This is a genomic window from Streptomyces griseoruber, assembly GCF_001514205.1.
In the GTDB taxonomy this organism is placed as follows: domain Bacteria; phylum Actinomycetota; class Actinomycetes; order Streptomycetales; family Streptomycetaceae; genus Streptomyces; species Streptomyces griseoruber.
Genome location: NZ_KQ948784.1, coordinates 32,349 through 90,019, shown reverse-complemented (window position 1 = coordinate 90,019; position 57,671 = coordinate 32,349). Strand labels below are relative to the sequence as shown.

Genomic DNA, 57,671 nt, shown 5'->3' with positions numbered 1-57,671 from the left:
GGACCCTCGCCGGACACCGCCGTCGACGCCCACCTGCAGGCCTGGGGCGCCCTCACCGAGCAGACCTACCTGGCCGTGCGCCGGGTCGAGCGCGGCCGGACGGAGCCCCCGGCGCTGCTGCCCCGCCTGCGCGAGCAGCTGCACGCGGACGGCGTGGTCTTCGGCAGCGCACCGGCCGCGGGCGAGCTCGCCGGGTCGCCCGGCGCGCGGGGTGCCGAGCTGCGCGGCACGGTCGCCGGAGTGGCCGCGGCCGTGCTGGGCACCGCGGCCGAACCGCTCCTGAACGGGCAGCTCCTCAGCGAGGTACCGCGGTTCAGCTCCTTCCGGATCGTGGAGATCGTCGAACGTCTCGAGGAGGAGCTGCACTTCGAGTTCGACGCCGACGACCTGGTGCCCGAGAACCTGCACGACATCGACGCCATCTGCGCAATCGTGCGGCGATCTCTGAACGCCGAGCCTGCGCTCGCCCACCTCGAAGAGGCCTGATGACTACTCAGCCCCCTGCCGCGCTGCTGCACGAACTGCTGGACGACGCGGCCGCGCGCCGGCCGGATCGTCCCGCCGTGACGTGCCACGACCACACCCTCACCTATCTGGAACTGGCCGCCGCGAGCCGGCGCGTCGCGTACTGGCTGAGCGAGCTGGGCCTGCGGCGTGGGCACCGGCTGCTGGTCAGCGCACAGGCATCCACCACGGTGCCCGTTCTGGTCCACGCCGCCTCGCGCCTTGGCGTGCCCTTCTCGCTGCTGCACGAGCAGGTGCAGGGCAGTCAGCTGGAGCACGTGCTCGACGACAGCGAACCCACGCTCCTGGTCAGCGACTCCGCGGCCAATCGGGCGACGGCGGGGCAGCAGGGCGTGCGCGCCGAGGACCTCGCGACCGTGACGGCACGCGCCCTCGACACCGACGGCGAGACCGGGCCGCTGCCGGCCGCGCCGCTCTCCGTGGACCCGGTCTGCCTGATCTACACCTCCGGCACGACCTCGCTCCCCAAGGCCGTCGTCAGCACCCACCAGCAGATGCTCTTCGCGGTGCGGGCGATCCAGCAGGTGCTGGGCTACCGTCCCGACGACGTGGTCTACAGTCCGCTCCCCCTGTCCTTCGACTACGGCCTCTACCAGCTCTTCCTGGGAGCATGCAGCGGGGCCCACGTGTGGCTGGGCCGGCCGGCGGAGGTGGGGCCGCCGCTGCTGACCCACCTGCTGCGCGCGCGGGCCACCGTGCTCCCCGCGGTCCCCGCGGTCGCCGACACCCTGGCCCGGCTGCTGCGGCGCGCCGGAGCCCGCGAACTCTCCTTGCGCATGCTGACCAACACCGGTGCCGCGATGCCGCAGGACACGTTGGACGTGCTGCGCGCGAGCCTGCCCGGACTGGATGTGCACCTGATGTTCGGGCTCACCGAGTGCAAGCGCGCCACCATCATGCCGGCGAACGGCGATCTGGCCAGGCCCGGTTCCAGCGGGCGGGCCCTGCCCGGCACCGAGGTCTTCGTCGTCGACGAAAAGGGGGAGCGTCTTCCCGCCGGCGAGGTCGGCGAGATCGTGGTCCGTGGCCCGAACGTCATGTCCGGCTACTGGCGGCATGCCGAACTCAACGCCCAGCGCTACCCCAAGGCCGAGGGGCTGTTCCCCGAACTGCGTACCGGCGACTACGGCCGGCTCGACGAAGAGGGCTATCTGTACGTCGAGGGCCGACGCGACGACGTCTACAAGCAGAACGGCTTCAGGGTCAGCGTCATCGAGGTGGAGACGGCGGCCCGGCGGCTGCCCGCCGTCAGCACGGCGGCCGTTCTGGCCCCGGACGGATCGGCACCCGCCCGCCTGTTCGTGACCGTCACCGACGGGCTGAGCGGGGCGGAGGTGCTCCAGGCGATGCGTCAGGTGATCGAGGAGTACAAGATTCCGCGCACCTGTCTCGTGGTGCCGGAACTCCCTCTCACCGGCAACGGAAAGATCGACCGCAAGGCCCTGGCCGCGCTGACCGACCGGGTGGACCATGTCCGTGGTTGAGGGCCACGCCGGTGTGCTGCCGGTTCCGCTGGCCGATCTGGAGGGCGTCCCGACGCCCGCGTACGTCTACGACGTCGCCGAAGTGCGCCGCAATCACGAACTGCTGCGCGCGGCCCTGCCGGACCGGGCCGGTCTGTTCTACTCGCTGAAGGCGAACCCGCACCCGGCGCTGCTGACCACGCTGCGCGCCCGCGGCGCGCGGCCGGAGGTCTGCTCGACCGGCGAACTGGACGCGGCGCTCGGCGCGGGGTGGGACCCCGCCGACGCGCTGTACACCGGGCCCGGGAAGAGCGATGCCGAGGTCCGGGACGCCCTCACCCGCGGTGTGCGGCTGTTCTCCGTCGACTCGCCCCATGCGATCGAGCAGCTGGACCGGCTGGCCGCGGAGGGCGCGGTGACGGCCCGCTGTCTGCTGCGGATCAACGACGACCAGCCGGTACCCGGCCAGGGTCTGGTCATGACCGGCGTCGCCTCGCAGTTCGGTGCGGACACCGGCTGGGTGATGGCCGAGCCGGAACGGTTCACGGACCGGCCCAGGGTCGAAGTCGTCGGACTGCACCTGTACATGGGGACGAACCTCACCGAGGTCGACTCCCTGTACGGCCAGTTCCGGCGCTCCCTGGCCACCGCGCGGCGGTTGACCGAGCGGCTCGCCGCACACGGCGTACGGGTGCGCGTCCTGGACCTGGGCGGCGGGTTCGGCGCACCGTTCGCCAAGGCGGGCGAGGCGGTCGACCTCTCCGCGCTCCGTCCGCGCCTCCAGGAACTCTTCGACGAGGAGATACCCGGTTGGCGCGACGGGGCGCCGGAGGTGGTGTTCGAGTCGGGCCGCTACCTCGTCGGCACCGCCGGCACGCTGGTGACCCCCGTCCTGGACGTGAAGCGCTCCCAGGGCAAGGACGTCGTCGTCCTCGCCTCCGGCATCCACCATCTCGGCGGGATGTCCGGACTGCGCCGTCTGCCGGTGCTCGCTCCGCACGTGGTGCGCGCCGCCGCCGGGGCCGACTCGGCACCCGAGCTGGACGCCATCGTCGTGGGGCCGCTGTGCACCCCGCTCGACACCTGGGCACGCGGGGCGAAGCTGCCCGCCCTCAGCCCGGGTGACCTGGTCGCCGTACCCAATGTCGGCGCCTACGGGCTGTACGCCAGCCTCGTCGGTTTCCTCGGCCACCCGCTGCCCGCGGAGGCCGTGGTCGACAGCGACCGGCCCGGCACCGCCCCGGTGACGACCCGTGTGTCACTCACCCGCGCCCCGGTTTCCCCCGCGTCCGATCCCACCTCTGGAGTGAACTGATGGACCCCCGCTTCACCGAACTGCTCGCCCCGTTCCTCAAGTTCCTCGGCGACGAGGAGATCACCGCCGAGACGTCGTTGCGGGAGCAGGGTCTGGACTCGATGCAGGCCATCGAACTGCTCTTCGCCATCGAGGACACGTTCGCCGTGGTGCTGCCCGACGAAGCCATGAACGACGCCACCTTCGCCACCGCCGGCAGCCTCTGGAACGCGATCAGCGCCGCCTCGGAAGCGGGCCAGGAGGCGAGCGTCCGATGACCGGCCCCGCCCGCCGAACCAAGGAGCGCCCATGAACGCGATCGCCTCCGAACGCGCGGTCGTCGCGGGTCCGCCGGAGCCCGGGCGGCTGGCCGGGCTGACGGACCGGGTCGCCGCCGTGGCCGCCGAGCACCTGGACCGGACCGACCGCGACGCCGTCTTCCCCGTCGAGGCGCTGGACGAGATGCGCCGCACCGGGCTGCTGGGTCTGCTGGTGCCGGTCGAGTACGGCGGGCTGGGCGGCGGCCTCCGGGACATGATCGAGGCGTGCGTCTCGCTCGGGCGGGTCGACCTGTCCGTGGCGATGATCTTCAGCATGCACTGCCAGCAGGTCGCGGCGGTGGTCGAACACGGCGACGAGCGGCTGCGCACGGAGCTGCTGCCCCGGATCGCCGACGGCAAGATCTACGTCGCCTCGGTCACCACCGAGGCGGGCAAGGGCGGCCACCTGCTCACCTCCGAGGCGGCCCTCGACACCACGGGCGACGAACTGGACGTGGATCGGTTCGCGCCCATCGTCACCGGTGGCGCGCACGCCGACGGCTTCCTGGTGACCATGCTCGCGCCGGGTGCCACGTCGCCGCATCAGGTGTCCCTCGTCTACGCGCACCGCGACCAGCTCGTCGTCGAGCAGACCGGCGACTGGCAGCCGCTGGGCATGCGGGCCAGCCACAGCGTCGCGCTGCGCCTGCGCGGCAGGGTGCCGGAGCACCATGTGGTCGGCGGGCAGGGCGACTTCCGGGCCATCGTCACCTCGGTGTTCGGTCCGATGGCCCACCTGGGCTGGTCGGCGTCCTGGCTGGGCACCGCGGCCGGCGCCCTCTCCCGGGTCGTGCGGATGCTGCGCTCGCCGGAGAACCGCAACCGGGTCGACCTGGGCTCCGAGCTGCTCCTGACCAGGCTGTCCCAGGCCCGCAGGCGTCTGGACACCGTCCACGCCCTGCTCACGCAGACGGAGCGGACCGTCAGCCGGAGCCCCGATCTGAGCCTGCCGAGGATCCAGCTCCAGCTCAACGCGCTCAAGATCACGGCCGCCGAGGAGTGCTTCGCGGTCGTCGACGGCCTCATCGAGGCGGTCGGCATGCGGCACGGCTATCTCAAGGGGTCCCCGACCCGCCTCGAGCACGCGCTGCGGGACCTGCGCTCCGCGTCCTTGAACTACAGCAACGACCGCCTGCACCTGGCGGACGGCAAGCTCGCCCTCCTCGATCCCGAGGTGCGGTTTGTCTGACCTGGCATCCGCTTCCCCGGAGACCTCGCCGGCCGGTTACCGGAAGCTGGTCTCGCAAGCGCTGGAGGACGTTCCGGCCGGCGCTCCGGCAGCCGACGTGTGGCGAGCGCTCGGGGCGGCCGGCGCCTTGTCCGCGCTGTACGCCGGCGGCAACGCCCTGGGCCCGGTCGCGGACCCGGCACGCCTGGGCGCCCTGCTCCGGGCCGTCGACGCCCGCGGGGACAACGGAGCGACGCTCAGCGTCCTGGTGCAGGCGGCCAGCGCCCTGCCGGTCCTCGGCTCCGGCCGGTCCGGCCCCGCGCCGGCCGCGCCTTCTCCCGTCGCGGCCGCCCAGGCACAGGTCCTGGCGGGGACCGCCCAGGTGGCGCTCGCCGCCACGGACGAGGCGACAGCGGGCTCCGATCTCAGCGGGCTCGGCACGGAGCTGCGGATCGAAGGCGACGAGCTGGTGGTCCAGGGCGGCAAGCGCTGGGTGACCAACGCCGGCACCGCCGAGTACCTGCTGGTCCTGGGCCGGCACCGGCCCGGCCGGCACTTCACCAGCTTCGGCTGGGTCCTGGTACCGGCCAGGACGGCGGGCGTGACCGTGCGCACCGCGGCGACCGACCTGCTCGTGAACGCGGCGACCGGGCACATCGCGTTCGACTCGGTGCGCCTGCCGGCTGATCACCTGGTGGGCAGAAACGGTCGGGGCATGGCCGTGTTCGCCCGGCACATGAGCACGGAGCGGCTCGCCGGCGCCCAGTGGGCCGTCGCGCTCACCAGCCGGGTGCTCGCGGACACCCGCGAGCGCCTGCGCCGGCGGACGGTCGACGGAGAGCCGCTGTGGCACAACGCGGCCGTTCGCCAGGGCTTCGCCGAGTGCCTGGTACGCGTCACCCAGCTGCGAGCGCTGTGCGACAACCTCGCCGAGACCGCCGCCAAAGGACAGGACCTGTCGGCCGGGGCCCTGTTGAAGTCCGCCGTCGGACTGACGGTCGACCCCGTGCTCGCCCGGTGCGCCCAGCTTCAGGGAGCGGACGGCTTCGCCGCGAGCGGGGCTCAGGGCATCCGCGCGGAAGCAGCGGTCCTCGGTATCGGCGGGGGCGTGACCGAGCTGATGCTCGCCGGTGTGGCCGACCTGTCCGAACAGCTCCTGACGGAGCTACGGGCATGAAGACGCCAGGGCCGGACGAGGAGTCCGCGAGCAGGCCGAGGCGAACCGCGCAGCCCGGTGGCCGGTACGAGATCGCGGACGGGGTGTGGGTCCTGTGCCGTTCCGATCGCGCGGGGCCGGACACGGCGGAAGTCCACCGGGACGATCGCGCCCAGGCGGCAGGCTTCCCGTCCTGGCGGGCCGAGGAGTTCCTGGCGGGGCGAGCCACCCTGCGCCGGCTCCTTCGCGAGGTGCGCCCCGACCTCGCGGACACGGCGGTCCGCCCCGACGCGCGGGGACGTCCCTGCCTGGTCGGGCATCCGGACATCGGCGTGAGCATCTCGCACGACGGCGGCCTCAGCGCCGCGGCCGTCGCCCCGGGCCGCCGCGTCGGCGTCGATGTGCAGCTCCCCGCCGACGAACCGTCCGAAGGCATGCTCCGGCGCTGTCTGCGGGGGTACGCCGCGCCACTCCTGAAGCTGCCCGCGCCGGAGCGGGCACGCGAACTCGCCTGGGTCTGGACCGTCCAGGAGTCCTGCGTCAAGGCGGCGGGCACCGGTCTCGCCGGCCGACCCTGGGCCATCGCCGTGCCGCCCGGCCATCGCCGGGGCCGCTGGGGCCGGTACCGGTGGGCCAGTCTGCGCGACAGCTCCCCGGTCCCGCTCAGCTGCGCCTACACCCCTCGCGAAGACCCCCGTGCCAGGGGCCGGCGCACCGCCCCGCCCGTCGACTTGGAGTGCTGACGTGCTTGACGCCCCAACGAAACCTCCCCAGTTGAGCTGCTACACGACCAGCCTGGTCTGCTATCTGGCAGCGGAGATCCCCGCCGTGACGCACCGTTTCGCCGAGGCGACCCGGTTGGCGGTGCGCACCGACCTGCCGGCGGGCGAGCTGGCGTTCTCGCACCACACCCGGATCGACGTCACCGAGGACGGCGGAGAGCTGGCCTATCGAGGCGCCGCCGACTGGAGAACGGCCCGGGAAGGGCTGCTCGCCGAACTGGAGACCCAGGGCCGGGTGCTGGCTGTCGCCAACACCGAGCACCTCGCGTGGGCACCGGGACACGGCCGGGCGGCCGCCCCGCACTGGATCTTGATCCAGGGACGGCGCGACGGCTCCTGGGAGGTGGCCGACCACTTCGCCGCGCTCACCCCGCACGGCGAACAGGAGCCGTTCCTGGGACGGCTGGACGACGCCGAACTCGCGCAAGCCCTGGCGCCGGTCGAGGAGTTCGGCCCCGAGGTGACCCGCCGGGACCGCATGGCGCTCGGCCGGGCCACGGCCGTTCCGCCCATGGGCCACCACCGCTGGCTCGTCCGCACCCGCGGCGACGGCACGCCGGCCCAAGAGCCCCGTGACGGCGCCCCGGACGACGGACAGTGGCTGTTCGAGCCGGTGGAGGTGCTGTCCCACGTCCTCGCGGCCTTGCTCGCGGACCCGGCGGCGGCCGCTCGCCACACGGACGACCTGTGGGCCGCCGCACGCCACTACGCGCACCGCAACACGGTCCTGGTCTCGGACGGCCTGCTGGATCCCGAAACAGCCGCAGCCGAGACCGAGGCCTGGCAGGAGCTCCCCAAGATACTGCGCATCGCGGCCCTGTCCGCGGCGCGCGGCCGGCCGCGGACCGGTCTGGTCGAGGAGGCGTTCACCGATCTGATCCGTGCCACCGAGAAGTCGAGCGCCGTCGCGCCTAGCAAGGGATGACCATGAAACGTACTCTGTACGAGTGGTTCGCCGCCTCCGTCGCGCAGTACCCCGACCACGTGGCCCTCGAAATCGGAGCAGACCGCCTGACCTACCAAGAGCTGCACGACGCGGCCGAACGCATAGCCGCGCGGCTGCTCTCCGCGGCCGACGAGGTGCCGCGGCGCGTCGGGCTGCTGGCCGAGCGCAGTGTCCTCGCCTACGCCGGTTATCTCGCCGTACAGCTCCTGGGCAGCACGGTCGTCCCGCTCAACCCGGCTTTCCCGGCTGCCCGGAACGCCGCGGTCGTGACCGCCGGCGACCTCGACCTCGTCCTCGCGGAGACAACCGGCGAGGACACCGGGGCACTTGCCCTACCGGCCCCGGTCGTGGCCCTCACGCGTACGCCGGCGGCGGAGGGCATCGGCGTTCCCGCTCCCCGGCCGGCCGGGCCCGAGAGCATCGCGTACGTGCTGTTCACCTCCGGTTCGACCGGCACACCGAAGGGCGTGCCCATCCGGCACGGCAATGTCTCCGCGTATCTCTCCCACGTCATACCGCGGTACGGGTTGGGGCCCGGTAGCCGGATGTCGCAGACCTTCGACCTCACCTTCGACCTGTCGGTGTTCGACATGTTCGCCGCCTGGGGCAGTGGCGCCACGTTGGTGGTTCCCACGCGACGTGACCTGTTGGCGCCCGTGCGGTGGGCGGCGCGAGCGCGGCTCACCCACTGGTTCTCCGTGCCGTCCCTGGTGTCTCTCGCGCGCCGGATGCGGGCGCTGAGGCCGGGGGCCCTGCCGGCCCTGCGGTGGAGTCTGTTCTGCGGGGAACCCCTGACGTTGCAGCAGGCTGAGGCATGGGCCGCGGCGGCACCGGGAAGCACGCTGGAGAATCTCTACGGGCCGACCGAACTGACCATCAGCTGCGCCGAGTTCCGACTGCCCCCGGATGTCGCGGACTGGCCCCGCCCCGCCAACGGCACGGTCCCCATCGGGGCGTTGTATCCAGGGCTTGCCCATCAGGTGCTCGACGCGGAAGGGCTCCCGGCCGACGACGGCGAACTGGTCGTCCGCGGACCCCAGCGGTTCCCCGGCTATCTGGACCCCCGGAACGACGCGGACCGGTTCCTGCTGCACGACGACGCCACCGGCACCTGGGTCCCCCACTCCGGGGACACCCCGATCACCGCCGACCACTGGTACCGCACAGGTGACCGAGTCGCCCGGCAGGACGGACGGCTGATTCACCTGGGACGGATGGACCAGCAGGTGAAGATTCGCGGCTACCGGATCGAACTGGGCGAGATCGAGGCCCTGTTGCGCGAGCGATCGGGTGTGCGCGACGCGATCGTCATCGCGGTCCCGGACGCTCGTGGCGACTTGTCCCTGGAAGCGATCTGCACCGGTCCGGATCCCCGGCCGGAACAGATCCTGTCCGACCTGCGCTCCCGGATACCCGAGTACATGATCCCGCGAAGCGTCACCGTGTTCGACGAACTGCCCCTGAACGTCAACGGAAAGATCGACCGACAGACCGTGGCCGCCATGATCGCCGGCCGGCGCGGATAGCCGCCGTACAGCCGAAAGGAGCGCGATGAAGACCGACGACTGCGTACCAAGCCATCTGAGCGTCTCCGCCGAGGACTACCGTCATGCCATCTCCCGACTGCCGACCGGTGTCTCGGTCATCACCACGGTCGGACCCGTCGGGTGTACGGCCAACGCGGTCATGTCCCTGTCCGTGGATCCACCCAGTGTGCTGTTGTCCCTGTCCACCGCGAGCCGGACGCTGGAGCACATCCGGTCGGAAGGACGCTTCGCGGTGAACGTCCTGTCATGGACGGATCGACGGCTGGTGGCGCAGTTCGCCACGGGCACCCCGGCGGAGCGGTTCGCGGGTGTGCCCTGGCACTGGGTGGGCGGCGTGCCCGTACTGACACAGGCTTCGGTCGCCGTGGTCTGTACCGTGCGGGAAACGGTGTCGCTCCTGGACCACACACTGATCGCGGGCACGGTGGAGTGGACCCGGGTCAGCGACACACCGGCGACCGTCCTGTACGGCAATGAGCAGTACGCCGTCGGACCCTGAGCCCGCAGGCCTCGAGCATCGCGGCTCCGGGGCGACGGTGAGCTCCCGTTCCTCCGCGAGCCCTCAGCAGTTCCGTGAAACCCCTCACTCAGAAAGCAGGGCCCGCCCATGCCCATACCCATGCCGAAATCGCTGAGCACGCTGCGGGATCGCTCCTACTTATTCCTGTGGACCGCGCGCAGCATCTCCGCCATGGGCAATGCCCTGATACCCGTGACCGTGGTCTTCGCCATCCTGCGCTCAGGGGGCAGCGCCATGGATGTCGGCACGGTGCTCACCTGTCATGCGGTGGGCCAGGTGGTGATGCTGCCGGTGGGCGGGGTCTGGGCGGACCGGCTGTCCCGCAAGCTGGTGTTGATGGCTTCCGACGCCATCCAGGCGGTCTGCTACGGCCTGCTCGCCGTGATGATATTCCTGGACCGGGCGGCGGTGTGGCAGTTCGCCGTCACCTACACGATCGCCGGCATGGCCATGGCCTTCTTCACCCCGGCATCCAGGGCCGTCCTGCCCGAGCTGGTCGGCGCCGAGCACCTCCAGCCGGCCAACGCCCTGCTCGGTCTGACCGACAGCACCACCAAGGTGCTCGGCCCGGCCCTCGCCGCGCTGCTGTTGGCGATCTCCAGTCCCGGCACCGCGATCCTCGTCAACGCCATCAGCTTCCTGCTGAGCTTCGCGCTGATCTCCCGCATGCACCTGCACCGGCAGGCGCAGCGATCCGAGAAACAGCACTTCTTCGCGGACCTGCGCGACGGCTGGATGGCGGTGGCCCAGCGCCGCTGGTATCTGGCCAACCTGCTCTGCTGGGGCGTGTGGAACTTCGCGATCGCGTTCTTCTTCGTCCTGGGCCCGGTCGTGATGCAGAACGGCCACGGCGGAGCCACCTCCTGGAGCGTGATCATGATCACCGGTTCGGTCGGCTCCATCGTCGGCGGGCTGGCCGCCCTGCACTACCGGCCGCGCCGCCCCCTGGTCACCGCGAACGCGGCCGCGGTGATCGGCATCGCCCCGCTCGCCCTGCTGGCTCCCCCCGCCCCGCTCTTCGTGATCGCTCTCGGCGTGGCCGTGGCCTTCACCATGACCTCGCTCGTCGGCGAGATCCTGGCGACCACGCAGCAGCAGATCTTCCCCGAGGAGATACAGGCCCGCGTCAGCTCGCTGGACTGGATGATCTCGTTGATCGCCATGCCCGCCGGCTATGCCGCCGCCGCTCCGGTCGCCGAGTTCCTCGGGATGCGCACGACCCTGCTGGCCGCCGCGGCCCTCATCGGCACGCCGTGCCTGCTGCTGAACCTGCTGCCGGGCGTGCGCTCGGTGCAGCGCCTCCCCGACGGCACCATCGCCGTCGTCGGCGAGCGCGACACCGCCGCGCCCCTCCCCGAAGCCGCCTCGGTTCCCTCGTTGAAGGTCTCGACCGAGACACCCGGTTCACCGGGTCGGTGAACCCGCCCGTCGCCGTGCCGCCCTCGGCCTCCGACGCATCCGCAGGGGGTTGAGGGCCGCTCGGCCGGGTGGCGTTCCATGGGCTGCGGTGCGGGCCGGTCAGGGGGCCGGGCGACGCCGTGTCCGCTCGGACCCGATGTCCCGGAACCCACCGTAGTTCCCGCATGCACAGGATGCTCCATTCACCCGAGACGCCCTCGAAGTGCCGCGATACACCTGCTGTGTGCGCACGCCATGCATCCGCAATGCGTCACCCATGCGGGGCTCGACTGGAAGTGGATCAGCGTGCAATGGTGGCGTGACACACGCTGGCGAACCGGAGCTGACGACGCACGCCGGGCGCGCGGTCGGCGACCCCGGCTGCCCCGGCTTACGGGGGTTACTGACGGCTATGCGCTACACATTACTGGGACCGGTCGGGATGGACTTCGAGGACATACCGCTGGCCGTGAAGCGTCCACGGTGCCGGGCAGTCCTGGCCTATCTACTGCTGCACGCCAACCACGTGGTCTCCACGGGGCAGTTGATCGACGCGCTGTGGGGCGGCTCGGAGCCGCAGACGGCCCGCTCGCAGATCCAGGCCGACATCGCGGCGCTGCGCCGGGTGTGCCGCGACGCCGGAGCCAAGATCCCGGTCGAGAGCCGGGCTCCCGGGTACTCGATCACCGTCGACGACGGCGAGCTCGACCTGGACGTCTTCCGCAGCGCCATGGCCCGGGCCCGCCAGGAGGCCGCCCGCGGCGACAACCGCTCGGCGGTGCGGCTGATCCGCGAAGCGCTCGCGCTGTGGCAGGGCATGCCGCTGGCCGACATCGCTGTCAGCTACGCCGAGTCCGCGCAGACCCAGCTGACCAGCCTGCGCCTGACCGCCTACGAGGATCTGGCCGACCTGGAGATCGCCGAAGGCAACCACGGCGCGCTCATCGACGACCTGATGCCGCTGGTCGCGGCGCACCCCCTGCACGAGAACCTGCGGGTGAAGCTGATGCTCGCGCTGTACCGCTCGGGCCGCCAGACCGCGGCCCTGGAGCAGGCGCGCGAGCTGCGCTCGCTGCTGGCCGAGCAGCAAGGGCTCACCCCGGGCCGCAGGTTCACCGACATGGAACAGGCGATCCTGCGCGCCGATCCCTCGCTGGACGCCAGGGCGCCGCACCCGCCGGCCGAGACGCCGCACACCGTATCCGAGCACGAATCGGCCGCCGAACCCGACGCCCCGACGGACGGCGCGCTCCCCGACGGCCCGGCCGCGCCCTCGGCGCCGCCGGTGCCGATGCAACTGCCGTCGACGCCACAGCTGGTGGGGCGCCGGCACCTGCTCGACCAGCTCGACGACTTCCTGGCCGGGAGCCGGTCCGGCGAAGGAGTCCCGGGCACGGTCGCGGTGGTCGGCCCCGCAGGCGTCGGCAAGACGACGCTGGCCGTGCACTGGGGCCGGACGATGGCCGACCGCTTCCCCGACGGCCAGCTCTATATCAATCTGCATGGCCACGACACTCAACGCGCGTTGACCCCGGCGCGGACGATCGCCCGCGCGCTGCGCTCACTGGGGCTGCCCCGGGACGCCATCCCGGCCGAGGCCGACGAACTCATCGACCTGTACCGTTCGACGGTCGCCGGCAAGCGCCTGCTGGTGCTGCTCGACAACGCCCGGTCGGTCGACCAGGTCCGCCCACTGCTGACCACCGGGCCGGGCTCGGCGACCCTGATCACCAGCCGCTTCCGGCTGACCGGCCTGGTCGTGCGGGACGGGGCCCACCAGGTGACGGTCGGGCCGATGTCGGAGGAGGAGGCCGAGCAACTGCTGGAGCGCATGCTCGGTGCCGAGCGCCTGCGCGCCGAGCCGGGCGCGGCCCGCAGCCTGGCCGAGGTGTGCGGGCGCATACCGCTGGCGCTGAGCATCGCGGCGGCCAACATCGCCAACCATCCGCCGACGTCGATCACCGACCACATCAAGGACCTGCTCGACGGCAACCGCCTGACCGCGCTCCAGACCCCCGGCGACAGCGACAGCACGATGCAGACCGTCCTCGGACAGTCCTACGACGCCCTGGACCCGGACGCCCGCCGTATGTTCCGCCTCCTCGGACTCTCGCCGGGACCGGACTTCACGGTCGCGGCGGCCTCGGTGCTGGCCGGCCTGAGCCGGGCGGAAGCCGGCCGCCTGGTGGACCGTCTGCTGGACGCCCACCTGATCAGCCAGTCGGCGGCGGACCGCTTCGCCCTCCACGACCTCACCCGCCTGTACGCGCGAGCCCTCGCCGAGGCCGAGGACTCCGAGCCCGACCGCGACACGGCACGCGGCCGTCTGACCAACTGGTACCTGGAACGCACCCTCGCGGCGCAGGCGCTGGCCTTCCCCTGGTACGCCCGCCTGTCCGGCGCGGAGCACTCCCCCGGCGCGGACCTCGCCACCGCGGACGAGGCGCTGGCCTGGTTCGACAACGAGATCCCGAACCTGATCGCGGCCCTGCACGACGACCCGATCGGCACCCACACCTGGCGGATCGCCGACGGTCTTCGCCCCTACTTCGCCACCCGGATGAACGTCGGAGACTGGATCGACGCCGCCAACGCCGCCATCATGGCCGCCGAGCGCCTGGGCAACGCCGAAGCCCGGTTCAGCGGGTGGTACAGCCTCGCGCACGCGAGCATGAGCGTGAGCGACTACCCGAAGGCGATGCGGAGCTTCAAGACGGCCCTGTCGATCGCGCGCGCCATCGGCCACCGCCAGGGCATCGACGGCTGCGAGAACTTCATCGCGCAGATCCTCATCTTCACCGGGCACCTCGACGAGGCGGCCGGCCGCCTGGAGTCGGTGCTGCCCGCGGCACCGGACCACAGCGCTCCCAGCACGGTGGTCACCCTCTCACGGCTCGGCGAGGTGTACTTCGAGCTGGGCCGTCTGGCCGACTCGCTGCGCGTGCGGTGCCAGGCGCTGGAACTGGCCACCGCGGCCGGCGCGCGCAATCAGGAGCCGTACGTCCTGGCCAATCTGGCCCTCGTGAAGCACGCCCTGGGAGACGTGGAGGAAGCCGGCGCGCTGTACACCCGAGCCCTGATCATCCTCGGCGAGTTCGGCGACACGGACCTGGAGTCGGCGGCCATGAGCGAGCTGGCGACGGTCCACCTGGACGCCGGACGGCCGGCGGCGGCGCGTGAGTGCGCGCAGGAGGCGTGGCGCCTGGCCCAGGGGCTCAGGGCACCTCGCTGGAGCTGGCTGGCACGCAGCGTCCTGGCGACGGTCAACCGGGATCTGGAGGAACACCTGGCGGCGGTCGTCCTGGCGGACGAGTCGGGCAACCCGGGCTGGCACAGCCGGGCCCTGGTGGCGACCGCGGCCACGGCCGAGGCCCTGGGACGGCCCGACGCCGCGTGCGACTACGCCTACCAGGCACTGCACCTGGCGGTGACCCACCACTACCGCATGTCCGAGGCCGACAGTCTGCTGATCCTGGCCCGGACACAGACACCGGGCAGCCCCGAAGCCCACGACTTCGCGCACCGCGCGCTGGCCATCCATCGGCAGACCGGACGCCGTGTGGGCGAGCAGCGGGCGCGAGCGCTGCTGGAGGAGTGGAGAACAGCCGAGACGACCGCCCGAGTGACCCGCCTGATCCAGGTTCCCGCCTGGCAGGCGCCGCTCCCCGCCTGCGCCGGCGTTCCCCGCCGGTGGCCCGCCGACCGCCGGCCGACCGAAACCCTCCCGCCCGCCGTGGAGATCGGGCCCGGAACCATGGAAAAGTGATCCGTCCGGTACTTCCTCGTCCCGGGGCTGCGGACACTCGTCGGCGCCCAGGCCGACGGCGTGCCGCTGCCCCGTCTCCACGCCGACGAGGCGCTGTTCGGCCCCACAGCCGAGCGGCCTGGACCATCCGGAGGTGCCGACGGAAGGGAACAAGCGTTTAGGGGACTGGTCGCGCTCCGGTCACCTTTCCGCGGAATCGGCAACGGACGTGCGGGCAAACCGACTCCGACGGTCCCGGCTCCGCGGTGGTCGACCGCAGACTCACGGCCCTCGACGCCGCGATCGACCGCCTGACTCGGCTGCGCACCCGCCTGGCACCGCACAGACACGGACAGCCGTGACGACCCGTCGTCCGCACCGGCTTTCCGTGATCGTCCCGGGGGCGCTGGGGCCCCGGCCCGGGCGCCGGGGCGGCCCCGTGGTTCAGCAGCGAACACCTCGGGCCGCCCCGCACTCGTCCGCGACGCTCCTGATCCCGCTCGAGGACCTGCTGCCGTGGTCAGCGTCCCGGGTTCGGGCGCCGTCGGGGTCCGTGCCCGGGCCGACCGGATCGCCGTGCGGGCGCGGGCCGGTCCTCGAGCGTGGCGGCGGGTGAGGAGAAGCCTCCCGGGACAGCAGGCCGCGCAGGGGCCGGAACCTGCCCGGTGGCCTGCTCGGGCGGGTGGTTCGGGCGGGCGGCTCGGGCGATGACGGTGGCATGCGGGATCAGCGCGGCGCACATCGCGCAGACCTCCTCCACGCTCCAGACCTGGCCCATGGTGGCGTCGTGGCGAAGGATCATCACCACGGTGCCCGAGCAGCGCACCCTGCTCTCGTGAGGCGCGCACTCCGTCGAGCCGCAGTGGCACCGGGCGTTGGGTCGAACCGTGGCCGCCCTCGCGTGCGCGGCGGCGTGCTGGGCGGCGAAGGTGCGCAACGACGCGAGGTCCTTGGACCGCTGTGGCATCCGGCAGGCCGTGGTACTGCAGGTGAGCGTGGCGGAGCGGTCGCTGTGCCCGGTGAGACGGACCGTCCAGGCCCGCCCGGGCACACGCTCGGCTGAAGAATCGGTGGAGACTGTCGTCACGGCACGGCTACCCGTTCTGGTCGATCGATGATGTCGGTCCACTATGCGCTACCCGGCCGCCCGACAGACAGCAGGTTCGCCGAGGACCGCCGGACAGCCCGAGGCGACCGGTGGCGAACCTCGCGGCCGACCAGGCCGTCAGCGGCGCCGCGCGGCCTGGGTGTGCGAGGGGGCGACCCATGCGTCGACGTCCTCCTGGGCGACGGCGCTCCGTGAAGTCAGTTCCGGAGAAAGTCAGTTGACGTAACCGAGCCGTACCCGCTGCGAGCCCGACAGGCGTCCGGACCGGCGCTTGGGATGGGCAGCCGCTCCGATGCCCGCCCGAAGTGCGGTTCCTCGGCGACGGAGAGAAAATACCGCAGCCGGCGCAGTTGCACCCGGTCACAGCCGGTCGTGGCAGCGGTGCCGGCAACGAGCGCGGGACGGATGCACCGCCGACGGAGGGAGTACCTCATGCGAGAGTTCCTGGTCGAGATCACCACCACCGTCCCCGAGGGCACCGCCCAGGACGAGGTGGACCGGCGCCGGGCCGCCGAGGCCGTGCGGGCCGGGGAGCTGGCCGGCACCGGTCATCTGGCCCGGCTCTGGCGCCCCGTGGGCGAGTTGCGCAGCATCGGCGTGTGGCGGGCCGCCGACGAGGAGGAGCTCCACGAGAAGGTGCTCGGCACTCTGCCGCTGCGCCCGTGGATGAGCCTCACCGTCACCCCGCTGGAGTCCCACCCCAATGATCCGGGCCGGGGCGACGCCACCCGATGACGGCTTCAGCCGGCCCGCTCCACCGGGAGCCACAGTTCGGCATCCGCTTGCGTCCTGTCCGGGGACAGCTGCGTGCGCAGAATCTCCGGCCCCGGGCGGCTGCGGTACGGGTTGGACGGGAACCACTGGGTGAACACGTCCCGCCACAGCTCCTGGAGGGCCTGCGGCACCGGTCCGGACGTGGTGAAGACCGCCCAGCTGCCGGCCGGGACGGCGAGCGTCGCGGCCCCTTCGGGGGCGGCGGCGGACGTGATCACCCCTTGGTAGTAGTCCAGCTCGGTGCCTTCGGCGCGACTGGGATCCAGGTCGTCGCAGACCGCGACGATGCCCCGCGGCTCCTGGTCCGACAGCTTCTCCAACTGCTCCAGCATCCGCGGACCGATGCCGCGGACGAAGTCGATGATGGCCCGATTCGGTCCCAGGTGCACCAGAGGCACCCGGGTCCTGGGCCCCACGACGGTGAAGTCCGGCCTGTCCACCACGCGATAACGCATACTGCTGCTCCCTTCGACGGTGAGGCGGAAGGACAACCGGGGCTGCGAGACGAGCGCGGCGCCGGTGCGCCGCGCCTCACCGGGTCCCACCCCGTGCATGGCACGGAACGCCCGGGCGAACGCCTCGCCCGAGCCGTAGCCGTAGCGCACCGCGATGTCCAACAGGGACTCCCGGCCCGCGAGCACCTCGGCGCCCGCGACGGTGAGCCGGCGACGGCGTACGTACTCCGACAGCGGCATGCCCGCGAGCGCGGAGAACATCCGGCGCAGGTGGTACTCCGAGGTGGCTGCGACGCGCGCCAGCTCGGTCACGTCGACCTGCTGGTCGAGGCGGCCCTCGATGTCCTCCATGGCCTGGTTGAGGCGCTCCAGCACTTCCGGTCCCCTTCCCTCTTCCCGATCACCACACTAGGAAGCGGGCTCCTTCCCTGACCCGACATCCCGTGCCCGATCGGGTCGGGTGCGGTCGGTCCCGACGCCGGTGGAGTGCGGGCTCAGGCGGCTCGCAGGCCCGTTTCGAGGTCGGTGATCAGATCGTCGACGCCCTCCAGACCGACCGACAGCCGCACCAGGCCGGGAGTGACCCCGGCCGCGGCCTGCTGACGGGTGTCCAGCTGGGCGTGGGTGGTGGAGGCGGGATGGATGACGAGGCTCCGTACGTCGCCGATGTTCGCGAGATGGCTGAACAGACGCACGCCTTCCACGAACCGTCGGCCCGCCTCCGCACCGTCGGCGAGTTCGAAGGCGAGGACCGCTCCGGCGCCGCGGGGCAGATAGCGCTTGGCCTGCGTCTGCCACGGGCTGGACGGCAGTCCGGCGTAGTGCACCCGGGTGACCTGGGGCTGCTCCTCCAGCCATGCGGCGACGGCCTGGGCGTTCGCGACGTGCCGTTCGATGCGCAGGCTGAGTGTCTCCAGGCCCTGGAGGAGCAGGAAGCTGTTGAAGGGCGAGACGGCCGGTCCCAGATCCCGGACCAGCCGGGTGCGCAGGCGCAGCGCGTAGGCGAGACCGAGGTCGGAGAAGGAGTCCCAGAACGACAGCCCGTTGTACGTGGGATCCGGACGGGTGAGTCCGGGCCACCGGTCGGGGTCGGCACCGAAGTCGAAGTGCCCGCCGTCCACGACGGCGCCGCCGATTCCGGTGCCGTGGCCGGACAGGAACTTGGTGGTGGAGTGCACGACGACATCGGCGCCGTGCTCCAGGGGGCGCAGCAGGTACGGCGTGAGCACGGTGTTGTCGACGACGAGCGGGACCCCGACCTCGTGGGCGATGCGGGCGACGGCCTCGATGTCGAGGACGTTGCCGCGCGGGTTGCCAAGGGTCTCGCCGAAGAAGGCCTGCGTCGTCGGCCGTACGGCGTCGTACCAGGCGCCGAGGTCGTCCGGGTCGTCGACGAAGGTGACGCCGATGCCGAAGTCGGCGAACGTGTGCTCGAGGAGGGTGCGGGTGCCCCCGTACAGGGAGGACGAGGCGACGATGTGGTCCCCCGCGCGGGCGAGGTTGAGCAGGGCGAGACTCGTCGCGGCCTGACCGCTGGCCACGGCGACCGCCGCGGAACCGCCCTCCAGGGAAGCGAGGCGTTCCTCGGCGACCGCGGTGGTCGGGTTGGACAGCCGGGTGTAGGCGTGGGTCGTGAGGTCGGCCAGTTCGAAGGCCGCAGCGGCGTGCCGGGTGTCCCGGAAGACATAGCCGGTCGCCGGGTGGATCGGCACCGCGCGTGCGCCGGTGGTGGGGTCGGGGACCGCGCCGGCGTGCACCTGCCGGGTCTCGAAGGCCCAACGGTCGTGGGTCATCGACGGGCCTCCCGCTCGGCCAGGACATCGGACCACCAGCGCTCGGCGACGCGTGGATGCGAGCGGAGCCAGCCGACCACGGCGTTCTCGCCGAAGGCCGCCAGGAGGGGGTTGTCCGGGTCGTCGGTCACGCCGCGGCTGAGCGAGGCGAGTTCCGGCGGGAGGGGGAGCGGCTCGACGACCGCGTCGAGGCGCGGGCCGAGGAAGAAGGGGAGGGAGTAGCGGTGGACGCCTGCCCGCGGGCTGATCACACGGTGCCGCGTGGCCCTCAGATAGCCCTGGGTGGCGATCTCCAGCATCTCTCCGATGTTGAACACGAAGGCGTCCGGCAGGGGCAGCACGTCGATCCACCCGCCGTCCTCGCGCTGCACCTGGAGCCCGCCGACCTCGTCCTGCTGGAGCAGGGCGAGATAGCCGTAGTCCTTGTGTGCGCCGACGCCCTGGTCTGCGTCCTCGGTGGCCCGCGGCGGATAGTGGACGATCTTCACATGCACGGCGGCCTCGTCGTCGAACCACTGGTCGAAGTAGCCCTCGTCCTGTCCGAGCGCGGCGGCGAGGGCCCGGAGCACCTCACGGCTCACCCGCAGTGCCTCCGCCTGCCAGCGCAGGACGAGGTCACGCAACTCCGGTAGAGCGGTGGGCCACTGGTTGGGCCCGATGAGCCGCAGGTAGTCGGGGTCCCCCGGACCGGTGGCCGGCGCGGCACGTTCGGGACCGATGTCGATCTGCTCGCGCCAGTCGGCGCTGCCCGCCGTGTACTCCGTCCCGGTGCGCGTGTAGCCGCGGAACTGCGGCGAGTTGAGGTTCTCGATCTCCAGCCGCCGCTCCTCGGGCAGCGCGAAGAAGCGGCGTGCCGCGCTCAGCACGTCGTCGCGCAGTGATGCGGGGACGCCGTGGCCGGTGACGTAGAAGAAGCCCACCTCGTGGGCGGCGGAACGGAGTTCGGCCAGGAAACCCTCGCGGTCCGTGCCGGGGGCGCGGAAGCGGGAGATGTCGATGACGGGCAGGGCTGGTCGAGCACACGCGGGTGCGGGTGGGGCCTGGCCGGTGGTCTCCATGGCCGGATCAAAGCACGCCCGGGAACAGGACGGCCCGCGTACACATGACTGACAAGAAGCTGTCACACACGGCCCGGAATGCGGGTTCGGACCGCGTCCGTTCTGACGGGCATGACCGTGGGAGTGACGTTCAACGCATCCGACGCGCGCAATCAGGTCGACGCGACCGTTCGGCTCGCCCGGGAGGCCGCGGCCGCCGGTCTGCGGTCGGCCTGGTTCGGGCAGGCCTTCGGCGCGGACCCGCCCCTGCTCGCGGCGATCGTGGGTCGCGAGGTACCCGGACTGCAGGTGGGCACCTCGGCGATCCCGGTCTTCGGCCGCCACCCGCTGCTCGTCTCCAGCCAGGCCCAGACCGCCCAGGCCGCGACCCACGGCCGCTACCACCTCGGTCTGGCGCTGGGCACGAAGCTGCTCACGGAGACCGGGTTCGCCTGCCCTTCGAACGGCCCGTCGCCCGGCTGCGTGAATTCCTCACCGCGCTACGGCAGTTGACCGAGACGGGCGCGGCCGACTTCCGTGGTGAACTGCTCACCGCCACCACCCCTCTCCCGGCGCGCGTGCCGGGTGCCGAGAACGGTGTCCCCCTGCTGGTCGCCGCAATGATCGTTCCCGCCCTGACCGCCGCGGCCGAGGCCGCCGGCCGTCCCGCACCCCGGATCGTGGCACTGGTCCCTGGCGTGGTCACCGACGACGTGGACGCGGTGCGGGCCAAGGCCACCGAGAGCCTCGCCTTCTACGAACGGATCCCGTCCTACGCGCGGGTCATCGAGCTCTCCGGCGGCCGCCGGGCCGCCGACGTGGCCGTGATCGGCGACGAGAAGGCGATCGAGGCCGAGGTGAGGCGTTACCGCGACGCCGGCGCCACCGAGGTCGTGTTCTCGGGCACCGAGATCGCCGGAGAGACGGACCGCCGACGCACCTGGGATCTCCTCGGCGCACCGTCCGGCTGAGGACGCCCGTCCCGCCGTACCACCGATCGAACCCCTGCACCCGTGTGCGAGGCGGAGCCTCGCGTGACGAAGGAGGACACGTGACCACAGAAGCGACCGCAGCGGACCTGCACGCCTTCACCGAGCGCTGGCTGGACTGGTACCGCGCCCAGGAGGCCCGGCTCGCCGACCCGCACGGGTCCTGGCGATCACGGGCCTGCACTGGCTGGACGACCGGCCGCAGCGCTTCCCCGACGCTCCCGGTGCCTGGCACACCGGCCTCGACGGGGTCGTCGTACGCCTCGACGAAGGGGAGGAACTCCTGGTCGACGGGGAGCCGGTGCGGGGCGCACACCGATTCGGTGTCCTGCCCGAGCGCGGCGGCGTCGACGCGGTCTGGGGAGACGCCGTGATCGAGGTCGCCAAGCGTGGCGGTCATGACATCGTGCGCCCCAGGCACCCGGACGCGCCACTGCGCACGGCCTTCACCGGAACGCCCGCCTACGCGCCCGATCCACGCTGGGCCGTGACGGGCCGGTACGTCCCCTTCGACGTGCCCCGGCCGACGACCGTGGGCGCCGCGGTCGAGGGCCTCGAGCATGTGTACGACGCTCCGGGCAGGGTCGAGTTCGAGCTGGACGGGCGTCGGCTGTCCCTGACCGCGTTCCCGGGACGGGGTGCCGGACAGCTGACCGTGCTGTTCACCGACGCGACGTCGGGTGTCACCACGTATGCCGCCAACCGGGTCCTGGCCGTCGAGGCGCCCGCCGCCGACGGTACGGTCGTCCTGGACGTCAATCGCGCGGCGAACCTTCCGTGCGCCTACACGGACCTGGCCACCTGCCCGCTGCCACCGGCGGAGAACCGGCTGCCCGTGGCGGTAGAGGCGGGTCAGAAACTCCCCCGCGAGCGCGGCGGTTCATGAGCGGGGCCCGTCGGCCGGCCCGTGTGACGACGGCCGGCCGGCAGCCCGCCCGGTTCCGGCATTGACGTACGACAAGTCCGCTCCGTACGATCACGAACGGCATCGAGTGTCAGCGTCAAGCCCTGGCTTGCTGACCGGCAACCCTCCCGCGCGGTGGGGTGCTCCAGGTGAAAGCCCGGCGGGATCACCGATGATCCCCGCAAGCGCGTGGCCCCTTCGGCGGGGCCGGAGACGGGAAGGACGAGTATGCGGCACAGTGATCGGCTCGCTGCCTCCTTCGCCGTCGTCACGGTGTTCTCCCGGCTCTCGCGTCGGCGTCACATCGATCTGAAGCGCTCGACCAGCTGTCTCTGTCAGGCCTGACGGCCCTGCCCGCTGCCGCCTGATCCCCTTCCTCACCCCCCTTTCCCCCTTTTCCCGTTCTTCCCTTCCCCCGTTTTCTCGCTGATCCCTGTCTGCACAGCGCTCCCCCGCGACCGGCCTCGCGTCGGGCGGGGGCGGCACGCCCATGCGCGGCCGTGCCCTGAACGGCACCCCGTGCCTGGTGACACGAGTAGGAGAACCCTCCGTGACAGCACTTCCCGACGTCAGATCCTCCCGGTGGGCGGCACTGACCGCCCTGGTGACCACCGGCGTGCTCCTGACCGCCTGCGGGTCGAACACCGACAACTCCGGCTCCGGCGACGGCCCGGCGAAGTCCGGCGGCACCCTGACCTTCGCCGTGGGGTCGGACGCCGGCTGCGTGGATCCGCAGCAGGTCGGCAGCAACGACACCATCTACTCGGTGCGCCAGCTCGTGGACTCCCTGACGGACCAGGACCCCAAGACCGGCAAGATCGTGCCGTGGCTGGCGAAGAGCTGGGACATCAGCTCCGACACGACCACGTTCACCTTCCACCTGAGGTCGGGCGTCACCTTCAGCGACGGGTCGAAGCTGACCGCGCAGGTCGTCAAGGACAACTTCGACGCCGTGCCGAAGCTCGGCGCCCTCGGCACCCTGGCCCAGGGCTATCTGAGCGGCGTCACCAGCACCACCGTGGTCGACCCGCTGACCGTCAAGGTGACCTTCGCCCAGCCCAACGCCCAGTTCCTGCAAGCCACTTCCACCCATTCGCTGGGGATCGAGTCGTCGGCGAGCGTGAAGAGGACGCCGCAGCAGAAGTGCAGCGACGGCGTGATCGGGTCCGGGCCCTTCGTGCTGAAGCAGTATGTGCAGAACCAGTCGATCACCCTGGCCAGGCGCACCGGGTACGCCTGGGGTTCCTCGCGGTGGAGCAAGAAGGGCGAGGCCTACCTGGACAAGCTGGTGTTCAAGGTCGTTCCCGAGGCGGGCGTGCGGGCCGGCAGCCTCCAGTCCGGCCAGGTGGACGCGATCGGCAGCGTGGGCAGGGCCAACGAGGCGGCGCTCAAGGGCGGCCAGGTCACGCTCCAGCGAAGGGCCAACCCCGGTGTGGTGTTCGGTCTCGGGCTGAACAACTCGCGGCCTGAGCTGAAGGACGCGCGGGTGCGCCAGGCGATCCTGTTCGCCATCGACCGGCAGCAGATCGCCGACACGGTGTTCCCCACCGGCACCCGGGCGGCCACCAGCGTCCTCGCCCACACCACGCCCGACTACACCGACCTCTCCTCCGACCTGTCCCTGGACGCGGCCAAGGCGAAGTCCCTGCTGGATGCCGCCGGTTGGAAGGCCGGCAGCGACGGCGTCCGCACCAAGGACGGCAAGAAGCTCAGCCTGACCATCGACTGGATCCCCAACTCGGCCACCAACCAGCCCGCGCTGGAACTGATCCAGCAGCAACTCAAGGCCGTCGGCGTCCAGGTGACCCTCAAGCAGCTCCAGATCACCCAGCTGGCGCCGACCCTGCAGTCGGGTGACTACGACGTGGCCTGGGGCAACATCACCCGCGCCGACCCGGACATCCTGCGCAGCAACTTCTCCACGCGGCTCGCCAACTTCTACCGCGTCCCGGCGGGCAGCCTGGACACCGCGCTGTCCGCGCAGGCGGCCACCACGGACGCCGCCAAGCGCAAGCAACTGGTCGGTGAGGCACAGCAGTTGATCGTGCAGAACGCCTACTACGTGCCGGTGGTGGAGCTCCAGACCCAGCTCGGCGTCTCCAAGAAGGTGCACGGTCTGGCCTTCGACGCCTCCAGCCGGATCCAGCTCCACGACACCTGGATCGGCTAGCCCGTGCGCCGCTATGTGATCAAACGGCTCGCCCAGGCGGCCGGGGTGCTGTGGGCGGCCTACACGGTGTCGTTCCTGGTGCTGGACTATCTGCCGGGTGACCCGGTCACGGCGATGGCCAGTGCCGGGATGGACTCGGGGCAGATAGATCCGCAGCAGATCGCCGCCCTGCGGCACGAGTACGGCTTCGACAAGCCGGTGCTGGTGCAGTACGCCGACTACCTCGGCCGGGCGGTGCGCGGGGACTTCGGGGACTCGGTCGCCACCGGCCGGCCGGTCACCTCGACCCTGGCCGACGCGCTGCCGCAGACCCTTCAGTTGACCGGTGCGGCGCTGCTGCTCGCGGTGCTCCTCGGCGGCGGTCTGGCGGTGGCGGCGACCTACACCACTCGGCGGTGGCTGCGGCAGTTCCTGCTGTCGCTGCCCCCGCTGGGGGTGTCCGTCCCCACGTTCTGGGTGGGGCTGCTGCTCGTCGAGGCGTTCTCCTTCCGGCTGCGCTGGTTCCCGGCGTTCGGCAACGACGGGCTCCAGGGGCTGGTGCTGCCGGCCCTGACACTGGCCATACCGACCGGCGCGCAGGTCGCCCAGGTGCTCGCCAAGAGCCTGCTCACCGCGCTGGACCAGGCCTATGTGGAGACCGCGCGGGCCAAGGGCGCCGGCCGGTGGCGGGTCCATCTGCGGCACGCGCTGCGCAACGCGTCCCTGCCGGCGCTGACGGTCGTCGGCCTGCTGGTGGGACAGCTCGTCGCCGGTTCGGTGGTCGTCGAGACGGTGTTCTCCCGGGACGGTCTCGGCCGGGTGACCGCGGCGGCGGTCACCGCCCAGGACATCCCGCTGGTCCAGGGGGTGGTGGTGTTCGGCGCGCTGATCTTCGTGACGACGAACCTGGTCATCGACCTGGTCTATCCGCTGCTGGACCCACGGATCGTGGTGGCCTCGGACAGAAGGGCGAGCTTCGCATGAGCCAGAGCCTTGTCGACGCCGACGCCGACGACCCGGCCGAGGCCGCCCCCGGCCCCACCCGGCCGACGGACGGCACGGGGACCGGCCCCGGACCGGGGCGCCGTATCGACGTACGGCGGCTGCTGCGGTTCCTGCTGCGCCGCCCCGGTCTGCTGCTGTCGGTCGTCGTCCTCGTGCTGGTGGTGCTGGCCTCGTTCCAGCCCGGGCTGTTCACCTCGCAGGATCCGCTGAAGGGGGTGCCGACGCAGAACTTCCACGGCCCGAGCGGCGCGCACTGGTTCGGCACGGACGAGCTGGGACGCGATGTGTTCTCGCGCGTGGTGCACGGCGCCCAGCTGTCCCTGAAGGCCACGCTGATCGCGGTGGCGGTGGCGTTCGTGGTCGGCGGCCTGCTCGGCGTGGTCGCCGGTTTCGTGGGCCGCTGGGTGGACGACGTACTGATGCGCTGCGTCGACGTCCTGCTGTCCATCCCCGCGCTGTTCCTGTCCCTGGCGCTCGTCACCGCGCTCGGCTACGGGACGGTGAAGGTGGCGGTCGCGGTCGGCATCGCCAGTGTCGCCTCCTTCGCCCGCGTCGCCCGCGCGGAGGTGCTCCGGGTGCGTCAGGCGCTGTTCGTCGAGGCCTCGCGCTCCTGCGGGGCCCGCTGGTACTCGGTGCTGGGCCGGCATGTGCTGCCCAACGCCGCGGGCCCGGTGGTCGTCCTGGCGACCCTCGACTTCGGCGCCTCCATCCTGGCCGTGTCGGCGCTGAGCTTCCTCGGCTACGGGGCGCCCCCGCCGGCCCCGGAGTGGGGCACGTTGATCTCCGACGGCCGCAACTACCTCGCCAACGCCTGGTGGCTGACCGCGCTGCCCGGGCTGGCGATCGCCGCGACCGTCCTGGCCACCAACCGCATCGCCCGGGCGCTGGACGGCGAATGGTCCCGGCAGCGATGACCGACGAATCAGCGACGACCGACGAAGCAGCGACGACCGACGAACCCGGAACCGGTGACCACGTGACCAGACCACTGCTGGAGATCCGCGGCCTGTCCGTGTCGTACCGCACCCGTGGCGGCCCGGTCGCCGCCGTGCGGGGCGTGGACCTCGACGTATGGCCCGGGCAGGTGACGGCCGTGGTCGGCGAGTCCGGCTCCGGCAAGAGCACGACCGCGCACGCGATCACCCGGCTGCTGCCGGGCAACGGCGGCATCGACGCGGGCACGGTCCGCTTCGGCCGCCACGATCTGGCCACGCTGTCGGAGCCGGAGCTGCGCACCGTGCGCGGGAGGCGGATCGGGCTGGTCCCCCAGGACCCGACGGTGTCGCTCAACCCGGTCAAGCGGGTCGGCGAGCAGGTCGCCGAGGTGCTGCGCATCCACGGACTCGCGACCCGCCGTTCGGCCCCCGCCGAGGCGATCGCCGTCCTGGACCGGGCCGGGCTGACCGACGCGGCCGTCCGGGCCCGGCAGTATCCGCACGAGCTGTCCGGCGGAATGCGGCAACGCGTCCTGATCGCCATCGCCATCGCCGCGCAACCCGAACTGATCATCGCCGACGAACCGACCAGCGCACTCGACGTGACCGTACAGCGGGTCATCCTCGACCGTCTCCAGCGGCTCACCGAGGAGTCGGGCACCGCGATCCTGCTGGTGACCCATGACCTCGGGGTGGCCGCCGACCGGGCGAAGAGCCTCGTGGTCATGTCGCAGGGCAAGGTCGTCGAGGCGGGACCCACCCGCGACATCCTGGCCGACCCCCGGCACGAGTACACCCGGCACCTGCTGGCCAGTGCCCCGAGCCTGACCACCGCCCGGCACCGCACGGCCGCTCCCGCGCCGAAGGCGGACACGACACCCCTGGTCGACGTACGCAACCTGGTCAAGGAGTTCCGGCTGCCCCGCACCGGGGAGGGGCCCCGGACCCTGCGCGCGGTCGACGACGTCAGCTTCACCCTCCACCGCGGCCGGACCCTCGCCCTGGTCGGCGAGTCGGGCTCGGGCAAGTCCACCACCGCCCGGCTGGTGCTCCGGCTGACCGACGCGAGTGCCGGACACGTCCTGTTCGACGGCACCGACATCACCACCGCCAGGGGTGCCCGCGCCCGAGAGCTGCGCCGCCGCGCCCAGCTCGTCTACCAGAATCCGTACGCGTCCCTCGATCCCCGCTTCTCCGTCGGCGAGGTGATCACCGAGCCGCTGCGCGCCTTCAAGGTCGGCGACCGGGCCTCCCGGCTCGCCCGGGCCCGTGAACTCCTCGACCGGGTGGCGCTTCCCGCCGCCATGCTGGAGCGCAGGCCCGCCGAGCTGTCCGGCGGGCAGCGGCAGCGCGTGGCGATCGCCCGCGCTCTCGCCCTCTCCCCCGACCTGGTGGTCTGCGACGAGCCGGTCTCCGCGCTCGACGTGTCGGTGCAGGCACAAGTCCTGGATCTGCTGACGGAGTTGCAGGCGGACACCGGGGTGGCGTACCTCTTCGTCTCCCACGACCTGGCCGTCGTACGCCACATCGCGCACCAGGTCGCGGTCATGCGGGCCGGCCGCGTCGTCGAGACCGGCCCACCGGAGGAGCTCTTCACCCGCCCCCGCCACGAGTACACCCGCGCGCTGCTCGCGGCGATCCCGGGCGGTCGCGTCCTCTCCCCCGCCGCCGAGATCACGACAAGCTGAGGATCAGCGTCACATGAGCACTCCCGGCATCACCTCACTGGCCCTTCTCACCCCGGGCAACTTCGCCGACGACGACCCGTACACCGGTCTGGAGGAGACACTCCGGCTGTTCGAGTACGGCGAGCGACTGGGCTTCGACGGCGCCTGGATCAGACAGCGCCACCTCGAACACGGCGTCGGCTCGGCCGCCGTGTTCCTCGCCGCGGCGGGGCAGCGCACCGAGCGGATCGAACTGGGCACCGCGGTCATCCCGATCGGCTACGAGAGCCCGTTCCGCCTCGCCGAGGACCTGGCGCTGGCCGACGTGCTGTCCCGGGGGCGGCTCCAGATCGGCTTCAGCACCGGGATGCCGCACGCCGAACTGCTGGGTGACCTGGTGTACGACGGCGACTGGCGCGGCTTCGACCTGTCGTACGGCAGGATCGCCCGTCTCCTCGACAACCTGCGCGGCGACTACCTCGGCGACCAGGACACGGTCATCCACTCGCCGGGCAACAGACAACGCCCCCGGCTGCAACCGCACAACCCCGGTCTGGCGCGGCGCGTCTGGTACGGCGGCGGCAGCCTGCGCTCGGCCCGCTGGGCGGCCGAGAACGGCCTGAGCCTGCTGTCGGGCAACATCGTCACCGGCGAGGGCACCGACGACTTCGCCACGGCCCAGCTGAATCTGCTGGCCGAGTACCGCCGCGCCCTGTCCCCGGCGGACACGGACCATCCGGCGCGGGTGGCGCTGGGCCGGGTGATCGTGCCCCTCGACAGCGCCGACCCGGCGGGGCGGGCCCGCTACCGGGCCTACGCGGCGACCCGCCACGCCCGCACCCTGGCGCCCCAGGGCCCGAAACGCACCCTGTTCGCCCCCGACCTGGTGGGCACCGCCGAGCAGATCCTGGAGCGGCTGGCGGCCGATCCCGTCCTCGCCGAGGTGTCGGAGCTGCGCCTGGAGCTGCCGTACGAGTTCCGGCGGGAGGAGTACGAACAGATCCTGCACGACGTACGGCACCTGATCGCGCCCGAGCTGGGCTGGCGCCCCTCCGCCCCGACGGCCCGGGAGGTCCTGCGATGAGTCCCCTCGCGGAACCGGCCGTGCGGCTGGACGTGCGCACCCGCGAGCCGTTCGCCGACGGCCACCGCTTCGCCGGCACGGGTGCGTACGAGGTGCTCACCGCCACGGCCCACTACACCGTCGACCCGGGAGCACCCGCCCACCGCTCGGTCCCCGACCTCGGTCTCGCGCCGCGCGACCGCAGCGGCCTGGTGCGCTTCAGCGGTGACGTCGAGATCCTGCGGCCGGTCGACGGCGGGCGCCGACGGCTGTTCTTCGACTGGGGCAACCGGGGCGACAAGCGGGCCGTCCAGTACTTCTGCGACGCCCCGCACACCAACCGTCCCCGATCACTCGCCGATGCCGGGAACGGCTATCTGATGCGCCGCGGGTACACGATCGTCTTCGGTGCCTGGCAGGGCGATCTGCTGCCGGGCGACGGACGGCTCCTGCTCGACCTGCCCGTGGCGACGCGGAACGGGGAGCCCGTACGGGGGCTGACGACGGCCGAGTTCATCGTGGCGGAGCCCACCGCGTCCCTTCCGCTCTCCCGCTGGTCGAGCACCAGGTCCTCCCCGGTCAGCGAGCGGGGACTGCGGACCGCGCGGCTCACCCGGCGCCGCTACCCGCACAGCGCGCCGGAGGAACTCCCCTCGGACACCTGGCGGTTCGCCCGGGTCCAGGGCGGCGGCAGCGATCTGAAGGGGCGGGCCACGGCCGTCGTACCGAGCCGCCACGACCTCCACCTCGACGGCGGCTTCCGGCCCGGCTGGATTTACGAACTCACCTACGAGGCCGAGGGACCGCTCGTCCTCGGACTGGGCCTGGTCGCGGTGCGCGACCTCGTCAGCCACCTCCGCCACGATCCCGCACAGCCGGCCGGACCCGTCGACCACGCCTACGGATGGGGGCGTTCCCAGACCGGCCGGGCCATCCGCGACTTCATCCACCACGGCTTCAACGAGGATCTCCAAGGGCGGCGCGTCTTCGACGGACTGCTGCCGCATGTCGCCGGCGCCGGACGGCTGGGCGTCGCACGCTTCACCAACCTCACCGTCCCGGGCGGCCAGCAGTACGAGGACCACCTGGCCGCGGCCGACACGTTCCCCTTCGCGTACGCCGAGACGACGGACCACCTCACCGGCGAGCGCGACGCGATCATGAAGCGCGCGAGCGACCCCAAGGTCCTGCACACCCAGACCTCGACGGAGTACTGGCAGCGCCGGGGATCGCTGGTGCACACCACGACGGACGGCCGGGACCTCCCCTTCCCGCCGAACGTACGGGGCTATCTGTGGTCGTCGAGCCAGCATGTGGCCGATCCGCGGGCGGGGGCACCCACGCGGGGCGTCTGCAACCATCCGGAGAACGTGGTCGCCACCTCCGCCCTCTTCCGGGCCGTCCTCGACGCGCTCGACGCCTGGGTGAGCGAGGGCGTGGAGCCGCCGCCGAGCGCGGTGCCCACCGTCGCCGACGGCACGCTGGTGACCCCGGCCACGTGGTCGCGCCAGTTCCCCGGCGTGCCGTCCGCGCTGCCTCCCCGGGGGCCCAACGAACTGTGCGCCGTGGACCGTACGACCGTGCCCCCGGTGGCCGACCGCTCCCGCCGCTACACGGTGCTGGTCCCGGCCGTCGATGCCGACGGCAACGAGGTGGCGGGCGTACGCGCCCCCATGGTGGCCGTACCGCTGGGCACCTACACCGGCTGGAACACCCGGGCGCCCGGGCAGGGTCACGGGGCCCTGCACGAGTTCAGCGGCTCCACCTTCCCCTTCGCCGCCTCGGAGGACGAACGGTCGCACACCGGGGACCCGCGCCCCAGTGTCCGCAAGCGCTACCGCGACGCGGCCGACTACCTCGCCAGGATCAGGGCCGCGGCCGAGGAACTGGCGGCGCGACGGCTGCTCCTCGACGAGGACGTCGAACGCGCCGTGGCCCTTGCCGCCGACTGGTCGGCCCCACGCCACCGATTCGACCTTCCCTGATCCCCATGGCGGCGGGAGGGGCGCGTGGACGGTGCGCGGAGGAAGCGGCAAGGGTGAGCGGGCCGCACTCCCCGGTCACCCCACCCCGTGGTGCGCGTGCTCCCGTCCGGGCTCGAGGCGGACGATGACGCTCTTCGACGTGGGCGTGTTGCTGATGTCGGCGACGCTGTCGAGGGGGACCAGGACGTTGGTCTCGGGGTAGTAGGCGGCGGCCGAGCCCCGGGGGGTCGGGTATGCGTGGACGCGGAAGCCGTCGGCGCGGCGTTCCGAGCCGTCGGTCCAGATGCTGACGAGGTCGACGAGGCCGCCGTCGTCGAGGCCGAGGTCGGTGAGGTCGGCGCGGTTGACCAGGACGACGCGCCGGCCGCCCTTGATGCCCCGGTAGCGGTCGTCCATCGCGTAGGGAATCGTGTTCCACTGGTCGTGCGAGCGCAGGGTCTGCAGGACCAGGTGGCCCTCGGGCGCCTGGAGCATCGTGAAGTCGTTGGCGGTGAAGACGGCCTTCCCGGTGGGGGTGCGGAACACCCTCTCGTTGACCGGGTTGGGCAGGCGGAAGCCTCCCGGGCGCCGTACCCGCTCGTTGAAGTCCTCGAAGCCGTCGACGACCCGGGCGATGCGGTCGCGGACGAGGTCGTAGTCGGCTTCGAAGTCCGCCCAGGGGATGTCCGCTGCGGTGTCCGCTCCGGTCTCCGTTCCGGCTGTCAGGGTCTTGCGGGCGAGGCGGGAGATGATGGACACCTCGCTCAGCAGGTGCGGGGAGGCGGGGGCGAGGCGGCCGCGGGTCGCGTGGACCTCGCTCATCGAGTCCTCGACCGTCATGAACTGCTCGCCGCCCGCCTGGACGTCACGGTCGCTGCGGCCGAGCGTGGGCAGGATCAGGGCGGTGCGTCCGCACACCGTGTGGGAGCGGTTGAGCTTCGTCGAGATGTGCGCGGTCAGACGGCAGTTGCGCAGGGCGCGCTCGGTGGCGTCGCTGTCGGGCGACGCCCGTACGAAGTTGCCGGCGACGCCGACGAACAGCTTGGCCCGTCCGTCGAGCATGGCCCGGATGGAGTCGACGGAGTCCAGTCCGTGCTTCGTCGGCGCGGTGAAGCCGAACTCCTGTCCCAGCCGGTCCAGGAACGGCTGCGGCATACGCTCCCAGATGCCCATGGTGCGGTCGCCCTGGACGTTGCTGTGCCCGCGCACCGGGCAGACGCCCGCCCCGGGCCGGCCGATGTTGCCGCGCAGGAGCAGGAAGTTCACGACCTCGCGGATGGTCGGCACGCCGTGCTTGTGCTGGGTCAGCCCCATCGCCCAGCAGACGATGACGCTGCGGCTGGCCAGCACCCGCTCGTGGACCTGCTCGATCTCGCCCCTCGTCAGACCGGTGGCCTCCAGGACCGCGTCCCAGGACGTCTCCCGGATGCGCTCGGCGAAGGCGTCGTATCCCGTGGTGTGCGCCTCGATGAAGTCCCGGTCCAGGACCGTGCCGGGCTCCTTGTCCTCCGCCTCGAGCAGCAGCAGGTTCAGGGCCTGGAACAGGGCGAGGTCGCCTCCGGGCCGGATCTGCAGGAACTGGTCGGCGATGTCCGTGCCACGGCCGATGATCCCGCGTGCCTTCTGCGGGTGCTTGAAGCGCAGCAGTCCGGCCTCGGGCAGTGGGTTGACGGCGACGACGTGGCCGCCGCGGCGCTTGGTCTCCTCCAGCGCGGACAGCATGCGCGGGTGGTTCGTGCCGGGGTTCTGTCCCACGACGAAGACCAGGTCGCAGGCGTGGAGGTCGTCGAGGCCGACGCTGCCCTTGCCGATGCCCAGGGTCTCCCCCAGCGCGGAGCCGCTGGACTCGTGGCACATGTTGGAGCAGTCCGGCAGGTTGTTGGTGCCGAAGGCGCGCGCGAAGAGCTGGAGCAGGAAGGCCGGCTCGTTCGCCAGCCGCCCGGAGGTGTAGAAGAGGGCCTCGTCCGGGTGGTCCAGGGCGCGCAGCTCATCGGCGAGCAGGTCCAGGGCCTCGTCCCAGCCGATCGGCTCGTAGTGGGTCGCGCCCTCGCGGAGGACCATCGGTTCGGTCAGCCGGCCCTGCTGGTTGAGCCAGTGGTCGGATCTGCGGCTCAGCTCGTCGACGGAGTGCTGCCGGAAGAAGTCGGCGGTCACCCGCCGGGAGGTGGCCTCGTCGGCGATGTGCTTGGCACCGTTCTCGCAGTACTCGTTGCGGTGCCGCTTGCCCGGCGCGGGCTCCGGCCAGGCGCAGCCCGGGCAGTCGAAGCCCTTGGCCTGGTTGATGGTGAGCAGCGTCAGCGCGGTGCGCTTCGGCGACGTCTGTCCGAGGGCGTACCGCAGCGCGTGCACGACCGCGGGAGCACCGGTCGCCCACGTCATGGGAGCCGACACCGACAGCCCGGCCTCGTCCGGTTCGTCGAAGTCCCGCATCGCACACCACGCCCTCTCCCCGCCCACGGTTCGCGCCACACTCTCCGCCGGTGCGCCGGGGCAGGTCAAAGCGGAAGTTCCTATCGGCTGACAGGCAGCACCGATCAGCGCAGCGTGCCCCGCGCGTGCGGCCGGGAAGGGGGGATCATGTGAGGCGTGCTGCTGCGCCAACTCGAGTACCTCGTCGCCCTCGCCCGCGTCCGCCACTTCGCGAAGGCGGCCCAGGCCTGCTACGTCTCCCAGCCGACGCTGTCCGAGGGCATCCGCAAACTGGAGGACGAGCTGGGCATCCCGCTGGTCCGGCGCGGGCGGCGGTTCGACGGCCTCACGCCCGAGGGCGAGCGGGTCGTCCTGTGGGCGCAGCGCATCCTCGCCGACCGCGACGCCATGCACAGCGAGATCCAGGCCCTGCGCGCCGGGCTGAGCGGGCGGCTGCGCATCGGGACGGTCCCGACCGCCTCCACCGCGGTCGCGCTGCTGACCCAGCCGTTCTGCGCCGCCAACCCGCTGGCCACCGTCCAGGTCTTCGCCGACCTCCGGGCCGAGGACATCGTGAACCGGCTACGGGCGTACGAACTCGACGCCGCCGTGACCTACCACAGCTCCGTCGCCGCGCACGACTTCACCTTCGTACCGCTCTACCAGGAACGCTATGTGCTGCTGACCCAGCGGTCCACGCCCGACGCCCAGCCCGCCAGGATCTCCTGGGCACAAGCCGCCCAGTACCCCCTGTGTCTGCTGCACCCCATGATGCAGGGCCGACAGGTCCTCGACGCGGTGTTCGAGACCGTGGGCGTCTCCGTGACGCCCCGGATCGAGACCGACTCGATCGCCTCCCTCTTCGCGCAGGTCGGAACCGGTCAGTGGGCCAGTATCGTGCCGCACGCCTGGCTCCATGTCTTCGGCGTCCCCGCGGGGTTGCACGCCGTCCCGCTGATCGACCCCCTGCGCACCGAGCGCATCGGCCTGGTCCTGCCGGCCCGCGAACCGGTCTCCGTCATCGGACAGGCACTGATCGACGCCGTGGGACAAGCCGACATCGCGGCCACCCTCGACCGTCCGGCCCATCAGGCCGTTGCCCAGCAACACCCTTGAAGCGCGGTCATGGGCGTGGAGCGACAGTCGCCGTTCCCGGCAGGGGTGACCGTTCCTGCGGCGGCGGATCCCGGTGGCCGTCACCGTCAGGGGCAGGAGGCGGTTCCCTGGTCGAGGACGTGCGCGTCCGCGTTGTCCCCGACCTTGACCCAGAGCGCCGTCTTGCCCCGCCGGTCGTAGGTGCGTGTGAAGTCGGACTGCCCGGTGCGGACGAACTTCACCTTGTAGCACCAGCCGGCGTCCACGCGGAAGGCGTCCCAGTCCTGGTTGTACGGCGTGTGGCCGCCTCGCGCCGTGAGGTTCTGGGTCTTCTGACTCACCCCGTCGGACGCGCACTTCGGCTCGGTGGCCGTCGAGTCGCCCGTACTGTCGCCGCCCCGGCACCAGTTGAAGAAGGCCGTGACCCCGTAGGCGCTGTCGTTCACCGTCGTCGAGCACAAGGTGAGCGTGCAGCCCGTGCCCGCCTGCGCGCTCGGCGCCGCGCCCAAGACGGCGGCGCAGCCCAGCGCCCCGACCACGATGGCCGACCGGACCCGCCCGGTGCCGAACCGCTGGGCGATCGTCTCTGTTACGTGCATGTTCTTGCCTTCTTCCTGACCGGCGGCGACCACCCGGGACGCGACCGTCCGTGCTTGGTGACGCCCACGCTGAACCATCGACCTTGCGCAAACCTTGCCGCACGGGCCGGACGGTGCCTCGGTCCAGGCACGGGTCGGCGTTTCCTCCGCAGCGGCGGCCTGTCGTGCCGCCGGTCCCGGGCGGGCGGCCGGGAAGACGCCAGGGGACCAGCACCGGCCTCCCCCGCACCCCGCCCTCCGCACTCCGCCGGACGGCCGTGGGCCTTGCCTCGAACGCGACGGCCTCCTCACACCGCCCACCAGGACACCTGGGGGTGGTGACGGCGTCCTGTGCGGGCGGTGTCGTGTGCGGGCGGTGTTCCGTTCCGACGGGGGGAGCCGGTCAGCAGGCGTTCTCGTGGTGTGCCGCGGTCGCCGTGGGACGGGACGTCGCAGTGGCGCCCCTGGCGGCGGCGCGGGCGCGGGCGTCCGGGAGGGTGAAGGCGAAGGCCGCGGTCGCCGCCGCGACGGCGGCAAGGGCGAGGTAGGTGTACTGGTAGGCGGTGACGGGCGGATCGGCGACGGCCGCGGCGGGGGTACTGAGGACGAGCGCCGTGGTCACCGCGACCGGCGCCAGGGCTCCCCCGGTCTGGCGTACCACGGTGTTGAGCGTGGACGCCTGGGCCAGGTCCTGTCGGGCGACGTTCGCGAGCGAGGCCACCGTCGTGGGCATGAAGACCCCGCCCATGGCGATGCCCAGCAGGAACATGTAGGCGCGGAAGGTCCACAGGCTGGTGCCCTCGTCGCAGGTGGCGAAGAGCAGGAGCACCACGCTGACGCCGGCCAGCCCGCATCCGACGATGATCCGCGGACCCACCCGGGCGTAGAGGATCCCGGCGACCTGGACGGTCAGCAGGACACCGAACGCCTCGGGGAAGGTGCTGGTGCCCGACTCCAGCGCGGTACGGCCCTGGGCCTGCTGGAGGAAGAGCGGGCCGAGGTACATGGCGCCGAGGATCGGTATCAGGCCGACCAGGTTGATCAGATTGGTGTCACGGAAGAGCCGGTCCGCGAAGAGGCGGAGTTTCAGGAGCGGTTCGGTGGCGCGCAGCTGGTGGACGACGGTGGCGGCGAGCAGGATCGCGCCGAGAGCCAGGGAGACGGTCACGGGGACGGAGGACCAGCCGCGGCTGGGGCCCTCGGAGATCCCGAACATCGCGGCGCCCAGTCCGGCGGCGCTCAGCAGCAGGCCGGGCAGGTCGAACCGGCCGGGCAGCCGGCCGCGGTGCTCGGTCAGGAACAGCATGCCGAACACGACGACGGGCAGGCCCACCGGCACGTTGACGTAGAAGACCCACCGCCAGGACAGGTGGTCGACGAGAACGCCGCCCAGGATGGGTGCGGCGGCCGGCGCCATCTGCTGCGGGATGATCATGTAGCGGGAGATCCGCACCTGGTCGGAGGCGTTGAAGGTGGCGAAGAGCAGGGCGGCGGAGGCCGGGAAGAGCACACCGGCGGACAGCCCCTGAACCGCGCGGAAGGCCACGAGCTGGGCGAGGTCGGCGGCCATGCCGCACAGCAGGGACGAGCCGAGGAAGGCGGTGAGCGCGGTGAGCAGGACGCGCTTGCCGCCGAAGCGTTCGACGAGCCAGGCGGAGGCGGGGATCGTCATCGCCAGACACACCGGGTAGACCACGACCACCCCGTCGAGGGCGGCCGTGGTCAGCCCGAACTGCCGGGCGATGGCGGGAAGGGCCACGGTGGTGATCGCGCCGTCGACGATCGCGATGAAGGTCACGCTGACACACATCACGGGCACGACGAGGCGCTGGCCGAGACGGAGGGAACGGAGGAAACGGAGTGACGGGCGGGAGCGAGGTGGGGACAGCAGCACATGCTGAGCATACTCACTATGTCGATGCTCATAGAATCGGCTTTCCGGTGGAACGGGCGACGGGGAGCGACACATGGCAGTGCAGGGCAGCAGCGACGTCCTGGTCGACGAGCTCTACGAGACGACGCAGCAGCTGCGCCGCTTCGTGGAGAACCGCCTGCGCACCAGCGGCGCCTCGGTCGCGCGCCTGCGGGCCATGCGGATGCTCGCGCGTGCCGAGCGGCCTCTGCGGATGCGGGACCTGAGCGAGATGACGGGCGTCGCGGCGCGCACCACGACCAGCATCGTCGACAGCCTGGAACGGGACGGTCTGGTCGAGCGCGTCCGCCACCCCGACGACCGCCGCGCCTTTCTGCTCCGGCTGACCGACGACGGCCTGCGCTGCCATCGCGAGGCGGAGGAGGTGGACCGTCTGGCGCTCTCGGAGGCGACGGCCGGACTCACCCCGGAGGACCGCGCGCGGTTCCGCGCCCTGCTGACGGTCGTCCGCGAGGCGACGGCCGACCAGAACTGACCTCCCCTCCATCGCCTTTCGTGCCCTGCCGAGCGCGAGCCGGTGTTCGCGCAGCGAGGGACTGACCGACGAGAAGCGAAGACACGGTCGGCCGTCCGAGGGGGCCCTGCCCTCTGCCGTCCGATTCCGATGGTGACTGTCCGTCGAGCCGGTGGCGGGACGGCGAGTTCCGCAGGCTCCGGGTGGGTCAGACGGCCTCCCGACCCGGCGAACACACAAGTCTGGTGGTTCTGCCGCTCTCCGCCGTCCTGACGCTCGACGCCGGTGCCGGCCAGGTGGGCGCCCTGCGCGCGGTGGGGCAGGCTCCGATCCTGCTGCTGTCGCTCGTCGGCGCGTGGGTGGACAGGTGGCGGACCCGTACGGTCAGGGTGCTGACGGAGGCCGGCCGGCCCCTGGCGCCGGGCGCCACCGCCGTGGCCGGTCTCCTCGGCGGGCTCGTCCTGCCGGTGCTGCTCGTGGTCGCCTTCACCGTCGGGGCCCTGTCCGTTCTTCGACGTGGCATACCAGGCGTCTTGGGTCCGGCTGGTGCAACGGGATCAGCCGCGTCGTCGGGCCGGCACTCGCGGCGACGGGGCCGGGCGCGCTCCGGGGGTCGCTGCCGGTTTCCCGTCTGCCGGGCCGCTTCGGACATGGCACGGCGCTCGTGTCCGCGGCGGCACTCGGCGACGGCGCGTACCGGTGCGTGCCCGCTGCACGGCTCCTCCGCGGTGACCCTCACGCCGGACGGGACGCAAGGCCGCGCGGCCGCGACGATCACCTGTGTCGGCAGGGGGCCGACCCCGCTCGGCTCGCTCCTCGGCGGCTTTCGCGCACAGGCGTGGGGGACGCGTACCGGCCTCCTGGTGACAGCCGCGGGCACGCTGCTGTCACCGGCACTGAGCGCCACCCCGGTCGCACCGCGAGAGGTTGTCCGCTTCACTGAAGCATTGTGGTTTTATGCTAATTTTTACCTATTCGGTGGACACGCTGTTTGTGTTACTCATGAGAGGTGCGATGAAGGGTCTCGGGGCTGGGCCGCACGGCCCCGGGAAACATCGTCCGGCGCATGCCGGAGTCAGCGAGCTGCGTGAGACGCATGAACGCCACATCGTCCTCTTCCTCGGCTTCGCCGTTCGACATGGTCAGCGGAGCCCTGGCGGATTACATCCCGAGGGCCGGAGCGGCGGCGGCCGCAGGTCGCGCCGGTTCCTCGGGCGAGGATGACGTGCCTCCGCCCACAGGTATCGGCGGGGAGAGCGACGATCGGGAACAGATCCTCGGAGCGGTCAACCTCGACCGGGATCTGAGGATCACCAGTTGCAATCTGGACGCCGCCCCTTTCGCGGGGGTGACGGTCGCACCGGGGGACGCTTTCGCCGATCTGCTGCCACCCGGGGACGTACCGACGGTCACCCGCCGCTTGCAGAGGGTTCTCGACACCGGAGAGGCGCACGTCGCCCGGGTCCAGCGCCTGCGGCGGAGCGACGGGACGGAGCTGGTGGTGTCGATGAGCATCCTGCCTGCCGCGACACCGCAGGAGGGTCTGACCGTCTCGCTGATCGCCATGGCCAAGCGGCTGCATCTGTACGCCTCCGCCGCCGCGATCGGGACGTCCCTGGACATCGGGGAGACCGCCCAGTCCCTGGCCCAGTCCCTGCTGGCCTGGGGGGACGTGGCCGCCGTCGACCTCGACTACGCCGTGTGGACGGGCGAGGCGGTCACGGAGCAGGCACAGGACCGCATCCGGCTGCGGCGGGCCGCCCTGGTGCCGGACCGGGCCTGGCCCGAGGGGTACCTCACTCCCGGGGACAACCTTCCCCAGGAGGCGAGCCGTCTGCTGGCCGGTGCGGTCATGCGTGACGACGTACCGCAGGCCATCGTCGTGCGTGACCGCGAGGCGATCGAGCGGGCACTGGGCGAGCCGCGGCTGGTCCGCGCCCTGGTGCCCGGCGACCAGCCGGTGAGCGTCGCCTGCATTCCGCTCATCGTGGAAGGGCCGCAGGGCACACCGGGCCCCATCGTGCTGGGCGTGACGGAGGTCTGGCGTCGGCCGGAACGCCCCTTCCGCGACGGTGAGCTGCTCGACCTGCAAGAACTCGTGGCCAAGACCGCCCGCCATGTGGACCTGGCCCGCCAGCACCAGCGTGAGCACGCCCAGGTGCTGGCGCTGCAACGCCGGCTGCTGCCGCGGGTCGGCAGCGAGACCATCGAGGTCGCCAGTGTCTACGAGCCCACCACTCCCGACAGTGCGGGCGTCGGCGGGGACTGGGTGAACAGCTTTCCGCTCCCGGGCGACCGTACCGCGCTGGTGGTCGGCGACGTCGTGGGACACGGCCTGGGGGCCGCGGCGGCCATGGGCCAGCTGAGCATGGAGGCCCGCGCGCTGCTGTCGGCGGGGCTGGGCCCCGGGGAGGTGCTGGAGCGGCTGGACGAGACGGTCACGCTGCTGGACGACACGGACGCGGGCCTGGCGGCCGGATACAGCGCACTGGGCTCGACGTGCTGCATCGCGGTCTACGATCCCGTCGACCACCGGGTGGTGATGTCCAACGCCGGTCACCTCCCCCCGGTCCTCGTCCACCCCGACGGGTCCGCCAAGACCGTCGCGGCGCAACCGCACCCGGCGCTGGGAGCCGAGTTCGCCGTGCGGGAACCGTTCGACGTGCACGATTTCGCCGCGCCACCCGGCTCGCTCCTCGTCCTCTACACCGACGGCCTGGTGGAGGATCCGTCGGCCTCGATCGACGACGGCATCGGCCGGCTGACGGACGTGGTGCGCGAGGTGCATCCCTGGGACGATCTCCAGCAGGCCGCGCGTCGCGTGGTCGCCCGGCTGGCCCCGCAGGAACCCCTGCGCGACGACGTGACCCTGCTGCTCGCCCGCATGGCGGGCCGCCGCGGCCGGGACACCGCCACCTGGCACCTGCCCGCCCACGACGACACCGCCGCCCGCGCCCGCGCCCTGGCCTCCCCCGTCCTGCGGCGATGGCACATCGGCGGCCAGCACCGGGACAGCGCGCTGCTGGTGATCAGCGAACTGGTCACCAACGCCGTCCGGTTCGGCACCGGTCCCGTCACCGTACGGCTGGTGCGGGCCGGGAGCCGGCTGTCCTGCGAGGTCGGCGACACCGGCAACGGCCGGCCGCGCCCGCGCCGCGGTGAGCCGCTCGACGACCGGGGGCGGGGACTCCACGTCGTCCACAAGCTCACCACCCGCTGGGGGGTGCGGTGGACCGAGACCGGCAAAGCGGTCTGGGCGGAACTGGAGGCCTAGGCCGCCGCCAAAATAAGGGTGGCAGCCTCGGCTACAGCCACTCCCCTTCCACGGCCGTGGCGGTCAGTCCCGGTGCGGCCGCGTACAGGACCGTGCGACTGCCCGACTTCTGGCCGGCCTCGTGCGCGCGGCACAGGATGTCGAGCACCGCGGCGCCGCCGCGGTTGCCCGTGGTGTAGCTGTCCCGGCTGTAGGCGAGAAGGCCGGTCGGCCATCCTTCGGGCATCGTCTGTTCCATGTACTCCAGCACCCTCGTCCCGCCGGGATGCGCGAGCAGCAGGTCGGGATGCCACGGCTGCCCGTCGTCCCGATGGCGTACGCGCAACCACTTCCACATCGCGGCGACCGTCTCCTGTACTGCACGCGGTCCACGACGGTCCATCACGAAGTGCGTACCGTCGGCCCGGGTTTCCAGCCGGTGCAGGTCCATGGTGCCGGGCAGGGTGTGGTGCCAGACCGCGTCCACTCTGAGGACCGACTCCGGTCCGGGGCGTCCCGTGACCACCACGGCGACGGCGGTGTCCGCGAACAGCAGCCGCACGATCAGCGATTCCAGCGTGTCGTCGGCGGGCTGGTACGTGGTGCTCAGCGCCTCCGCTATCACGACCAGCACCACGCGGTCGGGGTCCGTCGCGACCAGATCGGCCGCCAACGCGAGCGACCGGGTGCCCGCGATGCAGGCCCACTGGGTGGCCGGCAGCAGCAGGACGTCGCTCCGCAGCGGAAGGCGGTTGAGCAGGGACAGGTCCAGCCCCGGCAGCGCCGGGGTGGTGGAGTGACTGGTGATCAGACAGTCGACGTCGGCGGCGTCCAGCCCTGCGGCGCGAAGGGCCCGACGCGCCGCGCGTTCCCCGTACGACTGCACGGCCGCCCAGGCCGGCGCGGTGCGCTCCTGAACGGTCTGCGGCGCGGGTATCGCCTCCAGTACGGCGATCGCGCGGTTCACCGCCTCGTCGCTGAACCCGCCACGGGTCAGCGCCTCACGAGCCGCGCCCGCGCCCGGAGTTCGCAGGCCCCTGCCACCGCTGGGCGCGGCGGCCGACTCCAGCGGCAGCATCCACCCCCGTGAGGTGATCCCCGTACTCGCGGCGATGCCGTCCATCCTCGGCAGCCACGGCGCCCGCGGGTGCCGGTCTCGCACCTCCGCCAGGATCTGGCCGGTCTTCACGACATGTTCGCCTTGCACCACGACAGGAGGACACAGGTAGGCGCCCATAGCACGCATCTTTCTCAGGAAACCCGTGGATGACGTCCAGTGTCTGAAACCTGCCCGATGCGGCAGACCGGGGTCAAGATGCTTTCATCGCAATCTACTTCGCATTCCACCTGTCTTTGTCCATATCGCGCGAGAACGGGACCGTGAGGGTTCGGTCCTGTCCGCCACGGTGAAGATCACCGACGGTATCGCCACCAGCATCACCGAGGAGCTGGCGGGCGTGTTCGACGGTCAGGAGCCGGGAGTTCGGCCACCGCTCGCGCATGGCTCGGGCGCCGGAGTAGAGGGTGCGGGGGTCGCCGGTCGCGGCGAGGAGCAGGGCGGGGACGTCGTTGTCGAGCACGGTCGGTGCTTCGGCAGGCGGGTCCCAGAACTCGCAGGGGGTGATGTCGTTCGCCAGTGGACCGGCGAGCGGGCACCTCTCACGCGACTTCTCGACCGCGCGCCAGGAGCTGCCGACGCCGCGGCGCTCGGCCACGTCGCCGCAGAGGATCGACGTCATCTGGCTGGAGGAGGCCGAGCCCGCCGAGGTCAGCAGGAACTCCAGCTGCTGTGCCAGTCCTTGGGACGGCTCGACCGGCTTCCGGTCGGCGGCGCGGGCCAGGAGGCCCACGGTCCGGGCCAGGTCTGCGCGCCGCTCGTCGAGATCGCTGCCGAGGCCGCCGATGAGGAGGGCGGGGAGCACGTGCTCGTCCAGCAGGAGTCGTCGTTCCTCTCGTCGTAGTACCAACTCCACTGGGAGTCGCGGACGCCGTACACGGTGGGGGTGAACAGGCCCTTGGCGCCCCAGCGGGAGCCGTGGTTGTAGACGACGTCCTGGTAGATCTTCATGCCCTTGGCGTGGGCCGCGTTGATCAGGTCCTGGTAGGACGCGCCGGCCGACTCCAGGCGGGGGTCGACCCTGTCATCCACGTGAAGGGATCCGACGCAGGGGTACGGCTCGGACCGGTCGGACGCGGCGTGAACCGATGCGCCCCCTGCGCCCCTCCATCGCTCCGAGTTAGGGTGTACTTGCCGTCGGTGACCCTAGGGGGCCTTCCGTGACGATCGACACCACCGAGTCCCTCGACCGGGCACCCGCGGTCCCCCGTCTCACGGTGGTCCGCGTCGGCGTGAGCGGACATCGCTCGATCCCCGCCACCGTCCTCCCCCACGTCCGCTCCGCCCTGCGGCGCCGGTTCAGCCGCAAGGACGTCGCGTGGGAGGCCGTCAGCAGCCTTGCCGCCGGGGCCGACCAGTTGTTCGCCGACATCGCCCTGGAATACGGCGTCCCGGTGACGGCGGTGATCCCGGGCATGGACTACGAGACGCACCTGGGCGACACACAGACGCAGCTGACGTACCGCAGAATCCTCGGATCCTGTACGCACCGGATCGATCTGCCCCTGCAACCGACGCACGAGAAGGCCTATGTCGCGGCCGGCCAATGGATCGTGGAACACGTCGACCACCTGGTCGCCGTCTGGGACGGTCGCCCGGCCCGCGGCCCGGGCGGCACCGGCGACGTGGTGGCCTACGCGCGGCGCCTCGGGGTGCCGGTGACGGTGCTGTGGCAGGCGGGAGTGCTCAGGGACTGACCCCGGGGGCCCGACGCTCAGCCGCCGAAGCGCACCAGCCACTCCGTGTGGGCCGGCGACATCAGACGTTCCGTCTCCCCCACGGCGTCGGCCCAGCCCGCCTCGGTCACCGTGGTGGACATGGCGACCCGGGCCGCTTCGAGGTCCTGTTCGATGAGGGTGTGGGCATACGTCAGCGGCCCGTGCCGCCGTACCTCCTGCCAGGCCACGCCCGCCGCCGCGGCCGCGCTGAGCAGTCCTGCGAGATCCGCGCCGCCGAGCAGCCCGGTGGTGCCCAGCAGAGCGGCCGTCAGGGCGAGCAGGGTCAGGGCGGCGGTGAAGGCCGACCAGCGGGCTGCGGCACGACGGGAGCGTACTGCCCGGTTCTTGTACCAGACCGTCTGCTCCAGCAGCCGGTCACGCAGATAGATGTCCCGGCGGGCGGCGTACGACTTGGCCCGCACGGCACGCATCTGCGGAGTGATCTGCCCGGTGCCGAACTCGCGGGCCTCTTCCCGGGAGTCCTCCCAGCCACACGTGCGCAGCTCGCGCAGCCGCTCCTCGAGCCGCTCGGCGAACACCGCGTCCGGGTCCGCGACCCCGGAGTGGAAGGAGCCGCCGTGCACCATGTACTGCCAGGCCAGCGTCTTCACCAGCTCGGCGGCCGCCCGGTGTGCCTGCCAGTGGGTCCGGGAGCGGCGGCGCGAGGTGACCAGACCGAGGAGGATCGTCACGCCGTACAGGACGGCGGCGAGCGCCGCCATGAGATGGCCGGAAGCCTGCTCGGTCAGCAGGGCGGCCGCGGTGGCCAGGAGCAGGACGACCAGATGGGTACGGACCCCTTTGAACGACTCACTCTGATGACGTAACGCCCATTGATCACTCTGCCGGAACAGCGGTGGCAGGTCCCCGTCCTTCAGCATCGTGCTCGGCGCAGGAGTCGTACCGGCCGCCATGGCGCCCCCCGAAATCGCTGCGCGCCCCCGACTTCTTCCGCGCGCCCCCTGAAAGCCAGCGTACGAATGGATGGACCGGCTGAACCAGCCCCCGCACAGGACGAGGTCCTGGGGTTCCTGTTGTAGGGTCCGCACTATCGGGACAACACCGCTGTTCCCTGCGATCCGAACCGGAGCGACGCAACCGCCATGATCCTCGACGTGACGCCCATGAGGCGCCCCTCCCAGACCCCCGTCTCGGCCGACCGCCGCACTCGTCTGACGGACATCGACCCGTACGCGGCCGCCGCCGCACGCACCGCGGGCCGGGTGACGGACGTCCCCGACCGCCGCTCGGGCCGGCCGATCACCTTCAACTCGGCCTCCTGACCCGGGCGCCGACGCGGAACGCGACACGGATCGGGGTGCGCCCGGCGGATTCCCTCGCCGCGCGTACCCGCGCCAGTGACGCGACGGAGCGTCAATGCGCCCTGGCTTTGCGCGGTTTGACGTGTCGTGGGGTGGGCCGCGTGCCACACTCCTCCAGTGACGAGTCAGGCCCCGGACCATCCACCTCTGAGACAGCTGGTCCTCAAGATCCACAGCAGATGTGATCTGCTCTGCGACCACTGCTACGTGTACCAGCACGCCGACCAGAGCTGGCGGTCCCGCCCGACGTTCATCCGCCCGGAGACGGTGCGTTCCGTCGCCGGCCGACTCGCCGAGTACGCTGCCTCGCGGTCCCTGGAGTCCGTGTCGGTGATCCTCCACGGCGGCGAACCCCTGCTGGTCGGCCCGGCCCGGCTGCGGGACATCTGCGCGGAACTCACCCGGGCCCTCTCCCCCCACACCACGGTCGACCTCCGGATGCACACCAACGCGGTCACCCTCAACCGCCGCCATCTCGACGTCTGCAGGGAATTCGGCGTCCGGGTCAGCGTGTCGCTCGACGGGGACCGGTCGTCGAACGACCGTCACCGACTCGATCGCCGGGGGCGCAGCAGCTACGACCGTGTGGTCCGCGGGATCCGGCTGCTCCAGGAGCCCGAGTACCGTCATCTGTTCAGCGGGGTGCTCTGCACGGTCGACGTGGCCAACGACCCCGTCGCGGTGCACGACGCGCTCACCGCTCTGCGAGCGCCCAGAATCGACTACCTCCTGCCCCACTCCACATGGGACAGCCCTCCGCCCCGTCCCGCGGGCGCCGAAACCCCTTACGCCGACTGGCTGCTCGCGATCTTCGACCGCTGGGAGCAGCAGGGCCGTCCGATGCCGGTGCGCACGTTCGACTCGGTGCTCAGCACCCTGCGGGGCGGCCCCAGCCTGACCGAGGCGCTCGGGCTCGCGCCCAGCGATCTGGCCGTGATCGAGACGGACGGCACCTTCGAACAGGCCGACTGGCTGAAGACGGCCTACGCGGGGGCTCCTGAAACAGGGTATGACGTCTTCCGGCACGGTTTGGCGGAATTCGCCGAGCATCCCGGGTTGCTGGCACGGCAGTCGGGCCTGGACGGGCTCAGCGACACGTGCCGTCGCTGTCCGGTCGTGCGCAGTTGTGGCGGCGGGCTGTACGGGCACCGCTACAGCTCCGGGCGCGGTTTCGACAACCCCAGTGTCTTCTGTGCCGATCTTCGCTCCCTGGTGGAGGGCATCGCCGACCGGGTGACCGACCCCTCGTTCTCCCGTGCCGTCCTCAGTACTCCCGAACTGCGTTCCGCGAACCGGGAGTTGGATGCGGTTCTGCTGCGCCGCGTGCAGGAGCAACTGACGCCCGAACCGGGCTGGCCGGACGCCTGGCGCCTGATGGTGGCGCTGGACAGCGACCCGGACACCGCCCCGTACCTGGACGAGGTGCTCGGGCACCCCTATGTGCGGACCAGCCTCCAGCGGTCCCTGCGGGGGCGTGCCGATCCCGCGCGATTCATGTCGCTGGCCGCAGCGGCCGCGCTGCGGGCGGGGGTGGGTGCCACGCTGGCGTGGGATCAGCCGGGCAGCCGACTGCATCTGCCCACTCTGGGCACCTACCGGCTGGACGCCCCCGGCCGGATCGAGGTCAGCGTGACGGCCAACGCCTTCCGGGTGCGCACCGGGAGCGATCCGAAGGGCACGCTGGTGAGGCTCGACGCGACCGCCGCCCCGCCTCGCTGGCGCCCGCTGTCCCGGCTGTGGGCACCCGACGGCCCGCTCGTCGACGACGCCGATCCCTACCGCGACTGCCATCCGGCCGCCGTGGCGCCGCCGCCCGCGGGCGAGGAGTTCTCCGAGCGGATGAGACAGGCCTACGAGATCCTGGAGAAGGACGCCCCGGACCACGCCGGGGACCCGGACGCGTTCCGTCCCACTGTCCTCACCCCGCTGGAGGCCGGCAGCGGTCTGCAGCTCGGCGAGCACGGGTTCGGAGCGCTCGGCGTGGCCGTGGACGTGCAACCCAAGGAATTCGCACGTGAGTTGCCGCGTATCGGGCGCCGGGCCAGACTCACCGCCCTGCGCGCGACAGCCGATCTGTACCGTCTGGGCAGCCCCGCGGGCGCACTGCTGGACCAGGCGGACGAGGGGCTGGGCCGTCAGGCGTACGACGAGGCCGCGCGGGCACTCTCCGCCCTCACCCTGCTGCCGGAGCGCGAACTGACCGGCACCGGCGCGGTACTGGTGGCCCGGATGTGGTCACAGTGGGCGGGGCACCGTGGCTGACCCTGTCGACGCACCTGTGCCGGAGGCCGCGAGCAGGGAGCAACTGACCTCTCTCCTGGCCTCGTTGGGCGTCCGACGGGGCGGCGTCCTCATGGTGCACGCCTCACTGAGCGGCACCGGCATCGCCCCGGCGTCGGTGCGGGACGCGCTGCTGGAGAGCCTCGGCCCCACGGGAACGCTGATCGTGCCGGCCTTCACCCCGGAGAACTCCGACAGCTCACGGGCGTACCGGAACGCCGTCGAGGGCCGGAGCGAGACGGAAGCGGCTGAATACCGCAGGGCGATGCCGCCGTTCGACCCGGGCAGCACCGCGTGCCCGACGATGGGGGCGCTCGCCGAGTGCGTGCGTTCCACGCCGGGCGCCGTACGCAGCGCGCATCCCCAGACCTCGCTCGCCGGACTCGGGCCGCGGGCACGGACGTTGCTGCGACGCCATCCGCTCCGCAGCCACCTGGGCAGACTCTCGCCGATGGCCGGGCTGTACGCCGCCGACGCCCAGATCCTGCTGCTGCGGGTCGGATTCGAGGTGTGCAGCGCTTTCCACTACGCCGAATACCTGATGCGGCCGAGACCGCCGAAACGCACGTACCGGTGCGTGGTGCGGCACAAGGGGAACTGGGTCTCGTACCATGACGTCGCCCTGGACGACAGCGACTTCGGCGAGATCGGTTCACGGCTCCCGGGCGCGTTCCTGCGTCGAGGCGAGTGGGCGTCGAAAGCCGTCGTCCTCTGCGGAATACGGGACGCCGTCGCCCACGCCAAAGGGCACATGACCAGATATCGCAAGGCTTTGGCCTGAAAACGATGAACCGTCCAGGCGCCGTTCAGGCACATTGTTGGTTCCGGTTCAAGGCGCCGTCGGCGGGGGCAGTCCAGCGGCTTGTCGGCGGGCGGGGGGACGTGTGGACATACCTGAACGGCTGCACGGTCGGGTGCCGGACAACCGGCCGCACTTCTTCTTGTCGTACGCCCACACTCCCCCGTGGGGCCCCGACAGCGGCGATCCCGATCACTGGGTGCGCGTGCTGTACAAGGACCTGTGCAGCCACATCATGGCGCTCACCGATCTGCCGGCCGGCTCCGCCGTCGGCTTCATGGACCGGGAGATGCGCTCCGGGGAGGGCTGGCCCGAGAAGCTGAGCGAGAATCTCGCCACCTGCCGGGTCTTCGTGCCGCTCTTCTCCCCGCGCTACTTCACGAGTGAGATGTGCGGGCGGGAGTGGTTCGCCTTCACCGAGCGGATGCTGCATGCCAAGAGCACCGGCGCGGGCAGTGTGTCGGCCATCGTGCCCGCCCTGTGGACCCGGGTCGAGTTCTCCGAACTCCCCGACTCCGTACGCCACATCCACCTGGACAACTCCGGCGTCGGCAGCCGCTACGCGACCAACGGGATCTACGGGCTGATCAAGCTCAACCGGTTCCGCGACGAGTACGAGGAGACCGTGCTGGGCCTCGCGGAGCGCATCGTGCGCGTCGCCCGCGAGTCGCAGCTGCCCGTCAGCCGGCCCCGCGACTACGAGGCGACCCCCAGCGCCTTCAAACCGCGCGGCTCAGGTCCCCGGCACATCCACCTCACCGTCGCCGCCCCCACCCGCGACACCCTGCCCGAGTACCGCGACCGGCATCCGTACGGCGACGACGCGCTGAGCTGGAACCCGTACCACTCGGAGTCCACGCGGCCGCTGTCCGCGCTCGCCGAGGACCTGATCCGCTCCCTGGACTACCGGGTGACCGTCGCCGACTTCGACGACGAGGACACCGGCGAGCCTGCACCGGCCGAGCCCGCCGCGCCGGACCCGCAGACCGCACGCCCCGGGATCCTGATCGTCGACCAGTGGGCACTGACCGACGAGGAGCGCCGGCGCCGGCTCAAGACCTTCGACGCGGCCGCCCGTCCCTGGGTGAGCGCGATCGTGCCCCGCAACCGGGCCGACCTGCAGTGCCGCAGCGAGGAGGGGCAGCGGCTGGCGGAGGAGCTGGAGCGGTCGATGCCGACGATCCTGGAGCGGGCACGGCGCGGCGACAGCCGTATCGCCGTCAACGGCGTCCCCACACTCAACGCGTTCACCGGCGTACTGCCCGCCGTGGTGGCACACAGCACCCGGCAGTACCTCAAGCACGCCGAGGCCCGGCTGCCGCAGGCCCCGCACGTACCCAGGCTCCGGCTGACGGACCCGCCCGGCCCCGATACGGGAGACGACCACCAAGGAGAGGCATGACGGCCGCCAGGGACGGACGCATCATCACCTTCTACTCGTACAAGGGTGGCACCGGACGTACCATGGCGCTGGCCAATACGGCGTGGATCCTCGCCGCGAACGGCAAGCGCGTCCTCGCCGTCGACTGGGACCTCGAGGCGCCGGGCCTGCACCGCTTCTTCCACCCGTTCCTCGACCCCAACGCGCTCACGGCGACCACGGGGGTCATCAACATCCTCCAGGACTACGCCTGGGCGGCCACGGACGGCGCCCGCCGCAGCGGGGCCTGGCATCTGGAGTACGCGGACGTCGAGCAGCACGCCGTCTCGCTCACCCCCGAGCGACTGGGGCTGAACTTCCAGGACGGGGGCTCGCTGGACTTCCTCTCCGCGGGCCGTCAGTTCCGCGCGTACTCGGCGACGGCCTCCTCCCTGGAGTGGGACAACTTCTACGACCGCCTGGGCGGCGGCGCCTTCCTCGAGGCCCTGCGCGACAGCATGAAGCGGTCCTACGACTACGTCCTGATCGACTCGCGCACGGGGCTGTCGGACACCGCGGACATCTGCACCCTGCAGATGCCGGACATGCTCGTCGACTGCTTCACGCTCAGCGACCAGTCCCTGGACGGCGCCGCCGAGGTCGCGCACAGCGTCGGGGACGAGCACCGCAAGCGGCGGATCCGGGTGCTGCCCGTGCCGATGCGCATCGACGAGGGCGAGAAGGACAAGGTCGACGCCGGCCGCGCCCTGGCCCGGCTGAAGTTCATGGGGCTGCCCAAGGGGCCGAACGGCGAGCAGCTGAGCGCCGAGGAGGCCACCGCCTACTGGGGCAGCGTGGAGATTCCCTACCGGCCCTACTACGCCTACGAGGAGACGCTCGCCACCTTCGGCGACGAGACCGGCGACCCCAAGTCGCTGCTGTCCGCCTTCGAGCGCCTGACGTCGGTGGTCTCCGACGGCGAGGTGACCGGGCTGCCGCCGATACCGGAGTCGGTGCGGCTGCGCTGCCGGGACACGTTCATCCGGCGCCGGCCACAGACGGTGGCGGCGGAGATGGTCGTGGCCTACGCGGCGGAGAACAGAATGTGGGCGGACTGGGTCGAGTCGCTGCTCAGGCGGGCCGGGTGCAACGTCACCCTGCACAACCTGTCCGGCGGCACCCTCGACCGCGTCGAGCCCGGCACCCGTACCCTCGTCCTGCTGTCCAACGCCCTCCAGCGCTCCCGCCATGCCGAGACCGTCCTCGCCGCCCTCATGTCCGCGGAGACGACCCCGGGCGCGCTGGTGCCCGTGCGGGTCGACGAGGTCCGGCTGCCGGAGGCGTACCTGGACCGGGGCGGCCCGGCCGATCTGCAGGGACTCGACGAGACGGGATGTGCCACCGTCCTCCTCGACGCGCTGGAGCTGCCCGGGCAACTCCCGGACGGCGGACCGGCCGCGCCCCGGTTCCCCGGGCAGACACCCAAGTTCTGGAACGTGCCGCAGCGCAACAGCACCTTCACCGGGCGCGGGCAGATCCTGGAGCAGGTACGTGACCAGCTGCGGGGCGGCATGTCGGTCGTCCTGCCGCAGCCGCAGGCGCTGTTCGGGCTCGGTGGCGTCGGCAAGACGCAGATCGCCCTGGAGTACGTGCACCGGTTCATGGCGGACTACGACCTGGTGTGGTGGGTCTCCGCGGAGCACATCGACGACGTGGTCGCCTCGCTCGCCGAACTCGGCGCGCTCATCGGCGCACCCGGCGGTGAGGACATGGCCCTGGCCAGCCAGGAGACCGTGCACATGCTCTCGCGCGGAATCCCGACGGAGCGCTGGATCCTGGTGTTCGACAACGCCGACTCGCCCGAGGAGCTCACCGGCTACTTCCCCACCGGCAGCAGCGGGCACATCCTCGTCACCTCCCGCAACCAGTCGTGGTCCCAGCAGGGGGCGACGCTCGCCGTCGACGTCTTCCTGCGGCGCGAGAGCGTGGAGCACCTCTCCCGGCGCGCTCCGGGTCTGACCGCCGACGAGGCCGACCAGGTGGCCACCGCGCTGGGCGACCTGCCGCTGGCCGTGGAACAGGCGGCGGCCTGGCTGGCCGAGACCGCCACCCCGATCGCCGAGTACCTGCGCCGGCTCACCGAGCAGACGGCCGCGGTCCTCGCGCTCAACCAGGCCTCCGACTACCCGGAGACGGTCGCCGCGACCTGGAACATCTCCATCGAGCGGCTGAAGGAACGTTCTCCCGCCTCGGTGCGGCTGCTCCAGCTGTGCGCCTTCCTCGCCCCCGAGCCGATCTCCTCGCAGCTGCTCTACAGCAAGGAGATGATCGACGCGCTCAAGCCGTACGACCCCGCCCTGCAGGAGAGTCTGCTGCTCGGCCGGGTCATCCGGGAGATCGGCCAGCTCGCGCTCGCCAAGGTCGACCAGGTCTCCAGCTCCATCCAGGTGCACCGGTTGGTGCAGGCCGTGATCCGCTCGCAGATGTCGGAGGAGGACCGGCGCACCGCCCGGCACATGGTCCACACGGTCCTCGCGGGCACCCGGCCCGACGGCGACGAACCCATCGACGATCCCGAGTCCTGGCCGCGCTTCGGTGTCATCTGGCCGCACCTGGCCGCCTCCGACATCCGCAACTGCACCGAGGCGGACCCGCGCCGGCTGCTCATCGACCGTGTCCGCTACCTGTGGAAGCGCGGCGAGTTCCCGCGCGCGCAACGACTCGCCCAAGACCTCCTGGCCCACTGGAAGCCGCTCCTCGGCGAGGACGACGTGCAGTACCTCTACCTTCGATGCCAGCTCGCCAACGTCCTGCGCTCGCAAGGGCGTTACGTGGAGGCGCAGGAGATAGACGAGGAGCTGCGCGACCGGCAACGACGCGTGCTGGGCACCACGCACCCGCACACCTACGTCACCACGTCCAGCCTCGCCAGCGACCTCGCCGCCCTCGGGGAGTACACCAGGGCGGTGGAACTGGCGAAGGAGGCGCACGAAGGCTTCAGCCAGATCTTCCACGAGTCCCACCCCCGCACCCTGAACGCCGCCAACAACCTCGCGCTCGCCCTGCGCATGGTCGGCAACTACGGCGAGGCCCGACAGCTCGACCAGCAGACCTACGACCGCCGTACCGAGGTCCTCGGCCCGGACCATCCCTACACGCTGGCGTCGGCCGACAGTCTCGGCCGCGACCTGCGCGAGGTGGGCCGGTACACCGAGTCGGTGACCGTGCTCTCGAAGGCGTACCAGCAGCACAAGCGGATCCTGGGCAAGGACTTCCCCGGCACGCTGCGGTGCGCCAAGTCACTCGCGGTCTCCCTGCGCCGGGCCGGCCTCTTCGAGGATGCGCTGCGGCTGACGTCGGCGACCCTGGAGCAGTACCGCCAGCAGTACACGGCACCCACCCCGGACTCCTTGGCGTGTGAACTCAATCTCGCCGCCGACCTGTTCGCGGCCGGTGACCGGCAGGAGGCGCGAAAGGTGGCCCAGCGGGTGCTCGCCGAGTATGTGAAGGTCCCCGGCGAGGCACACCCCTACACCCAGGCCGCGATGAACAACCTGGCCATCTTCCACTGGGGTTGCGGCGACATGGAGCAGGCCGAGACCGTGTTCCGCAGGACGATCGAGCGGATGACGGACGTGCTCGGCGACCACCACCCGCACACCCAGTTCTGTTCCGCCAACTACGCCATCGTGCTGGCCGGGACGGACCGGCCGGAGGAAGCCTGGAAGCTGGAGAAGCGCGCTGTGGACGCCCTGCGCGGCATCCTCGGCGCCCAGCACCCGGAGACCCTGGCCGTCGTCAGCAACAGCGCCCTCACCCTCGCCGCTCTGGGCCGCACCGACGAGGCCCGTGCCCGCCGCGGGGAGGCCGTGAACGAACTGGAGCGCCAGCTGCGCCAACTCGGCGAGAGCAACGGCATCACCCACTTCGTGGCACTCGAACGGCGGGTGTACCGGGATCTGGAGCCGCTGGCGGTGTGAGGCACGCCGACGGCCTCAGTCCCCCGGCGTGTCCTGCAGCAGCCAGTCCAGTACGTCCGGGAGGGCGCGCAGGGACGCGAAATGCGCCGCCCCGGGTTCCAGGACGGCTTCGGCCCGGGGGATGCGCTCGGCCAGCCACGAAAAGTGCGAGGGCGGGGAGAACACGTCCTTCGCGCCGTGCCACAGCAGCACCGGCACCCCGATGTGCGCCGGGTCGAAGCCCCAGGGGCTGGTCAGCGCGAGCGCATCGTCGATCCAGCCGTACGGTGACGTGCGCAGCGCCTCGTGATAGTTGCGCAGCAGCATGGAGCGGATGCTGTTCTCGGAGACGATCAGCCGGTCCTCGTCGGTCAGGTCGGAGCGAAGCTCCTCCAGCAGCCGCGCCGGGTTGCTGCGGATGGCGGCCGAGCGCGGGATGATGCCGGCGGCGTACCGCTCCGGGTCGGTGAACGCCGTGCGGAAGTCCCGGACGTTGAACGGTGTCATCCCCGCGAACCAGTCGAGCCCCTCGGCGTCCCTCGGTGCGAGGCCCACCAGGGCGGCGGCCCGTGTCACGCGTGCGGACAGGATCGCGGCGCAGGCGAGGGCGTGCGGTGCCCCGCCGGACCGGCCGGCCACCGCGAAGCGGCCCAGCCCGAGGGCGTCGGCGACGGCCGCGACGTCCTCGGCGACGTCCACGACGCGCCGCCCGGGCCTGCGGTCCGAGCCGCCGTATCCCGGTCGGTCGAAGCTGATGAGCCGGGCCCCGCGCTGGTAGAGGAACATGGCCCGGGGCCGCGGCCCGACCCGGCTGCCGGGCATGCCGTGCAACAGGAACACCGGTCTTCCACGCGGATCCCCCGAGATCTCCACGCGCAACCGCCGCCCGCCAACCGTCCGCACCAGGTCAGGCACCGCCGTGTCCCCCTCCCGCGCCCATGCCCGGGACCACGTTGCACGTCACCTGCCCGTACGACCGGTCCGTGAAACGAACGCGCAGGTCAACTGGTATCAGGGAAGCAGGGTTTGGCTCGGTTGCACCGGCTGCCCGGCCCGATCCGGGCGTCGGCCCGCAGACCGGTCGGTCAGCGTCGCGGTGTCGCCGTCCGGTGGTCGCCGCCGCTGCGGCCCGCGCGGGTGTGTGTGCGGTGGTGGGGGTGGCTGTGGGCGGTCACCGCCAGGGTGGCCAGGACGGCCACTCCCGCCACCTCCACGTACAGGGTCGGGCGGACCAGCTCCGCGCCGGTCGACTCGACGAATCCGAACAGACCCGTGGTGAGGCTGAGCACCAGGGCGCCCAGCGTGCCGGCCGTGAAGAGGGCGCTGACCGCGGCCACCGGGGCCAGCCCGCGCACGGGGGTGACCAGCAGCGCCGCGGCGAGCAGGATGCCGATGACTCCGTTGACCAGGAAGAGCGGCCCGATGGTGACGAGGTCCCGGTAGCCCTCGGCCCACAGGCGCAGATGGATCGCGGCCATCGCCGCCGTCAGCCCCGCGCCGGCCAGGCGCAGGACGAGCGTCGCGGCCGTTCGCTCAGTAGCCATTGCTCGTGGAGGTGTCGCTGCTGGTCGGCGCCGGGGTCCCGCCGACCGCGAGGTGCGTCTTCATACCGAGGTCCTTGTGTCCGTCGACCGGGCAGTACACCTGGTACGAGCCGGGCTTCAGCGTCACCGTCAGGGTCGCGGACTGCCCGGGCTCCAGCGTCTTGCTGCGGTTCTCGCCGCCGGGGCCGTCGAGCTCCAGGGCGTGTTCGTGGTGGCCCATGTTCTGCGCGGTGAAGGTGTACCGGCCGGGCTGGAAGTTCTGTGCCGAGAGCTGGATGTGGAAGTCGGTCAGCTTCGCCGTGACCTGGGTCCCCGAGGTCGCGGGCTTCGACGGGGCCGGGGCCGTGGTGGCACCGGTGCCGCTGCTGTCACTGCCGCCGCCTCCGCAGGCGGCGAGCAGGGCGGTCAGACCGCCGGCGGCCACGCCGAGGAGCACGCGGTCGCGGGTGTGCGGGATGGTCATGAGTCGGTCCTCCGGATTCGTCCCCCTGCAAGGGGTACGGCCCCGGCGGGCGGAGGGATTGCGGTCCGGAGGATCGCGTGGGGAGGGAGAGAATTGGGTGGGGGGACCATTGCGTGGCGGGGAATTGCTGTCAGCGCAATCCCTTCCGGGCGCCGGAACGTATTCCTGGTATGTGGCGCATGGGCCTTTCCTTCGGGCGGGTGCCCGACGAGGCACTGCTCACCGGCCTGACGACGGGCGATCCCGAGCTCGCCGTGGCGTTCGTGCGCCGCTTCCAGAGCACGGTCCACGGTGTGGCCCTCGCCGTCCTGGGCGACGCCCAGCTCGCCGAGGACGTCGCCCAGCAGACCTTCGAGCGGGCCTGGCGACACGCACAGATGTTCGACTCCCGGCGGGGCTCCGTGCGGGCCTGGCTGACGACCATCGCGCACAACCTGGCGATCGACGCGGTACGGGCCCGGCGGGCGCGACCGGTCGCGCCGGAGGACCTGGACGCGCTGCTGGGCAGCATGACCGAGACGCCCGAGCGGCGGGCGCTCGCCGACGACAACGCGGAGCGGGTCCGGCGGGCGGTCGCGGAGCTGCCCCGGGAGCAGGCGCGGGCCCTGGTGATGGCCGGGATCTACGGGATGACGGCCTGGGAGGTCGCGGAGGCCGAGCACATTCCGCTGGGCACGGCGAAGACCCGGATCCGGACCGGCACGCGCAAGGTGCGTGCCCTCCTCGAGACGGAGGAGAGGCGGTGAGCGGCATGGAGTGCGAGCGGCTGCGGGAGCAGGGCGCCGAGCTGGCGCTCGGGATCCTGCCGGCCCGCGAGCGGGCCGAGGCCGTCGCCCATCTGGACCGTTGCCCGGACTGCCGGGAGCATGTCGAACGGCTGACGGCGGTCGGCGACGGTCTGCTCGCGCTGCTGCCGGACGCCGAGCCGCCGGTCGGTTTCGAGAGCCGGGTCGTACGGGCCCTGGGCGCGGCCCCCGCGGCGAAGCCCCGCAGGCACCGGCTACGGCTGGCGGCGGCCGCGGTGGCCGCGACCGTGGCCTGCGGTTTCGGCGGCTGGGCGGTCGGCACGGTGGTCGAAGGCGCGCCGTCGTCGGTCTCCCGGCGGACGGACGGCGATCTGCGGGAGGCCGCCCTGGTCTCCGGCGGCCACGAGGTGGGCCGCATCTTCACTCATGGCGGTGACCGGGGCTGGGTGTACATGTCCGTCGAGCTCCCCGGGACCGACCGGGGCCCGGTGCGGTGTCTGCTCGTCCACGCCGACGGGTCGACGGTCCCGATGGGTTCGTTCCCGCTCAAGGACGGTTACGGGTACTGGGGGGCACCGGCCCCGGTCGATCCGACGACCGTGACCGGCGCCCGCCTGGTGGGCCCGGACGGGAGCGTCCTGGCCACGGCGCGCTTCCCGACGAGCTAGTGCCGCGGCAGGCGACGTTCGCCCCGTCGCGACGCCCGGCACGCACTCTCGCCGCACCGGCCGAAAGCCCAAGTACGTCCAGTACGAGGACTTCCGGCCGGCACGCCGAGAGCACGCACCGGACGCCGCTCCTTGACGGGCAAACGTTGCCTGCCGCGGCACTAGACGAGCAGTTGCGCACGCACCTCGTCGGCCTTACGGCCGTCCGCGGCCGCCTCCTCCTTCAGCTTGTCCAGCACGGACAGCCTGTCCTCCGCATGGATCCGCCGCGTCGTCACCCGGTCCGGATAGCAGCGCAGGAACATGGAGGTGAAGTGACTGCCGTAGTGCAGGAACTCGGTGTCGTCGGTGCTGTCGAGCGGACGGGCCGCAGCCTGGAAGCTGGGCTCGTGGAAGTAGGCGAAGGCGTAGCGCTCCCGGTCGGCGAGTTTCACCTTGTGAGGTGTGGAGAGCAGGGTTCCGCCGGTGAGGAACTGGAAGAGGTCGCCGGGGAACACGGTGAAGGTGTGCGGCACCGGCGGGACGTAGGTCCAGCGGTCGTCGTCCTCGTAGACGCCCGCTGCGCTCTCCTCGGGCAGCCAGTTGCGGTTGCGGCGCTCGCCCTCGATCGGGGGCCGGATGTAGAGGGCCTGTCCGGCCTCGTCCTGGGTGCGATGACCAGCAGACCGTAGTCGGTGTGGGCGCCGATGCCGCGGTCGGTGGTCGCGGACGCGGCGGGGAAGCGCAGGACGCGCATGTGGTGCCAGCCGTCGTCGGTCAGCCGGGTGAACGCCTCGATGTCCTGGCCGAGTCCGAGCGCGGTGAGCCTGAGGATCCGCTCGCCGAGGTCCCCGGACTGTTCCATGTAGGCGTTGATCGCCTCCCGGTACTGCTCGTCCGGCCAGGGGACGGGGCCGTGACAGGGCCAGTTCTCGGCGACCCGGGAGTCGTCGAGGGACACGTCCTTGGTGACGGTGAAGATCTCCGAGCCGTCCTGGACGCCGTCGGTCACCTCTTCGCCGGAGGCGACGTAACCGCTGTAGCTGAGGTCGCTGAGGTGCCGGGACTTGTCGGCGAGCGGCAGGGAGAAGAACCGCCGGCTCGCCGCGTAGGCGTCGGCGACCACGCTCCGCTGCGCGGGCGGGATGGCGACCTGGTAGATGCCGTCGCGCTGCCATGCTTCGATCATCCGCTGTCCGAGGCGGATGTCCTCCGGTGTCCCGGTGACGGTCTCCGGGATGTCGAACGTGACGAGACCAGTCAAGGGAGTTCCCTTCGCGAGTGTGG

The 57,671-nt window shown here is 71.8% G+C and carries 46 protein-coding genes, 4 pseudogenes and 1 riboswitch (1 of these 51 only partly in view); of the genes and pseudogenes, 35 read left to right on the top strand and 15 right to left on the bottom strand.

Translation table 11 applies throughout. From position 1 onward, the window contains the following. The 14 genes from AQJ64_RS39895 to AQJ64_RS39835 form a co-directional block, all read left to right on the top strand. Positions 1-486, top strand: partial view of an acyl carrier protein gene (locus AQJ64_RS39895; RefSeq protein WP_157880879.1) — the end only. It extends 513 nt beyond the left edge of the window; the window shows 486 of its 999 coding nt (coding positions 514-999); its start codon lies beyond the left edge, outside the window; it ends in the stop codon at positions 484-486. Beyond that, the gene (locus tag AQJ64_RS39890) at positions 486-2,009 is read left to right on the top strand and encodes a class I adenylate-forming enzyme family protein (protein ID WP_055632869.1); all 1,524 of its coding nucleotides are present in this window, start codon (positions 486-488) and stop codon (positions 2,007-2,009) included. The genes AQJ64_RS39895 and AQJ64_RS39890 overlap by 1 nt, the downstream gene beginning before the upstream one ends. Beyond that, positions 1,996-3,303 (top strand): type III PLP-dependent enzyme domain-containing protein, encoded by a 1,308-nt coding sequence (locus AQJ64_RS39885; RefSeq protein WP_211286528.1) that lies wholly within the window; start codon positions 1,996-1,998, stop codon positions 3,301-3,303. The genes AQJ64_RS39890 and AQJ64_RS39885 overlap by 14 nt, the downstream gene beginning before the upstream one ends. Then, the gene (locus AQJ64_RS39880) at positions 3,303-3,560 is read left to right on the top strand and encodes an acyl carrier protein (RefSeq protein WP_055632868.1); all 258 of its coding nucleotides are present in this window, start codon (positions 3,303-3,305) and stop codon (positions 3,558-3,560) included. Before AQJ64_RS39885 ends, AQJ64_RS39880 begins: the two co-directional genes overlap by 1 nt. Positions 3,561-3,591: 31 nt before the next feature. Continuing rightward, positions 3,592-4,791 carry an acyl-CoA dehydrogenase family protein gene (locus tag AQJ64_RS39875; RefSeq protein WP_079062212.1) on the top strand — a complete coding sequence of 400 codons (1,200 nt, stop codon included), beginning with the start codon at positions 3,592-3,594 and terminating at the stop codon, positions 4,789-4,791. Continuing rightward, entirely contained in the window at positions 4,784-5,947 is a 1,164-nt protein-coding gene (locus tag AQJ64_RS39870) for an acyl-CoA dehydrogenase family protein (RefSeq protein ID WP_206189867.1), read from the top strand. The genes AQJ64_RS39875 and AQJ64_RS39870 overlap by 8 nt, the downstream gene beginning before the upstream one ends. Continuing rightward, positions 5,944-6,669 carry a 4'-phosphopantetheinyl transferase family protein gene (locus AQJ64_RS39865; protein ID WP_157881121.1) on the top strand — a complete coding sequence of 242 codons (726 nt, stop codon included), beginning with the start codon at positions 5,944-5,946 and terminating at the stop codon, positions 6,667-6,669. Before AQJ64_RS39870 ends, AQJ64_RS39865 begins: the two co-directional genes overlap by 4 nt. Positions 6,670-6,700: 31 nt before the next feature. After that, positions 6,701-7,633 (top strand): hypothetical protein, encoded by a 933-nt coding sequence (locus AQJ64_RS39860; protein WP_079109129.1) that lies wholly within the window; start codon positions 6,701-6,703, stop codon positions 7,631-7,633. A 2-nt stretch (positions 7,634-7,635) separates the two neighbouring features. Then, positions 7,636-9,180, top strand: a complete 1,545-nt coding sequence (locus AQJ64_RS39855; protein WP_338060012.1) for an amino acid adenylation domain-containing protein — start codon at positions 7,636-7,638, stop codon at positions 9,178-9,180. 25 nt (positions 9,181-9,205) lie between these two features. After that, a complete protein-coding gene (locus AQJ64_RS39850; RefSeq protein WP_055637569.1) occupies positions 9,206-9,700 on the top strand; it encodes a flavin reductase family protein in 495 nt (164 codons plus the stop codon). A 120-nt stretch (positions 9,701-9,820) separates the two neighbouring features. Then, complete coding sequence (locus AQJ64_RS39845; RefSeq protein WP_157881122.1) at positions 9,821-11,140, top strand: MFS transporter; 1,320 nt, start codon at positions 9,821-9,823, stop codon at positions 11,138-11,140. Positions 11,141-11,531: 391 nt separating this feature from the next. After that, positions 11,532-14,885, top strand: a complete 3,354-nt coding sequence (locus AQJ64_RS39840) for an AfsR/SARP family transcriptional regulator (protein WP_159060339.1) — start codon at positions 11,532-11,534, stop codon at positions 14,883-14,885. A gap of 686 nt (positions 14,886-15,571) precedes the next feature. Beyond that, on the top strand, positions 15,572-15,703 hold the full coding sequence (locus AQJ64_RS51905) for a hypothetical protein (protein WP_276206715.1): 132 nt from the start codon (positions 15,572-15,574) through the stop codon (positions 15,701-15,703). A 701-nt stretch (positions 15,704-16,404) separates the two neighbouring features. Then, positions 16,405-16,707: a muconolactone Delta-isomerase family protein gene (locus AQJ64_RS39835; protein WP_055637572.1), complete on the top strand. Its 303-nt coding sequence runs from the start codon at positions 16,405-16,407 to the stop codon at positions 16,705-16,707. A 5-nt stretch (positions 16,708-16,712) separates the two neighbouring features. Here AQJ64_RS39835 and AQJ64_RS39830 read toward each other — a convergent pair whose 3' ends face one another. From AQJ64_RS39830 to AQJ64_RS39820, 3 genes are all read right to left on the bottom strand, one after another. Further along, positions 16,713-17,576 (bottom strand): AraC family transcriptional regulator, encoded by an 864-nt coding sequence (locus AQJ64_RS39830; RefSeq protein ID WP_055637573.1) that lies wholly within the window; start codon positions 17,574-17,576, stop codon positions 16,713-16,715. A 119-nt stretch (positions 17,577-17,695) separates the two neighbouring features. Beyond that, complete coding sequence (locus AQJ64_RS39825) at positions 17,696-18,994, bottom strand: O-acetylhomoserine aminocarboxypropyltransferase/cysteine synthase family protein (protein WP_055637574.1); 1,299 nt, start codon at positions 18,992-18,994, stop codon at positions 17,696-17,698. Further along, entirely contained in the window at positions 18,991-20,052 is a 1,062-nt protein-coding gene (locus AQJ64_RS39820; RefSeq protein WP_055637575.1) for an isopenicillin N synthase family dioxygenase, read from the bottom strand. Before AQJ64_RS39820 ends, AQJ64_RS39825 begins: the two co-directional genes overlap by 4 nt. A gap of 111 nt (positions 20,053-20,163) precedes the next feature. Between AQJ64_RS39820 and AQJ64_RS39815 the strand changes: the two are divergent. The 9 genes and pseudogenes from AQJ64_RS39815 (at position 20,164) to AQJ64_RS39780 (ending at position 30,728) form a co-directional block, all read left to right on the top strand. After that, a pseudogene (locus AQJ64_RS39815) lies at positions 20,164-21,002 on the top strand (LLM class flavin-dependent oxidoreductase). Positions 21,003-21,082: 80 nt separating this feature from the next. Then, positions 21,083-21,906, top strand: a pseudogene (locus AQJ64_RS39810) (DUF1684 domain-containing protein). 98 nt (positions 21,907-22,004) lie between these two features. Beyond that, positions 22,005-22,118, top strand: a riboswitch (SAM riboswitch). Between the two features lie 34 nt (positions 22,119-22,152). Next, entirely contained in the window at positions 22,153-22,269 is a 117-nt protein-coding gene (locus tag AQJ64_RS52130) for a putative leader peptide (protein WP_338059984.1), read from the top strand. A gap of 205 nt (positions 22,270-22,474) precedes the next feature. After that, positions 22,475-24,094 carry an ABC transporter substrate-binding protein gene (locus AQJ64_RS39805; RefSeq protein ID WP_055634890.1) on the top strand — a complete coding sequence of 540 codons (1,620 nt, stop codon included), beginning with the start codon at positions 22,475-22,477 and terminating at the stop codon, positions 24,092-24,094. A 3-nt stretch (positions 24,095-24,097) separates the two neighbouring features. Next, entirely contained in the window at positions 24,098-25,057 is a 960-nt protein-coding gene (locus AQJ64_RS39800) for an ABC transporter permease (RefSeq protein ID WP_055634889.1), read from the top strand. Next, the gene (locus AQJ64_RS39795; RefSeq protein WP_055634888.1) at positions 25,054-25,992 is read left to right on the top strand and encodes an ABC transporter permease; all 939 of its coding nucleotides are present in this window, start codon (positions 25,054-25,056) and stop codon (positions 25,990-25,992) included. Before AQJ64_RS39800 ends, AQJ64_RS39795 begins: the two co-directional genes overlap by 4 nt. Continuing rightward, positions 25,989-27,701 carry a dipeptide ABC transporter ATP-binding protein gene (locus AQJ64_RS39790; protein ID WP_240512687.1) on the top strand — a complete coding sequence of 571 codons (1,713 nt, stop codon included), beginning with the start codon at positions 25,989-25,991 and terminating at the stop codon, positions 27,699-27,701. The genes AQJ64_RS39795 and AQJ64_RS39790 overlap by 4 nt, the downstream gene beginning before the upstream one ends. A 13-nt stretch (positions 27,702-27,714) precedes the next feature. Then, a complete protein-coding gene (locus AQJ64_RS39785) occupies positions 27,715-28,764 on the top strand; it encodes an LLM class flavin-dependent oxidoreductase (protein ID WP_055634886.1) in 1,050 nt (349 codons plus the stop codon). Beyond that, positions 28,761-30,728: an alpha/beta hydrolase domain-containing protein gene (locus AQJ64_RS39780; protein WP_055634885.1), complete on the top strand. Its 1,968-nt coding sequence runs from the start codon at positions 28,761-28,763 to the stop codon at positions 30,726-30,728. The genes AQJ64_RS39785 and AQJ64_RS39780 overlap by 4 nt, the downstream gene beginning before the upstream one ends. A gap of 75 nt (positions 30,729-30,803) precedes the next feature. Here the strand turns inward: AQJ64_RS39780 and AQJ64_RS39775 are convergent, their stop codons facing one another. Then, complete coding sequence (locus tag AQJ64_RS39775; RefSeq protein WP_055634884.1) at positions 30,804-33,137, bottom strand: FdhF/YdeP family oxidoreductase; 2,334 nt, start codon at positions 33,135-33,137, stop codon at positions 30,804-30,806. Between the two features lie 156 nt (positions 33,138-33,293). Here AQJ64_RS39775 and AQJ64_RS39770 point away from each other — a divergent pair, with 156 nt between their 5' ends. Further along, entirely contained in the window at positions 33,294-34,232 is a 939-nt protein-coding gene (locus AQJ64_RS39770) for a LysR family transcriptional regulator (protein ID WP_055634883.1), read from the top strand. An 86-nt stretch (positions 34,233-34,318) separates the two neighbouring features. Here AQJ64_RS39770 and AQJ64_RS39765 read toward each other — a convergent pair whose 3' ends face one another. Beyond that, positions 34,319-34,810 carry a hypothetical protein gene (locus tag AQJ64_RS39765; RefSeq protein ID WP_157880970.1) on the bottom strand — a complete coding sequence of 164 codons (492 nt, stop codon included), beginning with the start codon at positions 34,808-34,810 and terminating at the stop codon, positions 34,319-34,321. A 382-nt stretch (positions 34,811-35,192) separates the two neighbouring features. Further along, on the bottom strand, positions 35,193-36,599 hold the full coding sequence (locus AQJ64_RS39760; protein ID WP_055634896.1) for a DHA2 family efflux MFS transporter permease subunit: 1,407 nt from the start codon (positions 36,597-36,599) through the stop codon (positions 35,193-35,195). Positions 36,600-36,756: 157 nt separating this feature from the next. Between AQJ64_RS39760 and AQJ64_RS39755 the strand changes: the two genes are divergently transcribed. From AQJ64_RS39755 to AQJ64_RS39750, 3 genes and pseudogenes are all read left to right on the top strand, one after another. Then, entirely contained in the window at positions 36,757-37,197 is a 441-nt protein-coding gene (locus AQJ64_RS39755) for a MarR family winged helix-turn-helix transcriptional regulator (RefSeq protein ID WP_055634881.1), read from the top strand. 113 nt (positions 37,198-37,310) lie between these two features. Beyond that, positions 37,311-38,093, top strand: a pseudogene (locus tag AQJ64_RS51440) (hypothetical protein); the annotation flags it as partial. A 179-nt stretch (positions 38,094-38,272) separates the two neighbouring features. Then, positions 38,273-40,450, top strand: a complete 2,178-nt coding sequence (locus AQJ64_RS39750) for a SpoIIE family protein phosphatase (protein ID WP_055634880.1) — start codon at positions 38,273-38,275, stop codon at positions 40,448-40,450. A gap of 31 nt (positions 40,451-40,481) precedes the next feature. Here AQJ64_RS39750 and AQJ64_RS39745 read toward each other — a convergent pair whose 3' ends face one another. From AQJ64_RS39745 to AQJ64_RS47100, 3 genes and pseudogenes are all read right to left on the bottom strand, one after another. Further along, positions 40,482-41,666 (bottom strand): beta-ketoacyl-[acyl-carrier-protein] synthase family protein, encoded by a 1,185-nt coding sequence (locus tag AQJ64_RS39745; RefSeq protein ID WP_055634879.1) that lies wholly within the window; start codon positions 41,664-41,666, stop codon positions 40,482-40,484. A gap of 94 nt (positions 41,667-41,760) precedes the next feature. Further along, positions 41,761-42,279 carry an alpha/beta hydrolase gene (locus AQJ64_RS39740; protein WP_240512686.1) on the bottom strand — a complete coding sequence of 173 codons (519 nt, stop codon included), beginning with the start codon at positions 42,277-42,279 and terminating at the stop codon, positions 41,761-41,763. Positions 42,280-42,376: 97 nt separating this feature from the next. Further along, positions 42,377-42,569, bottom strand: a pseudogene (locus AQJ64_RS47100) (hypothetical protein); the annotation flags it as partial. Between the two features lie 143 nt (positions 42,570-42,712). Between AQJ64_RS47100 and AQJ64_RS39735 the strand changes: the two are divergent. Continuing rightward, complete coding sequence (locus tag AQJ64_RS39735; RefSeq protein ID WP_240512688.1) at positions 42,713-43,243, top strand: hypothetical protein; 531 nt, start codon at positions 42,713-42,715, stop codon at positions 43,241-43,243. Between the two features lie 17 nt (positions 43,244-43,260). Here AQJ64_RS39735 and AQJ64_RS39730 read toward each other — a convergent pair whose 3' ends face one another. Then, the gene (locus AQJ64_RS39730; protein ID WP_055634878.1) at positions 43,261-44,178 is read right to left on the bottom strand and encodes a DUF4231 domain-containing protein; all 918 of its coding nucleotides are present in this window, start codon (positions 44,176-44,178) and stop codon (positions 43,261-43,263) included. A 201-nt stretch (positions 44,179-44,379) separates the two neighbouring features. Here AQJ64_RS39730 and AQJ64_RS39725 point away from each other — a divergent pair, with 201 nt between their 5' ends. From AQJ64_RS39725 to fxsT, 5 genes are all read left to right on the top strand, one after another. Then, positions 44,380-44,547 (top strand): hypothetical protein, encoded by a 168-nt coding sequence (locus AQJ64_RS39725; RefSeq protein WP_157880969.1) that lies wholly within the window; start codon positions 44,380-44,382, stop codon positions 44,545-44,547. Positions 44,548-44,703: 156 nt separating this feature from the next. Next, positions 44,704-46,848 (top strand): radical SAM/SPASM protein FxsBH, inactivated beta-hydroxylase extension form, encoded by a 2,145-nt coding sequence (fxsBH, locus tag AQJ64_RS39720; RefSeq protein ID WP_055634876.1) that lies wholly within the window; start codon positions 44,704-44,706, stop codon positions 46,846-46,848. 91 nt (positions 46,849-46,939) lie between these two features. Next, the gene (locus AQJ64_RS39715) at positions 46,940-47,647 is read left to right on the top strand and encodes an AAC(3) family N-acetyltransferase (RefSeq protein ID WP_079062215.1); all 708 of its coding nucleotides are present in this window, start codon (positions 46,940-46,942) and stop codon (positions 47,645-47,647) included. A 103-nt stretch (positions 47,648-47,750) separates the two neighbouring features. Then, positions 47,751-49,067, top strand: coding sequence for a TIR-like protein FxsC (locus AQJ64_RS39710; RefSeq protein ID WP_157880968.1), 1,317 nt, complete (start codon positions 47,751-47,753; stop codon positions 49,065-49,067). Continuing rightward, positions 49,064-53,005: an FxSxx-COOH system tetratricopeptide repeat protein gene (fxsT, locus tag AQJ64_RS39705; protein ID WP_079062207.1), complete on the top strand. Its 3,942-nt coding sequence runs from the start codon at positions 49,064-49,066 to the stop codon at positions 53,003-53,005. The genes AQJ64_RS39710 and fxsT overlap by 4 nt, the downstream gene beginning before the upstream one ends. 15 nt (positions 53,006-53,020) lie before the next feature. Here fxsT and AQJ64_RS39700 read toward each other — a convergent pair whose 3' ends face one another. The 3 genes from AQJ64_RS39700 to AQJ64_RS39690 all read right to left on the bottom strand — a co-directional run bounded on the left by AQJ64_RS39700 (position 53,021) and on the right by AQJ64_RS39690 (position 54,991). Then, positions 53,021-53,899, bottom strand: coding sequence for an alpha/beta fold hydrolase (locus tag AQJ64_RS39700; protein WP_055634875.1), 879 nt, complete (start codon positions 53,897-53,899; stop codon positions 53,021-53,023). Positions 53,900-54,069: 170 nt separating this feature from the next. Beyond that, positions 54,070-54,528 (bottom strand): hypothetical protein, encoded by a 459-nt coding sequence (locus tag AQJ64_RS39695; RefSeq protein WP_059203431.1) that lies wholly within the window; start codon positions 54,526-54,528, stop codon positions 54,070-54,072. Then, a complete protein-coding gene (locus AQJ64_RS39690; RefSeq protein ID WP_055634873.1) occupies positions 54,518-54,991 on the bottom strand; it encodes a hypothetical protein in 474 nt (157 codons plus the stop codon). Before AQJ64_RS39690 ends, AQJ64_RS39695 begins: the two co-directional genes overlap by 11 nt. Before the next feature lie 170 nt (positions 54,992-55,161). Between AQJ64_RS39690 and AQJ64_RS39685 the strand changes: the two genes are divergently transcribed. Together AQJ64_RS39685 and AQJ64_RS39680 are read left to right on the top strand one after the other, a co-directional pair. After that, positions 55,162-55,737: an RNA polymerase sigma factor gene (locus tag AQJ64_RS39685; protein WP_055634872.1), complete on the top strand. Its 576-nt coding sequence runs from the start codon at positions 55,162-55,164 to the stop codon at positions 55,735-55,737. Between the two features lie 5 nt (positions 55,738-55,742). Then, positions 55,743-56,405: a hypothetical protein gene (locus AQJ64_RS39680; RefSeq protein WP_055634891.1), complete on the top strand. Its 663-nt coding sequence runs from the start codon at positions 55,743-55,745 to the stop codon at positions 56,403-56,405. Between the two features lie 161 nt (positions 56,406-56,566). Here AQJ64_RS39680 and AQJ64_RS51435 read toward each other — a convergent pair whose 3' ends face one another. Further along, a complete protein-coding gene (locus AQJ64_RS51435; protein WP_244902719.1) occupies positions 56,567-56,902 on the bottom strand; it encodes a 2OG-Fe(II) oxygenase family protein in 336 nt (111 codons plus the stop codon). Next, positions 56,836-57,648 carry a 2-oxoglutarate and iron-dependent oxygenase domain-containing protein gene (locus AQJ64_RS39675; RefSeq protein ID WP_240513008.1) on the bottom strand — a complete coding sequence of 271 codons (813 nt, stop codon included), beginning with the start codon at positions 57,646-57,648 and terminating at the stop codon, positions 56,836-56,838. The genes AQJ64_RS51435 and AQJ64_RS39675 overlap by 67 nt, the downstream gene beginning before the upstream one ends. Positions 57,649-57,671: the final 23 nt, after the last annotated feature.

Excerpts from the sequence above, each read along its gene's own strand:
- AQJ64_RS39890 (WP_055632869.1), top strand. The coding sequence starts at position 486 with ATGACTACTCAGCCCCCTGCCGCGCTGCTGCACGAACTGCTGGACGAC.
- AQJ64_RS39885 (WP_211286528.1), top strand. The coding sequence starts at position 1,996 with ATGTCCGTGGTTGAGGGCCACGCCGGTGTGCTGCCGGTTCCGCTGGCC.
- AQJ64_RS39880 (WP_055632868.1), top strand. The coding sequence starts at position 3,303 with ATGGACCCCCGCTTCACCGAACTGCTCGCCCCGTTCCTCAAGTTCCTC.
- AQJ64_RS39875 (WP_079062212.1), top strand. The coding sequence starts at position 3,592 with ATGAACGCGATCGCCTCCGAACGCGCGGTCGTCGCGGGTCCGCCGGAG.
- AQJ64_RS39865 (WP_157881121.1), top strand. The coding sequence starts at position 5,944 with ATGAAGACGCCAGGGCCGGACGAGGAGTCCGCGAGCAGGCCGAGGCGA.
- AQJ64_RS39855 (WP_338060012.1), top strand. The coding sequence starts at position 7,636 with ATGAAACGTACTCTGTACGAGTGGTTCGCCGCCTCCGTCGCGCAGTAC.
- AQJ64_RS39850 (WP_055637569.1), top strand. The coding sequence starts at position 9,206 with ATGAAGACCGACGACTGCGTACCAAGCCATCTGAGCGTCTCCGCCGAG.
- AQJ64_RS39845 (WP_157881122.1), top strand. The coding sequence starts at position 9,821 with ATGCCGAAATCGCTGAGCACGCTGCGGGATCGCTCCTACTTATTCCTG.
- AQJ64_RS39840 (WP_159060339.1), top strand. The coding sequence starts at position 11,532 with ATGCGCTACACATTACTGGGACCGGTCGGGATGGACTTCGAGGACATA.
- AQJ64_RS51905 (WP_276206715.1), top strand. The coding sequence starts at position 15,572 with ATGACGGTGGCATGCGGGATCAGCGCGGCGCACATCGCGCAGACCTCC.
- AQJ64_RS39835 (WP_055637572.1), top strand. The coding sequence starts at position 16,405 with ATGCGAGAGTTCCTGGTCGAGATCACCACCACCGTCCCCGAGGGCACC.
- AQJ64_RS39825 (WP_055637574.1), bottom strand. The coding sequence starts at position 18,994 with ATGACCCACGACCGTTGGGCCTTCGAGACCCGGCAGGTGCACGCCGGC.
- AQJ64_RS39820 (WP_055637575.1), bottom strand. The coding sequence starts at position 20,052 with ATGGAGACCACCGGCCAGGCCCCACCCGCACCCGCGTGTGCTCGACCA.
- AQJ64_RS52130 (WP_338059984.1), top strand. The coding sequence starts at position 22,153 with ATGCGGCACAGTGATCGGCTCGCTGCCTCCTTCGCCGTCGTCACGGTG.
- AQJ64_RS39795 (WP_055634888.1), top strand. The coding sequence starts at position 25,054 with ATGAGCCAGAGCCTTGTCGACGCCGACGCCGACGACCCGGCCGAGGCC.
- AQJ64_RS39790 (WP_240512687.1), top strand. The coding sequence starts at position 25,989 with ATGACCGACGAATCAGCGACGACCGACGAAGCAGCGACGACCGACGAA.
- AQJ64_RS39785 (WP_055634886.1), top strand. The coding sequence starts at position 27,715 with ATGAGCACTCCCGGCATCACCTCACTGGCCCTTCTCACCCCGGGCAAC.
- AQJ64_RS39780 (WP_055634885.1), top strand. The coding sequence starts at position 28,761 with ATGAGTCCCCTCGCGGAACCGGCCGTGCGGCTGGACGTGCGCACCCGC.
- AQJ64_RS39775 (WP_055634884.1), bottom strand. The coding sequence starts at position 33,137 with ATGCGGGACTTCGACGAACCGGACGAGGCCGGGCTGTCGGTGTCGGCT.
- AQJ64_RS39765 (WP_157880970.1), bottom strand. The coding sequence starts at position 34,810 with ATGCACGTAACAGAGACGATCGCCCAGCGGTTCGGCACCGGGCGGGTC.
- AQJ64_RS39760 (WP_055634896.1), bottom strand. The coding sequence starts at position 36,599 with ATGTGTGTCAGCGTGACCTTCATCGCGATCGTCGACGGCGCGATCACC.
- AQJ64_RS39755 (WP_055634881.1), top strand. The coding sequence starts at position 36,757 with ATGGCAGTGCAGGGCAGCAGCGACGTCCTGGTCGACGAGCTCTACGAG.
- AQJ64_RS39750 (WP_055634880.1), top strand. The coding sequence starts at position 38,273 with ATGAACGCCACATCGTCCTCTTCCTCGGCTTCGCCGTTCGACATGGTC.
- AQJ64_RS39745 (WP_055634879.1), bottom strand. The coding sequence starts at position 41,666 with ATGGGCGCCTACCTGTGTCCTCCTGTCGTGGTGCAAGGCGAACATGTC.
- AQJ64_RS39730 (WP_055634878.1), bottom strand. The coding sequence starts at position 44,178 with ATGGCGGCCGGTACGACTCCTGCGCCGAGCACGATGCTGAAGGACGGG.
- AQJ64_RS39715 (WP_079062215.1), top strand. The coding sequence starts at position 46,940 with ATGGTGCACGCCTCACTGAGCGGCACCGGCATCGCCCCGGCGTCGGTG.
- fxsT (WP_079062207.1), top strand. The coding sequence starts at position 49,064 with ATGACGGCCGCCAGGGACGGACGCATCATCACCTTCTACTCGTACAAG.
- AQJ64_RS39695 (WP_059203431.1), bottom strand. The coding sequence starts at position 54,528 with ATGGCTACTGAGCGAACGGCCGCGACGCTCGTCCTGCGCCTGGCCGGC.
- AQJ64_RS39690 (WP_055634873.1), bottom strand. The coding sequence starts at position 54,991 with ATGACCATCCCGCACACCCGCGACCGCGTGCTCCTCGGCGTGGCCGCC.
- AQJ64_RS39685 (WP_055634872.1), top strand. The coding sequence starts at position 55,162 with ATGTGGCGCATGGGCCTTTCCTTCGGGCGGGTGCCCGACGAGGCACTG.
- AQJ64_RS39680 (WP_055634891.1), top strand. The coding sequence starts at position 55,743 with ATGGAGTGCGAGCGGCTGCGGGAGCAGGGCGCCGAGCTGGCGCTCGGG.